This is a genomic window from Sanguibacteroides justesenii, assembly GCF_003204205.1.
In the GTDB taxonomy this organism is placed as follows: Bacteria; Bacteroidota; Bacteroidia; order Bacteroidales; family Marinifilaceae; genus Gabonibacter; species Gabonibacter massiliensis.
This window is the reverse complement of record NZ_QJPL01000001.1, coordinates 1-57,671: the sequence shown is the minus strand read 5'-3', so window position 1 is coordinate 57,671 and position 57,671 is coordinate 1. Positions and strand designations below refer to the sequence as shown.

38 protein-coding genes and 1 pseudogene (1 of these 39 running past the window's edge) are annotated in these 57,671 nt (G+C 42.2%); 18 read left to right on the top strand and 21 right to left on the bottom strand.

Annotated features, from left to right (window positions below):
- Window positions 1-869: the 5' portion of an HPP family protein gene (locus DMB45_RS00190; RefSeq protein ID WP_237143263.1), read on the bottom strand. It extends 202 nt beyond the left edge of the window; only the first 869 of its 1,071 coding nucleotides appear in the window; it begins with the start codon at window positions 867-869; its stop codon lies off the left edge, out of view.
- Between the two features lie 135 nt (window positions 870-1,004).
- On the opposite strand from DMB45_RS00190, the gene DMB45_RS00185 reads away from it, so the two are divergent.
- From DMB45_RS00185 to DMB45_RS00145, 9 genes are all read left to right on the top strand, one after another.
- A complete protein-coding gene (locus DMB45_RS00185) occupies window positions 1,005-1,844 on the top strand; it encodes a helix-turn-helix domain-containing protein (RefSeq protein WP_041504996.1) in 840 nt (279 codons plus the stop codon).
- A gap of 88 nt (window positions 1,845-1,932) precedes the next feature.
- Window positions 1,933-2,535 (top strand): DUF417 family protein, encoded by a 603-nt coding sequence (locus tag DMB45_RS00180; RefSeq protein ID WP_041504997.1) that lies wholly within the window; start codon window positions 1,933-1,935, stop codon window positions 2,533-2,535.
- A complete protein-coding gene (locus tag DMB45_RS00175; RefSeq protein WP_110688313.1) occupies window positions 2,532-3,902 on the top strand; it encodes an FAD-dependent oxidoreductase in 1,371 nt (456 codons plus the stop codon). Before DMB45_RS00180 ends, DMB45_RS00175 begins: the two co-directional genes overlap by 4 nt.
- A 153-nt stretch (window positions 3,903-4,055) precedes the next feature.
- Entirely contained in the window at window positions 4,056-4,601 is a 546-nt protein-coding gene (locus tag DMB45_RS00170; RefSeq protein ID WP_082027491.1) for an RNA polymerase sigma-70 factor, read from the top strand.
- Between the two features lie 143 nt (window positions 4,602-4,744).
- The gene (locus DMB45_RS00165) at window positions 4,745-5,899 is read left to right on the top strand and encodes a FecR family protein (RefSeq protein WP_041504998.1); all 1,155 of its coding nucleotides are present in this window, start codon (window positions 4,745-4,747) and stop codon (window positions 5,897-5,899) included.
- A gap of 101 nt (window positions 5,900-6,000) precedes the next feature.
- Window positions 6,001-9,672 carry a SusC/RagA family TonB-linked outer membrane protein gene (locus DMB45_RS00160; RefSeq protein WP_052649373.1) on the top strand — a complete coding sequence of 1,224 codons (3,672 nt, stop codon included), beginning with the start codon at window positions 6,001-6,003 and terminating at the stop codon, window positions 9,670-9,672.
- 52 nt (window positions 9,673-9,724) lie between these two features.
- The gene (locus tag DMB45_RS00155; RefSeq protein ID WP_041503992.1) at window positions 9,725-11,164 is read left to right on the top strand and encodes a RagB/SusD family nutrient uptake outer membrane protein; all 1,440 of its coding nucleotides are present in this window, start codon (window positions 9,725-9,727) and stop codon (window positions 11,162-11,164) included.
- 8 nt (window positions 11,165-11,172) lie between these two features.
- On the top strand, window positions 11,173-12,060 hold the full coding sequence (locus DMB45_RS00150; RefSeq protein WP_041504999.1) for a substrate import-associated zinc metallohydrolase lipoprotein: 888 nt from the start codon (window positions 11,173-11,175) through the stop codon (window positions 12,058-12,060).
- Window positions 12,026-13,321 carry a DUF4302 domain-containing protein gene (locus DMB45_RS00145; RefSeq protein ID WP_082027492.1) on the top strand — a complete coding sequence of 432 codons (1,296 nt, stop codon included), beginning with the start codon at window positions 12,026-12,028 and terminating at the stop codon, window positions 13,319-13,321. The genes DMB45_RS00150 and DMB45_RS00145 overlap by 35 nt, the downstream gene beginning before the upstream one ends.
- An 80-nt stretch (window positions 13,322-13,401) precedes the next feature.
- On the opposite strand, the gene DMB45_RS00140 is transcribed toward DMB45_RS00145, so the two are convergent.
- The gene (locus DMB45_RS00140; protein ID WP_041503995.1) at window positions 13,402-13,689 is read right to left on the bottom strand and encodes a putative quinol monooxygenase; all 288 of its coding nucleotides are present in this window, start codon (window positions 13,687-13,689) and stop codon (window positions 13,402-13,404) included.
- Between the two features lie 48 nt (window positions 13,690-13,737).
- The gene (locus DMB45_RS00135; protein WP_041503996.1) at window positions 13,738-16,371 is read right to left on the bottom strand and encodes a transglutaminase-like domain-containing protein; all 2,634 of its coding nucleotides are present in this window, start codon (window positions 16,369-16,371) and stop codon (window positions 13,738-13,740) included.
- 400 nt (window positions 16,372-16,771) lie between these two features.
- Here DMB45_RS00135 and DMB45_RS00130 point away from each other — a divergent pair, with 400 nt between their 5' ends.
- The 4 genes from DMB45_RS00130 to DMB45_RS00120 all read left to right on the top strand — a co-directional run bounded on the left by DMB45_RS00130 (window position 16,772) and on the right by DMB45_RS00120 (window position 21,322).
- Window positions 16,772-20,044: a golvesin C-terminal-like domain-containing protein gene (locus DMB45_RS00130; RefSeq protein ID WP_041503997.1), complete on the top strand. Its 3,273-nt coding sequence runs from the start codon at window positions 16,772-16,774 to the stop codon at window positions 20,042-20,044.
- Between the two features lie 112 nt (window positions 20,045-20,156).
- Window positions 20,157-20,564 carry a carboxypeptidase-like regulatory domain-containing protein gene (locus DMB45_RS00125; protein WP_041503998.1) on the top strand — a complete coding sequence of 136 codons (408 nt, stop codon included), beginning with the start codon at window positions 20,157-20,159 and terminating at the stop codon, window positions 20,562-20,564.
- A gap of 180 nt (window positions 20,565-20,744) precedes the next feature.
- Complete coding sequence (locus tag DMB45_RS14805) at window positions 20,745-20,918, top strand: hypothetical protein (protein ID WP_235375089.1); 174 nt, start codon at window positions 20,745-20,747, stop codon at window positions 20,916-20,918.
- On the top strand, window positions 20,915-21,322 hold the full coding sequence (locus DMB45_RS00120) for a Crp/Fnr family transcriptional regulator (protein ID WP_235375090.1): 408 nt from the start codon (window positions 20,915-20,917) through the stop codon (window positions 21,320-21,322). The genes DMB45_RS14805 and DMB45_RS00120 overlap by 4 nt, the downstream gene beginning before the upstream one ends.
- Window positions 21,323-21,326: 4 nt before the next feature.
- Here the strand turns inward: DMB45_RS00120 and DMB45_RS00115 are convergent.
- Window positions 21,327-22,286: pseudogene (locus tag DMB45_RS00115) on the bottom strand (MATE family efflux transporter).
- Window positions 22,287-22,395: 109 nt separating this feature from the next.
- Complete coding sequence (locus DMB45_RS00110; RefSeq protein WP_041503999.1) at window positions 22,396-25,044, bottom strand: zinc-dependent metalloprotease; 2,649 nt, start codon at window positions 25,042-25,044, stop codon at window positions 22,396-22,398.
- A gap of 751 nt (window positions 25,045-25,795) precedes the next feature.
- Between DMB45_RS00110 and DMB45_RS00105 the strand changes: the two genes are divergently transcribed.
- Complete coding sequence (locus DMB45_RS00105; protein WP_041504000.1) at window positions 25,796-27,064, top strand: LruC domain-containing protein; 1,269 nt, start codon at window positions 25,796-25,798, stop codon at window positions 27,062-27,064.
- A gap of 325 nt (window positions 27,065-27,389) precedes the next feature.
- On the top strand, window positions 27,390-30,059 hold the full coding sequence (locus DMB45_RS00100) for a PAS domain-containing sensor histidine kinase (protein ID WP_052634746.1): 2,670 nt from the start codon (window positions 27,390-27,392) through the stop codon (window positions 30,057-30,059).
- Window positions 30,060-30,149: 90 nt separating this feature from the next.
- On the opposite strand, the gene DMB45_RS00095 is transcribed toward DMB45_RS00100, so the two are convergent.
- Complete coding sequence (locus tag DMB45_RS00095) at window positions 30,150-30,662, bottom strand: TlpA family protein disulfide reductase (RefSeq protein WP_041504001.1); 513 nt, start codon at window positions 30,660-30,662, stop codon at window positions 30,150-30,152.
- Between the two features lie 156 nt (window positions 30,663-30,818).
- Between DMB45_RS00095 and DMB45_RS00090 the strand changes: the two genes are divergently transcribed.
- Window positions 30,819-31,697, top strand: coding sequence for a pirin family protein (locus DMB45_RS00090; protein ID WP_110688312.1), 879 nt, complete (start codon window positions 30,819-30,821; stop codon window positions 31,695-31,697).
- Window positions 31,698-31,745: 48 nt separating this feature from the next.
- On the opposite strand, the gene DMB45_RS00085 is transcribed toward DMB45_RS00090, so the two are convergent.
- From DMB45_RS00085 to DMB45_RS00065, 5 genes are all read right to left on the bottom strand, one after another.
- The gene (locus tag DMB45_RS00085) at window positions 31,746-33,434 is read right to left on the bottom strand and encodes a PKD-like family lipoprotein (RefSeq protein ID WP_041504003.1); all 1,689 of its coding nucleotides are present in this window, start codon (window positions 33,432-33,434) and stop codon (window positions 31,746-31,748) included.
- Window positions 33,435-33,457: 23 nt separating this feature from the next.
- On the bottom strand, window positions 33,458-34,153 hold the full coding sequence (locus DMB45_RS00080; RefSeq protein WP_160289149.1) for a DUF4843 domain-containing protein: 696 nt from the start codon (window positions 34,151-34,153) through the stop codon (window positions 33,458-33,460).
- A gap of 11 nt (window positions 34,154-34,164) precedes the next feature.
- A complete protein-coding gene (locus DMB45_RS00075; RefSeq protein ID WP_110688311.1) occupies window positions 34,165-35,646 on the bottom strand; it encodes a RagB/SusD family nutrient uptake outer membrane protein in 1,482 nt (493 codons plus the stop codon).
- A gap of 16 nt (window positions 35,647-35,662) precedes the next feature.
- Complete coding sequence (locus tag DMB45_RS00070; RefSeq protein WP_052634748.1) at window positions 35,663-39,085, bottom strand: SusC/RagA family TonB-linked outer membrane protein; 3,423 nt, start codon at window positions 39,083-39,085, stop codon at window positions 35,663-35,665.
- Between the two features lie 92 nt (window positions 39,086-39,177).
- Window positions 39,178-40,341, bottom strand: a complete 1,164-nt coding sequence (locus DMB45_RS00065) for a FecR family protein (protein WP_052634749.1) — start codon at window positions 40,339-40,341, stop codon at window positions 39,178-39,180.
- Window positions 40,342-40,648: 307 nt separating this feature from the next.
- On the opposite strand from DMB45_RS00065, the gene DMB45_RS00060 reads away from it, so the two are divergent.
- A complete protein-coding gene (locus DMB45_RS00060; RefSeq protein WP_041504006.1) occupies window positions 40,649-41,926 on the top strand; it encodes a KamA family radical SAM protein in 1,278 nt (425 codons plus the stop codon).
- Window positions 41,927-41,957: 31 nt separating this feature from the next.
- Here DMB45_RS00060 and DMB45_RS00055 read toward each other — a convergent pair whose 3' ends face one another.
- From DMB45_RS00055 to DMB45_RS00020, 8 genes are all read right to left on the bottom strand, one after another.
- A complete protein-coding gene (locus DMB45_RS00055) occupies window positions 41,958-42,524 on the bottom strand; it encodes an RNA polymerase sigma-70 factor (protein WP_235375091.1) in 567 nt (188 codons plus the stop codon).
- Between the two features lie 240 nt (window positions 42,525-42,764).
- Window positions 42,765-43,367: a nitroreductase family protein gene (locus DMB45_RS00050; protein ID WP_041504007.1), complete on the bottom strand. Its 603-nt coding sequence runs from the start codon at window positions 43,365-43,367 to the stop codon at window positions 42,765-42,767.
- A 163-nt stretch (window positions 43,368-43,530) separates the two neighbouring features.
- Complete coding sequence (locus tag DMB45_RS00045; protein ID WP_160289150.1) at window positions 43,531-45,195, bottom strand: PKD-like family lipoprotein; 1,665 nt, start codon at window positions 45,193-45,195, stop codon at window positions 43,531-43,533.
- A 16-nt stretch (window positions 45,196-45,211) separates the two neighbouring features.
- Window positions 45,212-45,898, bottom strand: coding sequence for a hypothetical protein (locus tag DMB45_RS00040; protein WP_110688310.1), 687 nt, complete (start codon window positions 45,896-45,898; stop codon window positions 45,212-45,214).
- Window positions 45,899-45,909: 11 nt separating this feature from the next.
- Entirely contained in the window at window positions 45,910-47,388 is a 1,479-nt protein-coding gene (locus DMB45_RS00035) for a RagB/SusD family nutrient uptake outer membrane protein (RefSeq protein ID WP_041504010.1), read from the bottom strand.
- A gap of 16 nt (window positions 47,389-47,404) precedes the next feature.
- Window positions 47,405-50,653, bottom strand: coding sequence for a SusC/RagA family TonB-linked outer membrane protein (locus DMB45_RS00030; protein WP_394341846.1), 3,249 nt, complete (start codon window positions 50,651-50,653; stop codon window positions 47,405-47,407).
- A gap of 263 nt (window positions 50,654-50,916) precedes the next feature.
- Window positions 50,917-52,065 (bottom strand): FecR family protein, encoded by a 1,149-nt coding sequence (locus tag DMB45_RS00025; RefSeq protein ID WP_160289151.1) that lies wholly within the window; start codon window positions 52,063-52,065, stop codon window positions 50,917-50,919.
- A gap of 120 nt (window positions 52,066-52,185) precedes the next feature.
- Complete coding sequence (locus DMB45_RS00020; protein ID WP_160289152.1) at window positions 52,186-52,782, bottom strand: RNA polymerase sigma-70 factor; 597 nt, start codon at window positions 52,780-52,782, stop codon at window positions 52,186-52,188.
- 276 nt (window positions 52,783-53,058) lie between these two features.
- On the opposite strand from DMB45_RS00020, the gene DMB45_RS00015 reads away from it, so the two are divergent.
- A complete protein-coding gene (locus DMB45_RS00015) occupies window positions 53,059-54,324 on the top strand; it encodes a sugar MFS transporter (protein WP_041504013.1) in 1,266 nt (421 codons plus the stop codon).
- A 308-nt stretch (window positions 54,325-54,632) separates the two neighbouring features.
- Here the strand turns inward: DMB45_RS00015 and DMB45_RS00010 are convergent, their stop codons facing one another.
- Together DMB45_RS00010 and DMB45_RS00005 are read right to left on the bottom strand one after the other, a co-directional pair.
- Window positions 54,633-56,930, bottom strand: a complete 2,298-nt coding sequence (locus tag DMB45_RS00010) for a Gldg family protein (protein ID WP_041505002.1) — start codon at window positions 56,928-56,930, stop codon at window positions 54,633-54,635.
- 18 nt (window positions 56,931-56,948) lie between these two features.
- Window positions 56,949-57,671, bottom strand: a 723-nt coding sequence (locus tag DMB45_RS00005) for an ABC transporter ATP-binding protein (protein ID WP_110688308.1), incomplete at its 5' end; no start/stop codon positions are given.

The following is a 57,671-nucleotide window of genomic DNA, read 5'->3' as shown; positions in this document are numbered from 1 at the left end:
ATCATCGGAATCAATGCAACCGCTCCGACGGGGGCAAAAAATTTACCGGACCACTCGAACAGGAAAAACAAACAAAGAAAAAGGATACAAGCCACAATACACTCCGGCCACCCCCAATAAAGGTGTCCGACAAGCTGAAATACAGTTCCCAGAGTGGCAGCAATGACCAGTAATAAAAAAATTTGAACCGGACGATTCCTGAAACCGGCCTTTGAATTGGCAAACTCCACGTAGGTCACAACCAAAGGCGGTAATATACAATATATACGCGAAGTATATACCGGTATAACGGCAATCATCAGCAAAGTACATAACAGCAACCCCCACCTAAACACCTCTTTTTTACGATCTCTCATGGGAGGCACATAAACAATTTTCCGCCGAAGTCCACACTTTTCCATCATAATCTGTCCCAATACAAGGGTTAACGACATCATAAAAACCGCCACGGGATAGATCCAACTTTCCGTTTTCAACAACACGGGTAACATACAAGCAGAAATCAGCGGGATTAAACTGGAACGTGTTACCATTAAACCGATGGCGGCAAACGTGAAGGCAAAAGCAAGGTTAACCAGAAAAGGCAAGACGGAGTAACGCACGAGACATACACCCCAAACAGCACCTAAAGTCATCAATAAAACCATGCCTACCCGACTTACCCGCCATACCCTTTTATCAACAATCCACATACCAATGGCAAGTGCCGCCAGTTCCGGGAAAATGATCTCTTTTTCACCCCAAAACTCAGAGATTCCAACCATCGCCAAAATTAATAGTAAGGCTGCCAAATAACGCTTTCGAGCAGAAACATCGGAGAACATTCCTCTTCTTCTTTTCTCTGAAGATGTCGGTTTATTTTGACGCATGTCTCATTTTTATTAAAAACAAGTCGTAAAAGTAATACTTTCCATCCAAAAATGATCCGAGGCATAAGAATTATAACCCTAATTCTCAATCCGTATTCAAAAATTCATATATTTACAAAAAATTGATCAAGCATCATGGAATATCATTTCAGTACCCGTTTAAACGGAAATATGAGTTTAACTCATGCTTTCCATGCCGATTCTTCCCTTCAAAAAAACAACAGTCTCTATAAATTTATCTGGATCCAAAACGGAACGTTAACACTGGAAATCGACCATATTACCGTCACCCTGCAATCGAACGAGATCATCTCTTTGACTCCATTACATCATATAGAAATAAAGGAGGTCGACGGAGAGTATTTAACTTTACTGTTCAACAGTAATTTTTATTGCATACACGGACACGACAATGAAGTTTCGTGTAACGGCTTTTTGTTCAACGGGACTTCCAACATCATGAAATTACAGTTAACCAAAGAACAATCCTCCGTTTTACGGGATATTACCGAAAAGTTTGCCGGAGAATACGGGATACACGATAATCTTCAGGAGGAGATGTTGCGCATTCTCCTGAAACGCTTCATCATCACCTGCACGCGGATAGCAAAGAATAAATACGAGATAAGTTCGGAAAAAGAGAAAAATTTTAATCTGATTCGGCAATTTTATGTATTGGTGGACCAACATTTTAAAGAAAAGAAACGAGTACAGGATTACGCGGAACTTTTATTCCGCTCACCCAAAACCCTCTCCAATCTTTTTGCAGTATATCATATGCCTACCCCCCTGCGTATTATTCACGAAAGAATAGAAGCCGAAGCAAAACGCCTGTTACTATACACCTCTAAAAGTGCAAAGGAGATCGCCGATATTCTGGGATTTGAAGATCTTTCCGCTTTTAGTCGTTTCTTTAAACACATGACAGGAGAGAGTATATCTACCTACCGACAAAGAGAGATCGGGAAAAATTGACAATATATCCGGCAAAATAGCCATTTATTTCCGTGATAAAACATCCGACTTTTGTATCGTAAGTTTAACTATCAAAATCGGAAATAACATGACAACAAAATTAAACAACCTATTTTACACCTTTCTTCAAATTGCTTCCTCGATTCAACAACTTGGAATCAACCTAACACGTATAGCTATTCTGATTATTTTTGTTTGGATAGGAGGATTAAAATTCTGGAATTACGAAGCGGAAGGGATCGTACCCTTTGTGGCCAATAGTCCTTTCATGAGTTTCTTCTATAACAAACAGGCTCCGGAATATAAAAACTACAAGATGAAAGAAGGAGAGCGAAACGAATTAAAACAAAATTGGCATAAGGAAAATAACACTTATGGATTTTCTCACGGGTTAGGAATCCTGATCATGAGTATCGGCATATTGGTATTTTTAGGCATGTTTTTTCCGAAAATAGGAATTATCGGAGCTCTATTGGCCATTGTCATGACCCTTGGGACCCTCTCTTTCCTCGTCACCACTCCCGAAGTATGGGTTCCCGACTTAGGAAGTGGGGAATATGGATTTCCCTTACTTAGTGGGGCCGGACGTTTAGTAATTAAGGACACGGCCATTCTTGCCGGAGCCGTTGTATTGCTTTCAGAATCTGCACAAAGAGTATTAAAAAATCAACGAAGAAATAATTCATTATGAAACAGTACGATGCCATCATTATCGGTTTCGGCAAAGGAGGTAAAACACTTGCCACAGGATTAGCCAAACGCAACTGGACGGTAGCCATGATCGAGCGTTCAGCACAGATGTACGGGGGAACCTGTATCAATATCGGATGTATTCCGACCAAAACATTAGTACATCAGGCTAAAATCGATGAATACAAAGATTTCGCTTCTTTTGAAGAAAAACGAGCATTTTATCGTCAGGCCGTCCAAAAGAAAAATGAGGTAACCGCTTTACTTCGGAAAAAAAATTACCATAACCTCGCGGATGAAAAGAATATTACCGTTTATACCGGTACGGGTTCGTTCGTATCCCCCGAAGTGGTTTCCGTGCAAATGCCGGAAGGTAATGTTCAACTGAAAGCAAAATATATCTTCATTAACACGGGAGCCGAAACAATAGTACCTTCTATCGATGGCATTGAAGAGAGTAAACGAGTGTATACAAGTACTTCCATCATGGAACTCGCGGATCTTCCCCGTCATCTGGTTATCGTGGGAGGTGGTTATATCGGGTTGGAATTCGCCTCCATGTACGCCTCTTTCGGTTCCGAAGTAACTGTTCTCGAAGGATTCAACGAATTGATTCCCAAAGAAGACAGGGATATTGCGGCAAATGTAAAAGAGGTCTTGGAAAAGAAAGGCATACGATTCTACATGGGAGTAAAAGTAACCTCGATCCAAGACAAAGGAGAGACAGCTATCGTCAGCTATCAAACCACAGAAAACACCTCCCGGACCGAGATAAAAGCAGATGCAGTTCTCTTAGCCACAGGTCGTAAACCCAATACGGCCGGATTAAATCTGGAAAGTACCGGAATAAAAACCAATGAACGAGGAGCTATTGTAACGGATGAACATTTAAGAACCAATATTCCGCATATATATGCCATGGGAGATGCGACCGGAGGTCTACAGTTCACTTATATCTCATTGGATGACTCGCGGATCGTTAGTGATGATCTATTTGGAGATCAAAAACGAAACACGTCAGACCGGAATCCGGTGAGCTACTCCGTATTCATTGATCCTCCCCTTTCCCGGGTAGGCATAAGTGAAGAGGAAGCCCGAAAGAACAAAATCGAAATAGTGGTAAAAAAATTAGCTGTTGCCAGCATTCCTCGTACCCTGACTGTAGGGGAAACAGAGGGAGTACTAAAAGCTATCATAGACGCCAAAACAAATCAGATTCTCGGATGTACCCTTTTCTGTACAGATTCCCACGAGATGATCAACACGATTGCTTTGGCTATTAAAACCGGACAAGACTACAGGGTGCTCCGGGATTTCATATACACGCATCCCAGCATGACAGAATCTTTTAACGTACTGTTATCCTGATGAATAAAAGCGAGAAAAATTTCTCGCTTTTATTCATTTCTCACCACGCTCGAATTGATTCGATGATTACACTTCGTTTTTCAAATGAAAAGTATTTATAATATAAAAATTATATGCATATTTGTCACGATATCTTAACGAATAGGACAATACGTGAATCAAGATTATAATATAATACTAAATAATGGCTCTCGAATAAACTTTCAAAAGGTATTCGATCAATATTTCAAGTCATTGGTTCTTTTTGCAGAACGCCATCTGAATAATTCGGAAGAGAGTGAATCCGTCACTCAAGATGCCTTTATGGCTTTATGGGAAAATCGATCCATTTTTCCAGATGAAATATCTATCAAGGCTTATTTGTATTCTACCGTAAGAAACAAAGCCCTGAATATTCTAAAGCATCAAAGAATCGTAAACGAATACAATTCGGAATCATTACAAGAAATAGATACCGAGCACTACTATATGAGATCGGTTATTGGAGAAGAGACCCGAAGAATGATCTTTACAGCTATAGACTCTCTACCCGAACAATGTCGTAATATTTGTTTGCTTCATTTAGATGGATTGGACAATTCGGAAATCGCTTATCAATTAAACATCTCCCTAAATACCGTAAAATTCCATAAAAAAAATGCCTACAAACTCCTTCGGGAAAAATTACAAGACTACTTTTACCTTCTCTTCTTTGTTTAAAATAATTCCCTGCATCCCCTGAAACGACACAATTATCATCAGAGACACCACCATCGATCTATAACTTATCTCATTAAAAAAAATTGAATTTTGACTACCCGTTTTTCCTTTTCAGTTGTTTTAATAAAACAATAAAAGAAAAAATGACTCGGGAATACATTAAAATAGCAGAATTGATCTACAAACAAAAGATCGGTATCATTTCCGATCAAGAACAAAAAGAGTTGGACAAATGGGAAAAAGAAAAGACCTTTCATCAAACCATTTCCGACAGATTATTAAAAGAATCCGGGTGGGAACAAAGATATAAACAATACAAACAGATTTCTTCGACAAACATATGGCACAATTTGAAACGACAGATAAAACCCCGAAAACGATTCATCAGATTAAAGCAAATCGGTTATGCAGCTGGCATTATTTTATTATTGGGGGCGGGATTCTACTTTCAACAATTTATATCAACGCGGGAAAACAGAAATAACACGTACTCAATTTCTGAATTTATACCGGGTTCCCGGCAAGCTATTCTTCGGCGGGCGAACGGTGAAAATGTTTTGTTAACGAATGCCGATAGTATCATTGCCTGCGACGGCAGGTTCGGAGATATCAAAAAAATAAAAAACAAACTGATTTACGCGGCAGCTAAAAACGATTCGAAAGAGGTTTGGGATACCCTTGAAACCCCGAACAGTTGTGAATTTCAGGTAACCTTATCCGACGGCACCAACGTGTGGCTAAATGCCCGATCCCGTCTTATCTATCCTGTAGCCTTTGTCGGAGAGACAAGATCGGTTCGGCTGGAGGGCGAGGGGTACTTCGAAGTCCGGCGGGACGAGAAACATCCTTTTATCGCGGAAATAAACGGCATGACGATTAAAGTACTGGGAACCTCGTTCAATCTGAAATCCTTTTCCGAAGAAGCACGCACGACCGTCACCTTAATAAGCGGGAAAGTGGAAGTAAATGTAGGAAACCGGAATCTTGTATTAACTCCTGACATGCAAGCCGATTTAGTCGGAGAAGAGTTGACCGTGAAACAGGTAGATGCAGAAGCCTATCGGGCATGGACCAAAGGCAATTTTGTATTCAGAAGAGAGCGGCTGGAATCCATCATGAACGATCTGGCCCGGTGGTATAACGTGGAGATCAGGTATGAAGAGGGGACAAAAGAGATCCTGTTCTCCGGTATCATGAATCGTTACGAAACCATAAGCGAAACCTTATGGATGATAGAAAAAACGGGAAAAGTAAAATTCGACATTACCGGATCCATTGTCACGGTAAAAAAGCAATAAAAACGGGGAGATGCTCCAACACCTCCCCGATCAAAATTCAATCGTTGTCCGTTTGCTCCAACAACAGGACAACCATGTGTAACTTTTAATACTGCAAATCTATGAAAAAAAAACGAGAACCCGGCCCGCGCTCCAAAGGAGAAGAGTCCGCTAATTTTGTAAAAATGAAACTAACGATCCTACTCTTTCTAATCAGTATACTTCAAAGCTTCGGAGGAGTATATTCCCAGTCCGTGAAATACGATATCTCGTTAGAGAAAGGGACATTGGAAGAAGTTTTTAAAATCATCGAACAAAAAGGAGAATATACCTTTCTCTACTCTATCGAAGACATCGACAAAATAGCCCCGATTAAAATCGATGTAAAACAGGCTGAGTTAAAAGAGATTCTAACCATTTGTTTGGCTAAAACCGATTTGACATACGAAATAAATCACCAGCTCGTCATCATCAAAAGCAGGGAAGAGAAGAAAGAAAAAATAACCATGATCACGGTAAAGGGCATCGTAAAAGACGAAGCCGGAGAACCTTTGCCGGGCGTATCGGTTATTTTGAAAGGAAGCCACACGGGGAGTACGACCAATATAAAAGGAGAATTTCAGCTGAACGTCCCTGAACAGGATACGATCGTATTGACTTTTTCTTTCGTGGGAATGAAAAGCCAGGAGGTTATGTATAAGGGAAAACCGATGAGCGTCGTTCTAAAGGAAGATATACAAAGCGTGGAGGAAGTAGTGATAACCGGATATCAAAAAATCGACCGCAAACTCTTCACGGGAGCCGCTTCGAAAGTAGACATGAAGGATATCTATCTACCCGGAGAACCGGATATCACCAAAGCCCTGGAAGGCCAGGTAGCGGGAGTCTCCATTCAAAACGTATCGAGTACTTTCGGTAGTGCTCCCAAATTACGGATTCGCGGGGCCTCTTCCATTTACGGGAACCAAAAACCCTTATGGGTAATCGATGGCGTAGTACTGGAAGATGCCGTGAATGTATCCATGGATGAGCTGAATTCCGGAAATATAGCGACCATCATCAGCTCCGGCGTGGCAGGATTGAACACGGACGACATCGCTTCCCTGCAAATATTGAAAGACGTATCGGCAACGGCCCTATACGGAGCAAGAGCCATGAACGGAGTCATTGTAATCACCACCAAGAAGGGACGACAAGGAAAGATGTCCGTGAACTATTCGACCAATATCAGCATCAAACCCATACCCTCATACGACGACTACAACATACTGAACTCCGGAGAACAGATGTCCGTGAACCGGGAACTCTATGAAAAAGGTTGGATCAACATAGCCCAGACCCCATCCGCTATCGATCACGGTCCTTACGGAAAAATGTTCGACCTCATCGCCAAAAACGAAATCGCGTGGGTAGATAACAACAACGGAATCAATACTTTCTTACGGAAATACGAGACCGCGAATACGAACTGGTTCAAGGAACTTTTTCGTACGGGAATACAACAGCAACACACGCTCAGCATTGCGGGAGGAGGAACCAAAAATACCTTCTACGCTTCCATCAGTTATCTGCACGACGACGGATGGACGATAGCCGATAAAGTAGATCGCTACACGGCTTTATTAAAAGGAACATTCGATATCACGAAGCAATTGACGGTAACGGCCTCCACCAATATGTCTTTCCGGAAGCAACGCCTGTCAGGCGCCTCGCAAAGTACGGATGACGTGAACGGCGTGGATCGTTACACGGGACGAATCGAACGAAACTTCGACAACAACCCGTTCCTGTATGCCCTGCAAACCAGCCGGGCTATTCGTTGCCGGGATGAAAACGGCAACCTGGAATTCTTCCGGAAAAATTATACGGACTACAATATCGTGGATGAATTGTCCAAAAACAGGATTGAAGCGACGGTCCGGGATATGTCTTTTACGGCAGATATCAATTACAACATCACGAGTAGTTTTTCCCTTTCCGGAAAAGTATCCGCCCGGTATTACCTATCCAAACTGGATCGAAAAGTACACGAAAATTCCAATGAAGCCAAAGCTTACCGGGCTGGAACCGGACCGGACGATTCCGGCCTGATCCAAGAAAACAACGGATTGCTATTCCAGAAACCGGGCGATAATTCGGGGATCAAATACAGTATCCTGCCGGAAGGGGGCATTTACGAAACCTATTGTGACGAGATGCTCAATTATTACCTGAATGCAAATGCCAACTGGAATCCCCGGATAGGATCAAACCATATGTTTACCTTCCTGTTGGGAACAGAAATCCGTTACATCAACCGGGATAAGGATTGGAATTATGGTTTCGGCCATTTTTTCGACGCGGGAAATGTATCCAAGCCTTCGGCCAATTACATGGAGTATTTGGAATCGGTAGGCGGCTCCTATTTCGGAAAAGCCAAAGGTTTCGACCGTTTTGCCGCCTTTTTCCTGAATTACGGCTATTCATTCCAGGGAAAATACACCTTTAACGGAACAATTCGCTATGACGGCTCCAACCGCCTGGGACATGCCCGCTCCGCCCGTTGGTTGCCCACCTGGAACATCAGTGGCAAATGGGCCGTAAAGGAGGAAGATTTTATGAATCGTATCGAATGGTTAAGCCAGCTGAACCTGCGTCTGACCTACGGGCTGAACGCTTCCCTCGGTAACGCGACCAACTCCACCCTATTAGCCCGTACCCGGGTGAACAACCACCCCTTCCATCCCTCCTTTTCCGAATTGGAGATCGACATTGTCAGCTTGGGAAACCGGGATCTCACCTGGGAAAAGCAACATGAATTCAACGCCGGAATAGATGCGGGATTATGGGAAAATCGGTTAAACCTGATCATCGACTATTACAACAGAAAGGCCTTCGACTTGATAGGAGCCTACCCATCGTCGGGAGTGGGCGGCGAACGTCTTAAACTGGGAAATATTGCAGATATGCATTCGCACGGTATAGAATTAACCTTAACCTGCACTCCGGCACAAACACAAAAATTCCGATGGAACTTTAACATCAACTATGCCTATCACCACAGCAAGATTGTAAAACTGATCAGCCAGGACTGGGTGGGAAGAGCGGTAAGCACATACGGCGTTCCGGTACTGGACGGCCCGGTAAGAGGCATTTATTCCTCCCGCTTTGCCGGATTGGACGACCACGGGGTTCCCATGTTTTTCAATAAAAACGATGAACAGGTATACTACCTGAAATTACAAAGCTACGATTGGAGCGATTTCGTCTATAGCGGGAATTTGGAACCCACCTCGAATGCCGGCATGCAACATACTTTTACCTTCGGCAATCTCTCGCTCTCGGCCTTGTTCACCGGACAATTCGGTCACAAAAAACGGGTAATGCAAAATTACAGCTACGGATATTACGATTCGGAAGCTTTACCTTCCAAATTAAAAAACCGCTGGCGGGTAAAGGGAGATGAAAAAATCACTTCTATCCCGGCTATTTTGGATAAGGATTACTATAACCGTTCCAATGAAACGGATATCTCTACGGCCTACAATCTATACGGTATGTCGGATTTATGGTTAGCCGATGCTTCCTTTATCCGGTTAAAGAACTTGTCCCTATCCTATTCCCTGCCTAAAAAATGGATGCAAAAGCTATCGATAGATCATGTAAACCTGGGCTTTTCAGCCACGAACGTGGGCTTATTGTGGTTGGCGGATAAAGAGAAATTAGGCGGTGAAGACCCTGAATTTTCCTGGTCGGGAGGCACCATCATGCCCATCAGCCGCCAATATGTATTCACCTTAAATATAGGATTCTAAGTTTACGACAAACGTAGTAAGAAAAGAATAAACGGAACTAAAATTCAAAACGATGAAAAAATATTATTTACCGCTATATGCCATGCTCTTCTCTGCCGTTCTTTGCTTCACGGGATGCAACGACTTTTTAGACGTATCTCCGGACGAGCGCATGGAAATCGATAACCTCGACAAGGTCTATCAAACGGTCACCGGAGCTTACCAGAACAAGTACGGTTTCAGGTTTACACACATGTCTTCCGACGATGTCACTGCCGTAAAGGGGGTAAACCGCACGCAGGAAACAATCGAAGACCTGTATACATGGAATCGCGATTTCCGGAACCAGACGCATCAGGATGCTCCGGCATCTTACTGGACGATCACGTACAGCTCCATTGCCAACATCAACCATGCCCTCGAGGCTATGGATAAATTGAAAATCCTTCCGGAAGAATCGGCCAAAGCGGAAGTTATACGGGGAGAGGCCCTGATTGTCCGTTCCTACTGCCATTTCATGCTGGTCAACCTATTCGCAAAACATTTTGACAAATCCACGGCCTCGACAGATCCGGGCATTCCTTACGTTGTCAAACCCGAAGACCGATTGGTGGTTCATTACAAAAGAGCTTCCGTGGAAGAGGTATACCGACTGGCAGAAGAAGATTTGCAGGAAGGAATCCGCTTGTTGGAAAAACACCCCAAACTATTCAATCCGAGTAAATACCATTTTACGTTTCCGACGGTATACCTGTATGCCTCCCGTTTTTACACCTTCCGAAATCAGGATAAAAAAGATGTAGAGCTGGCTATCCGATATGCCCATAAAGCAATCCAACAATTCGGAGGCTTACTGGTGATGCGCTCCTGGACCGAATACGGGAAAGACCAGGAAGGTCCTGTCGATGTTACCCAAGGCGAAGTGGGATTGGTGCAGGTTTCGGCTACCATGGTCAATTATGCCTTTATTTATCAACTGACAGACGGAATTAAGGACACGGAATTAAAAAATCCGTTCAAACAAAACGACCTCCGTTTAAAAGGCAAATACCTTACCTCAGGAAACATATTTACGCCCATGTACTTTTTTGTCCCGGAAAAAGAGAACACCCTCTATTCGGCATACGATCTGTTTCCCATGTCGGAAGCCTTACTCAATGCCGCCGAAGGATACGCCCGGGAAGAAGATTTCGATCAGGCTTTGGAGATGTTACATGCTTTGGGCAAAAAAGTCTATTACAACTACAACAACTCCAAAGTAAGCAGAGCCGCCATACAAAAAGCCTATCCGGCCGACACGGAACAGGAATCCATGATCCGGTATATCCTTTTCGAAAGACGGGTACAATTTCTGATGAAAGGTATGAGATGGTTCGACATTAAACGCTATAACCTGGATGTGGAGCATCTGCTGCAGGACGGTACCACTATTCGTTTATCCGAAATCGCACCGAACAAAGATTATCAAATTCCCGGTTACGCGATCGAAGCCGGACTTGAACCCAATAAATAAATGAACATATGAAAACAAAGATATTTTTTGCCTTACTCTTTGTCGTCTCGGTCCTAACCGGATGTTCCGACAACGATTCGTTACTCCCCTCCGAAGAAGAACTTTTTCCGACAAAAACAAACACGGAGCTGGATAAGCAATTAAACGAACTTTTCCGACCCTATAACACGATTGTCGAATACCGGTATATTAAAAACCTGATTCCGGACGACTGGTATTATATTTATCCGGTCGAAGAAGAGTTAGTAGTACCGATGGCCGAATTTTTAAAAGCGTATTGGATCGGCCCCCTGGAAGCCGGATCTTCCCGCGAGTTCGTGGTAAAAAACTTCCCGCGCATGATCCTCCTTATCGGGTCATCGGCCTACAACATGGACGGCACGCGGGTCACCGGACAGGCCGAGGGAGGAACTCTTATCCGCTTCACGGAGGTAAATGACTATAACATCGAAAAAGAGAAATGGATATCGGGACAATTGGAAACCGCTTTCCACGAATACGCCCATATTCTCCACCAAACGTTCGGTTTTCCGGACGACTATCGCGACATCACCCCTGACAGTTACACGAAAGGAGGATGGAAATCGTTGAAACTCAAAGACGCCATTAAACTGGGTATGGTCTCCAATTACGCCTGCTCTGCCCCGGAAGAGGATTTTGCGGAACTTTTTTATTTCTGGATCGTCAGCCCGTATGCAGATTTGGAATACGTGTTCAACGAACAACCGACCGGCGGACTTAAACCCTCCCAGGTACAAGACGTGGTAGAAATGAACGCGGGAAGAAGAATTATCCAGAAAAAATTATTGACAATGGAAAAGTACCTGCAACGGATCGGTGTCGATCTGCAAAACATTCGAAATGACTTACAACACCGTTTGGGACATGAAGAATAAGACCATTGTCAAATCCAAAAATAGAAACGATATGAAAACGACTACCTTTTTACTATTAATATGCACAACGTTCATTGTCTCTTGCCAGGACAATAAAGTAGACGACCTCTTTGAACTCTCCCCGGAGGCAAGAGTCGCCCAAAGCGTCAGCGAAATTCAAAACGAATTAATCGCCGCCAAAGAGGGATGGATCGCACACTATATTTACAACGAATCGGCCGACGATATCTACCTTAAAATTATTTTTAAAGAGAATAACCGGGCTGAAATCACCTATTCCAAGAAAGGAAAGATCATAACGGAAGAGAGCAGTTATGCCCTTCGCTATTCCCAGCAAGTAGATTTGATTTTCGACACCTACTCCGTTTTTGCCACATTAGTAAATAGTCTGAACAAAGGTGATTTCCGCTTCGAACTCGAGCGGAAAGAAAACGGATTACTCTATTTCAAAAGCCGCGGCAGTACTTTTGAGCCGGAGAGTCATATCGAGTTCGAACCCGATACGGGTACTCTTACTTATGAAAAACTATTAGCCATGTACAACCGATTGCTTCCCGATCCGAATAAACCCTTTTATCGTGTGATGAATATTCAGGGAGCGAATACGAAGTTTTGCCTTTGGAGGGGATGCGGAATCAATTTAGAATGGGAAGAAAACAATGTTTTCTACACCCAGCATTTACCGATAAAAATAACCGACGACGGATTTGAGTTCAGGAAACCTTTTCAAATTAATAATACTAATATCACCCGCTTGGTTTATAATGAAACCGATGATAATTTTGAAATCTGGAGCGAACAGACAAAAGTCGGTTCCCTGGATTACACGGAGCAGAAACCATGTCGATTCGGAAATTCCACGGAAGAATTTTTAAAGGAAGTAGGCGGATTCGTCGTTATCGAATACAGCGGGGAAATGCAGAATATTATCGATCTGGTGTATGAAAATGATCCCGATTTCTACGATATTGAATTCTACGTGAACTACGGAAAAGACGAAGATATGAACGAATTGAATTTCTATAGCGAAGAGTGGGGATACCTGGTATGGGATATGGACTTCCGGTACGACAAAGATGTCATGACGATGAATGTCATTGAAGCGCAATCGGATGAAGCCGAAGAATACGCTGCCGATATCGCTCCCGATCTGTATCAGGTCTTCGCGGACCGGGCGTTCACGTTAGTTTTGCGAAACGGCAAATACTGGTTTATTCAAAACGACGATCCCTATATCTACATGCTCGTAGAGCCCTTATAAGCCCTCAAAGAGGTTGTCTTTCCGTCTCAGGCTCGATAAACCGGCAAGAACGAGATCGAAGACAACCTCTTTTCCTTATATCAGATTACCTCGTAAGTGAATTTATCGGTCGTTTTCTCCTCGCTGAGGGCAATCATTTGGGGGACCAAACGGATAAAATGTTCCGTATTGCGATGGGTTTCCAGCACATCGGCATTTGCCCACGTCTCGATAATCTCCAACCGATCCGGTTCCATCATATTTGAAAAAATATCGTACCCTATACATCCGTTCTCTTGCCGCGATTTAACAGCAAGTTCCCGCAAAACTTCTATCAATTTCTCCTTGTTCTCTAATTTTACCCGGAGAGCCACATTAATTCTAATCATCTGTTTTACTTTTTAACCTTTATTCATAATACACAAAATTCCACCCCATCATTTTAATTGCATCATTTTTAATAATTGAGAACCTAAGCCCACCCTATACCCTTGGGATATAAATACGACCTCTCCCTTTCGATTCACCACAATAACACATGGCAATTGTTTCGTTTTTAATTCCAAGGCCTTTTCCCATGCACGCCACACCTCCTCCTCGACATCATAACCAAAACTCAAAACGGTCGGGAAGGGTCGAAAAGCCGATCGATCAAATTTTTTCCACTGTTCTTTATTCCGAAAAATAAATGTCATCGGTATTCCTAACTCTTCAAAATCACTTTTCATGCTACTAACATCCCGTAACAGATGATTAGTAGGCTCCTTATCCGCTTCTATCAAAGCCAAGGCCGTATAACCCGCCAAAGGCCATTCTAAAAATTCCCGGTTACCATTCTCCTCCAAACCACAAGCCAAATCAGGATCAATATGTCCTAATATTCGGTTCACTTCTTTACATGGAGCGATATGCATGTCCAAAACAATTGTTTCATCAGGATCTATCCGAAATGAGGTCATATTCGACAATACGGTACCGTCACTCCTACGATTACCCGCGATCAAAAGATAGCTTCCCTCCTCTAAAGTTACCGGCTTTGCAAATATGCTTTTTAAAGAAGCTCCGGCTCCCATATCCACCGCGGCATTACTTCCCAAATCTATGGTACGGACCGTTTGATCTCTCAATTGAGCTATCGTGAAATTCAAAAAATAATTCGGGTCCTTTACCTCATCTCCCTCGTAACGTATCATCAGCCTCCCTTTCGGCCCGACGAAATCTGATACGGCAACCGAAAGTGATCTCCAACTTCCATTATCATAATATTCCGGTTTCCCCGAAACAGGCTCGATCCGAGCCGGAATCCCCAAAGAGCGGCAAGCCGCAACGAAAAAAACATCTCTCGAACGGGAATCCGTAAAACCTGTCCGCAAAACTCCTTCCGGAGGAGTAATGATTTTTGCCGGATAAATAGAATCTACCAAACAGATGCGATCTATCTCCTCCGTCAAATCGGACACGGAAGAGATCCGCTTTTTCGACAAATAATCGGTCAATAACGAACGATAAGCCGTCAGAAATTCATTCCTGATTCGGGGGTTCAAAACATACTCTTTAAACATCGGGGTTTCCCTGTACTTCCATGCCGAATTCAAATGATCCGTCCATACCCGAGCCGGGGTATCCTGCAAATCTTTCTCCGGAACCACGCTCAACAACGCCATAGCCATCCCTCTCCTCTCCGGGGATATCTCCCGGATAAAACGGACCGTCTCCTCGTAGTTTCCCCGGCTTATTTTTACGAACCGAACGAATTGTTCCGGATCAACGCCCAACTCTTTCGCTATCTCTTCAGCCTCCTTTTCCTGCATAAAGGAAGCGACATAAGCATTTCGGATAGAATCTTCCCGCGTAAATCTCTTGTCATTCAAGGCTCGCTCTTCACTGTTGGCAATAGCGGCGACAGGTTCGGCGACCGGTGGCACCAGAATATACTCTTCCGCATATCGACTATCCGAATCCTTATTCAAGACAATCCGAAGGGTATCCCCCTCCCTTACATCATACTTGCCAAAGCCGTATTTTTCTCCCTTGGAAACCCAAACGATCAGATCACCCAATCCCAAAGTCAAACGGGAGTTTCCATCTTTATCCGAATATAAAGTCGCTATCGGATAATACTCTCCGTAATTAAACAACCGATATTCCACTTTTGCTCCGGCAACAGGTTGTTGAAGAGAATCAATAACTTGCACGACCGTCGGTCTGGTCTTCGTATAATGAGCCGTCACGTTAATGCCGGTACTGTTCCGAGTGGCATATACCACCTCTTCATCTCCTTTATAACGTCCGAAAACATCCGCCTCCACGTAAACAGCCCGCTGTACCGGAACGGTGAACCAGGCCATATTCAACCGGGGTTCGGGTTCACAAGCTCCCAAATATTTCCATTCTCCATCCACCCATACCTCTATCCAGGCGTGGTTATCGTCACAATGTGCCCAACGGGGTGTATAAATCTGCCGGGCAGGAATAGCCACAGCCCGCAAAGCCGCTAATGTAAACACCGACTCTTCCCCGCAACGTCCGTAAGCCGTGCTCACGGTTGCCAAAGGAGAAAAAGTACGCGCATCCGTCGGTCTGTAAACAACCTTCTCATGGCACCAGTGATTGACCTCTAAAGCCGCTTCTTCCATAGATCTACAACCTCCTACCCTATCCTTTAACTCCCTGTAAAAAACAACGCGGGAAGAATCCAATGCCTCCTTTCCCCCTCTAACCGGAAGAACAAAATGACGAAAAATCACCTCCGGAATCTCTTTTCCCCAGGGCATCTTCTCTTTAGCCCGAAGCGAAGCCCTGACATTTTTTAGAAAGAACGTACCGCTTTGCATGGAGATATCCACCAACGGAGAATAGGCATACAAAAACTCCATCGCTTCCCGTTCTTCCCAATTCATGGGGGTATCGAAAATTTCCAATACATTTTCCGAAGATTTTATCAACATCTCTCTTTTACGGTCGAAATCATGCCGGACCTCCACTCGATAATCCCGATCCGAAATAAAATGCGGATGCTTACAACAAGTAAAAAACAGGGACATAACCAGTCCGATAATAAGTAATTTCATCTCAATAGGAGTTTATAGAGCAAATATAACGGATATTTTCCGATTTTTTTTTACTATTTCACCAATTCAGAGGTATTTTTCAAAATAATATAACTATTTTCCTCTATTATTGAACGGACAGGATGAATGCTTGTTTCTGTAAGAGCAAGTTTACAGAGTTAAAAAAAGGCAAAATAACAGTTTCAGGTACTTGGTAAATAGCCTATATTCGAGATATAAATATAACAATCAAACAATAACACATTTAGCTTCCTTTATTTTCAAATTATCAAATTTCGATGCGACTGAATATTTATTTATTATAAATTTATTTTAGTTAATAATATATAATTTATAAAAATACACTCATCCTTTTATATTTTCACGGTGTCTTCTATACATACATAATAAAAAAGCGAATATGAACATTGTTGCCCATTATGAATCCATTTTATTGAGACGAAGTTGGGGATTCCGTGTATTTGCCGTAATTTCTTTGTTATCAATCACTTTACTACAATATATTTTACAAGGAGGAGCAGGAACAGCATGGCATCGTATAGCCCTTCCCTCTTCCATCCCCTGGCTAAATACTTATCTGTTCACTATTGCACAATCCATCATGGTTGTTCTGGTGGTTGCGGAGATCACAACGAGAGACAAGCGTTCGGATACCCTTTCCGTATTTCACGTGCGCCCCTTGTCTAATTTGAAATATATTATCGGCAGAGCACGAGGAATCGCAAAGGTATTCATCGAATTAAACCTGATCGCTCTTTTATTGGCCTTAGGTATTAATCTTTGGGGAAGTCCCTCGCCATTAGATCCTTGGTTATACCTATTCTATCTGATAACTTATTCCTTACCTTCTTTACTATTCATGATTGGACTCTCGTTACTGGTTGCCCGCTGGATAAAACATCAATCTCTAATTTTATTTGTATTATTGACATACGTGGGAATCAGCTATTCCTATTTGCCTGAAATCTACCGCGGTACTTTCGATTTTTTAGGTATAGGGATCCCGAACTTATTTTCTTCCGTCACGGGACATCCGAACTTACTTGTCTATCTGTTACAGCGCTCGGCATTTTTGTCGATGGGATTAGGATGCCTTGGCGTTACCGTCTGGCTATTTCATCGTTTGTCAGACCGCAACGAATTAGATAGAGCAAAAACAGGAGCATTTGTATTATTACTGTTTGGCGTACTCTGTTGTTTAGGATACTTCTATATTTTTCAAAAAGACTGCATCGCCAGCAAGAGATACACGAACACCTTTCTAAAATATGCCGGAAGCCAAGATTTGAGCATGAAACAGCAAGATATTATTTATAAACAACAAGGAAATAGAATAGAGGTTCAAGCCAAATTATGGATCAAAAATAAGACTAAACGGGAATTACCGAAAATGATTCTGTATTTAAACCCCGCTCTAAAGGTACAAGAAATCACTTCAAAAGGAGAAAAAATCTCTTTTCTCCGGGAGAATCAAGTAATTATCATAAACCAAGCGATAAAACCGGATAAAGAAACTATACTGCAGGTAAAATACGAGGGCTACATCGATGAACGGATATGTTATCTGGATATTCCTGACAAGGTACGTGAGGAAACCCGTTGGCTGGACCCGCTGTGGCGATACGGAAAAAGATATGCTTTCCTGAAATCAGATTACACTCTTCTGACTCCGGAATGTTTATGGTATCCCGTAGTCATCCCTCCGGTTAATCTTGGATCCAATTATGCAACGGGAAAAGATTTTTCCACATACATGCTCCAAGTCATTCACCCGAAGGATCGTACCGTCATCTCACAGGGCGAATGTTTGGAAAGGGAAGACACGACTTATTTCCGGCCCACAGAGAGATTAACAGGAATTAGTCTGTGCATAGGATCGTATAAAAAAGAGGTAGTAAAAATGAAGAGTTTTTCCATAGAGGCTTATTATATCGATAATGCTCACTGGAAAATGTTTCCTTTTAAAGAGTTGCAAAATATTTTTCCAGTAATCTGTGAAACGACTCTAAAAGATTATCCATTCCGGGAATTACGGGTAGTCGAAATACCGGCAACATTTACTTCTTATGCAAGAAACTGGAAGGGAGGAAGCGATTGGATACAACCAGCTCTTGTTTTCATTCCGGAAAGAGCGATCACATTACCAGATATAAACTTTTTCAGAAAGGATCAAAACCTTTCAATAATAGGTGCAGAAGAAGCCGATGAGATAGAAAACCAAATTGCAGAAACGGAATCATTGTTTAACGATCTGTTTTGGAGTGATCAAATATCAATATCCAATGCCTCTTTTTGGACATCCATTCCTTTCATGAACACGGAAGAACGCCGGGGAAATGCCGTCGAAATGAGTTATGCTCCAAATTTATATTGCATAAAGCCAATGTATTCGGACCACGTGAATTACATCTATTCTGAAAATTATCCGGGAATAGATCCAATACTTGCCCGGATTCCTCAATGGAAAATTAACGATGTAAGATGGCAAATGACGACAGGAAACTATAACGGAACGGATAAAATACAACAGGCACGCTCTTATTTAGCCAATCATAGTTTACGAGAAGCTTCCGTCAATAAAAAATTGGACATGGAAGTGACCTCTGCCATATTCGATCAGATGAGTTTATTTTTGAAAAATAAAATTGCAACAAAGGTCTCCTGCCCTGAGTTCGACCGATTCTTCCAAGAATTCAGACAGGCTCATATGTTTCAAGAAGTTTCTCTGGAACAATTCTCACAAGCTTTTTATGACCGATTCGACTGGGACCTTATGCCATGGTTATCTTACTGGTATAATGAAAACAAACGTCCCAGACTGATCATAAAAGATATCCAGACTGATGCTTTACAACACGAAGAGCTGAAAGGCTATACAAGCCATTTCCGAATCTATAATCCCACAGAAGAAGATGCAATCATATCCGTTAGTGCAAGGAGTCGTCCCGTTTACGCAAATAACTTTGAAATCGGAGCGGGAAAAGCAAAAGAGATCCGGTTCATTACTCAAACTCGTCCGGTTCAAATACTCATTAACACGGGATTGTCTGAAAATATTCCCATGACGATCAACTGGACTGCCAAACCGGGAAAGACAATAGTCTCTTCGGACACTTCTCAGGGCATCTTTGATATGGATCCTGACTATTTTCAACTTGCTGCCGGAGAAATTATCGTAGACAACGAAGATCCCGGCTTCACGATAGATGAAGTAACAAAGTACCAAAACATCACTACAAACTTCTCTCCGCAACAAAAAAAATACGGAAAATTTCTGGAGGTCAACTCGAATAAATGGACACCTATTGTTGAAGACAATTGTTACGGGAGTCACATTTTAAGTGCTTATGCAAGATTACGGGAGAGAGAAGGAGATAGTGTTTCATGGACAACCTCTGTCCCCAAAGCCGGTCGCTATGAGCTGTGGGTTTACATTCCATGGATAACAAGCGTTCTCCACGAAAAAGGAACTATTCTGCAACAATACTATACCATAGAGGAAAACGGAGCAGAACGGGAGATCGAGATTGATATTTTAAAAGATACGGGATGGGTATTATTAGGTGAATTCGAACTTCTGGAAGGAGAAAATAAGGTGACCCTTTTGGATAAAGGAGTAAAAGGACAACGTCTCATTGCCGATGCGGTGAAATGGAAGCGTATCAAAAATTAATCCGATGAAAATCGGAGCTCTCTATGAATTAAAAACAAGTGTACAATCGAAAGGAGGTTTATACAAGTACACGTTACTTTTATTTTTTGTGTATCATTAAAATTAAAATCAAATGAAAAAAATAATAACAAAAAGAGGATTCATGCTCTTTATTTTTATAATAGGCTTGAATATAAGTGTTTTTGCTCAATTAAAAACTGTAACGGGACAAGTAAAAGATGATTTCGGTCCCCTACCCGGAGTATCTGTTCAAATAAAAGGGACTGCACGGGGGGTAATTACGGATAAAAAAGGAAAATATAATATTCAAGTTCTCGAAAATGACATTTTGGTTTTTTCTTATACAGGATATACGCCTCAAGAAGTCAGGGTTGCAGGAAAATCAATCATAAATGTCATCATGCACGAAGAAATAGAACAATTATTAGCCTATCACCCGACTCTTTCTCTCGAAAAAAAGACGTTCTATATAAAAAAGGAAGAGAACGAATGGCTCCCCAAGGAGTACAATTGTGTTTAGCGTGATAAAAAAATACCATTAACTGCTGACAAATAAAAGGACTGAGAGCCCAACTATACAGGGCCCAGTCCTCATTCATTTTATAAAAGACCTTTTTTCACGAATAATAGAAATCGATTCTAATACGATCTATCGACTCAAACAATTCATTTTAAATTTAAAAATCATAATTTTGGCCGTATGGAAGATACGTCTAAAATCATACGATCGTTGGTCACACAGGCGGCCTATATATCCCCGGCCTCACAGGCAGCATTAGCCGATATTCTGGTCCGTTTCGAATTGGACAAGGAGGAGGTTTTTTACGGGAAGGAGAGGTATGTCTGTATTACAGCCTGGTTGAGAAAGGGATGATCCGTCTTTACTATATCAAGGGAGGACGGGATTTGACCGAACACTTCGTCTACGAAAACGGACTATTTGTTTCACTCGAGAGTTTTTTCAGACAAACACCAAGCCGACTAATCATAGAAGCGTTAGAACCTACGGTTATCTACTCCATGCCTTACGATAAATTACACTCCCTGATGAAAGAGAATCATGAGATTGAACACTTTTACGGCAAATTATTAGAGAACTCGCTTATCGAATCACAACAAAAAGCAGATGTCTGCCGTTTTGAAACCGCCAGGGAGCGTTACCATCGGCTGGCAAACGAACACCCGGAGACCATAAAAAGAGCCCCTCTCGTCCATATTGCTTCCCGTCTCGGTATGCCCCCGGAAAGCCTTAGCCGGGTACGGGCAGGTCTCCTATAAAGCATTAAGCTGCATGGGAACAAGAGTCTTTGGGCAGAGATTTTACCCGGGCAAAACTCTTCCCGACCCATTTTCGGCTATTCCAACGACGTACAAAAACAATAGCCCGGATACCCTCATCCAGGGTAAAGGCAATCCACATGCCGGCTAATCCCCATCCCAAGCTAATACCGAAAACATAGCTTAAAGCAGTAGCCACACCCCACATCACGATAACACCGGTCGCAAAAGGATAAGTCACATCCCCTACCGCATTCAAAACATTCACGGAAAGAATAATTACGGCACACCCCACCTCCAACACGACATCGATACACAGTATCACTATTCCCATCCCAACGATTTCCGGATTACGGGTCAACAGGCTGAATATCGTCTTACTAAATAATGCCGTAACAGAGGTAACCCGAACTTTCCGAAAATCAAGGCATAGTTACCTAATATATTCAGTACATTCATCAGCAGGGTCACACGCATCGGATAAAAAACCTTGTTATGGCTTCTCAACACGGCAGATAGAGTTAAAGCAATCGCTTGAAAAAAAAGCAAAACCTCCCACGATTCGCATATAAACCAAACCGTCGGCAACCAAGCCCGGATCAAGATTCATCATCTTCAACAAGGATTCTGCCCGAAAGAACAAAACGGCACTGATAGACAAACCGATCAACGTGTTAAAAAGCGAGGAAACGCCCACAACCTGTATGACATTCTTATGCCGCTTTGCCCCCAAATATTGTGAACAAAGTACCGAAGTCCCGACAGTACTCACGCCGAATACCAAAAAGACCAGATTCAACAATTGATTGACCACCCCCACGGCCGCAACCGTATCATCGGAATAACGACTCAACATAAAGGTATCCATCGCACCCAACAACATGATCAACAAGGTCTCGATAAAAATAGGCCCTGTCAATTTAAACAATCGCACCCGTAAGCTCTTCTGATCTTCCATCGTCATTCATTTTAACGATGCAAAAATAAGAGTCAGTCTCTCAGGTTGACTTGATATAAATCAAAAAAAACGTGTTGAGTCTCCCCAACACGTTTTTATAAAACATTCGATTATCTTATTTTTTCACAGCTTCCAAAGACAAAAGAATTGATTGGTAATGAGCTTTGTCGGCAGCATTAGCTGACGGGATCCGACTCTTAAGCAAAGAGATCATCTTTTCCATCAAAGCCGTATTGTAAGCCCCGGTCTCATCGATATTGTCGATGCGAACCTCACGTTGCCATCCGTATCCGTATACATCGCCGAATTGATTTTTCTGCATCTGAGCGGCAACACATCCGGCGCCGTACTCGCTTTCGATATGACGTAAACGTTTTTGGAAACGGGCAACAGCTCCCGACTCATCCAATCCGTAAGCAACAATCTCGTCTACGGAAGGAGCATAGGCATCGAGTTCGAGGTTTTCACCCTGCAATCCGAACAATCCGCCACTCTTCTTCCCTACTACTTTGTTAACAGAGGCTACAACTTCTGCGGCCAAATTTCTCTGCAACAATTTATCGCCTTCGGTTAATTTACGACCTTGGATCGTCGGTTCCCAAATTCCGGCATACAAATCGTCATAGAACTCTTTCAAAGAATAAGCTTTGTCAGCCACATGAGAAGATACCATCACGTTCTTATTCAATCCGAATAATTTCTTAGCGACAGCAGCTCTCAAAGTGATAGACATATTCAAAGCCAAGGGGAATTTGGAAGTCAACTCCTTGTCATTCAACCAATCGCTGTTGCGAACTTGTTTGATAGCCCAATTCATGGCTTTCTTTTGAACCTCTTTCGGTACGGCCTGATAACGTTTTCCGGGAGTTCCGTCTTTCACGTCAGACAAGTAGATACCGCCGACATTCACCAATGCATTGTTCAAATAACGGAAATATTGATTCACAATACTCATGTACAAATCCTGCCGATGAGCGGTTGAAGGATCATCCGTAATCCAGTTATTCAAGTTCTTCAAAATATATTTCAAGTTCTTGATACCGTAATCACCGGCTTTCATAGCATCGTCACCTAAATCTTCTTCCAACGCACTCGGATCGTAACGGCTGAAAATTTGTTGTCTTCCGTAACGATACATCGGATCGCCGGCTTTTTCGTCTACCCAGCTTTCCAATACTTTAGCTTCTTCTTTTACCGATTTATTTCCGGGGATCGGAGAATACAGCCATTTGATAGCATACAAATCGTAAATACCCATATCAGGAGGAGTCAATCTAACTCCCTTGTCATTCGGTTGAGCAACATAGTTGAAACGGGCATAATCCATGATAGAGGGAGTGGTTCCGTATTTCTGAGTGAAAGAAGCAGAACGCAAAGAGTCTACCGGGAAGGCGTTAGAAGCGGCCATATTATGCATCAAACCTAACGTATGTCCGATTTCATGAGCAAACACATAGGTAAGAGACTCATCCATAATCTCTTTCGGCATTTTTTTCGTCCGAACAGAAGGATCGATCTGAGCTGTCTGAACAAAACGCCAGTTATTGATCAATTTAACAACATCATTGTACACCAGTACGGTAGCGTTGATAATTTCACCTGTTCTCGGATCAACCCAAGAGGGCCCCATAGCATTGGCAACCTCTATCGGCACGTAACGGATACAAGAATACTTCAAGTTGTCCGGATCAAAGTTAGGATCGTCTTTCGGGAAATCGTATACCTGCATGGCATTTTTGAAACCGATTTTTTCAAAAGCCTGATTCCAAACCAACACGGATTTTTTCAAAGGTTCTTTCCACTCTTCCGGGAAAGCATCGTCCACGTACCACACGATAGGCTTAACGGGTTCTACCAGTTCTCCGCGTTCCCAAGCCTGCATATCTTTGGGTTCCAAACGCCAACGATTAGCTAACGTATAATTCTGAATACCGTCTTCTGCCATCGTGATGTTTTGTTTACCGGTCAGGAAGATTCCGACACGGCTATCAGCGATACGCGGTTTCATTTGTTCTTCCGGTAACAAAAGGATGGTCCGGTTAACTTTAGCAGTCACCTCTCCGCTTCCGAAAATAAACATCCAAAACTGCAATTTATAGGAATAAGTCATATAAGACTCGATGGAAACATTATCCTCAAAAGCTTTGATCTTACCTAAAATAGACAGATCCGGCTTCAATGTGGAAACCACGTTCAAAAAGCCGTAATAACTGGACATCGGGCTAAGAGCCGGTTCACTCGCGGTAAACATGGTCGTCATATCGATCATCACCGCCGTGCTATCCGCATTGTAAGCCTCGATTTTGTATTTCTTCATGAAAGGATCCATATAGTTCCTTTCCAAAGCCAATTTCAACTGAGGATCACCTTCGGTTATGGCATTCACTTCTTGAAGAACGATCGTACTGTCGATCTTATTGAATTTAACATGTAACGGATCGTTCGGCTTATAACCGACGGTAGCGATCTCAGAATTACTGGATTCTGCCGTGGTAGAAGCAATCAACATATCGCGTCCAATGTACTTCAACGGTAATTCTACATACAATTTACCATCGATTTTGTGTAAAGTCAAGAATTTACCCTCGGCAGTCTCGCGTCCCGGTTTTTTCATCAACTTTTCATAGGGAGTCTCCTTCTTTTTCGGAGCTACCTCTTCGGTTTTGTTCTTGTTTTTTTTCTTTTTGCGTGATGCAGCATAGCTGTCATTGGCAAAGGGCACAACAAACAATGCAGCCACAAATAATACAATCCATTTTTTCATACAAACAAATTTTAATAAATATGCGATAAAATTACATTAAGATTCCACATTACGATACTCTTCTCCCTACTTTAACGATAAATTAACAAGAAAAAAACGCCTCTTATTCATGCATATTCCAATAACCATATGATAATCTGAAACATACACAACACACTCATCTCTTTTCTACTATTTTAACATACTTTTCTCTCCAAAAATCAAAACTTTTCGATTCTCATATCTTTGTAGCTTTATTACTGAATATTCATAATATATGCATAATAAACATCACCGTACGCTTTATCATCCGTTACGCCCCCCTTTATTACCCGAAAAGTATCATCTACGGGTGAATGACCTTTCAACCCGTATTCTTTTTTTACCCTTTTGCATTTCAATACCCAAATACTTTTATCCCCCTCCGTATGGGGCGCTTCTTTTAGGAATAATCTCCCCTTTCGTCTGTTTCATACATTGGAATCCTGCCGTAAAAGAGTTAAGAAGTACCCGCCCAGCCATTACCTTTATTTAACTTCCCTCAACACGTTGACGGCCTTTTCTTTACATCCTTAATGAACCGGTGCCCGCAAGGACCGCCGTGGGTTTCGTTTTGATTATCGGCGGAGCCTACCTGACAGGAAAAGGAAGATCAAACTTCATAAATAAACATAAATATTTCTACATAGATATATTTACAATACATTTATTTGTTTAGTTATAAATAATATCATACCTTTACCGCAAACCAGAAACATAAAACATCACACCAATGAAACGAATCACCTTATTCTCTTTCTTGTTACTGGGCATGACTTTTTTCTACTCATGCGTAAAAGAAAGTTCCCCGAGCACTAATACGCCGGAGAAAGTTACGAAATTAAACATACCATCCAATTTCGATTGGAAAACTTCTGCCAACATAGTCTGTAACTTTACAGCCCAACACGATACGAAAGTGGAAGTATCGCTCGCGAAAGAAGAGGCATCTTTTGCCACTTTTATCGTCGGTCGCGAAACCGATAACGTATATCTAAACCTTCCGACCTCCACGAAAAAAGTGTATGTAAAATACGAAACGAAGGACGGGAATTTTAAAACAGTGGAATTAGTTCCGGCGGGGACAACCTTGTCCTGCACGATCCCCGGGGACAGCAAGGAGTATGTTGCACCCCAAACCGAAATCTTCAACATTCAAAGAGCAATAGCACGTACTCCCCAACAAAACGTGGGGACAATATATTATCCCGCCCAAAATAACGGTTGGGGCACATTAATGTTCGAGGATTTATGGCCTGGCTACGGAGACTATGATTTTAACGATCTGGTTGCCAATTACAAAATACAACTTTACATGCAAAACAAAAATAAAGTGAACAGCATGCTGATCGGTATCCGGGTGAAAGCCGTAGGTGGCTCTATTCCTAATGATTTTTATCTCACGTTAACGGGGGTAAAAGGAGGAGAGATCGATGAAATCACCCCTTACAGCAGTCATAACGCCGTCGCAACCGCTGAAATGGTACAACTCAATCCCGGAAATAGTGTTCATACTCCTGCCACCTTTATTTTTAAAGACATCAAAAAGAATGACAAAAAACCTAAGGGAGCAATATATCTAAATACGGAACGGGGTTACGAAATGCCGGAAAACGACTGGGTTACAGTTGCCTATTTCGTCCAATTCAGAAATTCGATTGCTATCGAAGACGTGACATTCGATAAATTCGATTTCTTTATTGCCAACACGGAAAGAGAAATACACTTGGGAGGATTCGCCCCCTCGCTGTTAGGACAATCCGTCTATGACAACTTAGTGGCCAACAGCAATAATATCAATCCGAATAAATACTATTATTCCAAAACCAATCTGATATGGGGTTTAAGCATTCCGGCAGACATCCCACATGCCTATGAAAACACAGATTTTTTAAAAGCTTACCCCAACTTTGCCAAATGGGCCCAATCGGGAGGCTCCGCAAACACAGACTGGTATGAAGACAAAGGCGACAATCGGATAAATGCCAATTTAGTTAAATAACCCCATAAAGGTAAGAGTAATATTAAGAAATAACTTCTTCGTTTTTTACGAAGAAGTTATTTTTTTACAAACAACGAAACGAATAAAAAACATCGAATGGCAATCCGCAGGAAAACATAACTCCATTTTATTTCATTTTACAACCATATTATTAGCAATATATCAATTTTATTACTAATTTTGCATATATTGGAAATAAATGCATGCTTCTTTCATTTTAAGATATGCCGAGGTGGAAATACACGTAGATAATCGATTTAACAAGAGAATTGAAAATAAATTGGATCATATCTAAAACGAAATACGACAGAAACTTCTACCGACGATGGAAAAATTATACGAAAACCCCGAAACGACAACCATAGAGCAGGAACTTGAGCTATATCGTTCAATGATCGGTTCCTTACCACAAACCATTATTCTGTTGGATAAAAACAAATACGTCATTCGCATCTACAACGTCCCTTCTCAAAAAACAATAGCCGATCATCTATACAAAATTACAGGCAAATCTCTTCATTATTACTGTAAAGATCCGACCTTTCCCTATCAAAAACTTTGTTGTCAAATCGACACTATTTTCGATTCCGTCCTTAAAACAGGTAAAACGATTCATTTCGAAGACAATCTTCATGACAGAGACATAGAAATAATAGTCTCCAGAATCCCGAATAAACGAATAACGATCCAGATTCGCGACATCTCAAATCTCATTAACATAGAAAAAGAGAGAGAAACACAAGCGCACAACCAAGAATTACACGGAGCATTAATCGCCGGAGGTTTATCTTCATGGAGCTATGACGTGGAAAAAAAAATCATATCATCCGTCCACAACAATACGGTTATCGGTAAACAGATGAGACTCGAAGAGTTACTTCTGCGCATTGAGCCAGGGTATCGTCATTTACTTATCGATGCTTTCGAACAGATCATCCATCACGGAAGTAAATTTCAAAAATTCATAGTGGAAATCCGTGATCTATTTAACCAAAAAATAGATCTGGACATACACGCCATACCTTACCGATACACTCCAAACGGTAAAGTATCTATCATCATCGGTTCTCAAAAAGACGCTACTAAAAAACTTTTTTACGAAACCAATCGCACCACCCTGATCAAACAAAATAAACTAATCCTGGACAACGCAAATTCCGGATTCGTTTATATGACTTCCAACTACCAAATTCTTTGGGAAAACGTATCGAAAGTATTCTCCGATACACAGATCGTCAATCATTTCCGGGTAGGATCCCACTGTTACAGATCATTCGGCAAAAAAAAAGCTCCATTTTGCATGGAATGCCCGACACTCCAAGCCATAGCTTCCCGCAAAGTACAATGCCATACTTTCACCACTCCCAAAGGGTTATCGGTTGAAATAACGGCCAACCCAATCATCAATGAAGAAGAACAAGTAGAAGGAGTCGTACTTCGTATAGACGATATCACGAAACGGGAAGCAACCTATAACAAATTGAAACAATCCGAAGCAAAAAATGCCGCAACAAATCAATTACTATTGGCCATCCTTGAATATATGCCTTGTGCATTCTTTATCAAAGATGCCAATGACGAGTATAAATACGTAATAGCTAATAAAGAGTTTTGTAACTCTATCGTACATACAAAAAAGATTATAGGGAAAACAGATTATGAAATTTTCCCACCGGAAAAGGCAAACTATTACCGTATGCAAGACACGAATGTCATCGGGTGTAACGATATACTGACGATAGATGAAGAGATAGGGACAAACAATCAAGATAACTTCATGTGGCATATCACCAAATTTCCATTAATCGATAAAAAGAATAATAGAAAATTAGTCATAGGGATAGCACTTAACATCACAGAACACGTAAGAGCACAACAGGAAATCGAGTACAGCAAAACTTTGCTTGAATTCTCTTTTGTCGTCGGAAAAATCATCCCTTGGATCTGGGACTTATCCACCGGCATGATTCACTCGAACAGCAAAGAAGCTCTCTTTTTTGACCAGGAATCCACCTTCGAGGAATACATCGACACCTTTGTACATCCAGATCACAGGGCTAGAATCAAACAAGAAGCCAATGACTTAATCCACGGAAGAACGAAAGAACTGAATAGCCAAATATTAACACTCCGATCCGGCAAATACGAGTGGAATCATATCATCGGACAAAAAATAAAAGACCCCCAAAGCGGGCAACTGAAAGTTTTAGGGATTAATCGAATCATTACCGAAGAGGTCAAACAAAAAGAGGAGTTAGCCCGAGCAAAAAAGAAAGCAGAACAATCGGATGCACTTAAATCTGCTTTTTTAGCCAATATGAGTCACGAAATACGTACTCCGTTAAACGCCATCGTAGGCTTCTCTCAACTCATACACACGGCCGAATCTTTGGAAGAACGACAAGAGTATCAACGAATCATCGACTCGAGTTGCGAGTATCTGCTCAACTTAATCAATGATATTCTCGACCTGTCAAAAATCGAAGCAGGCTATATCAGTCGTACCGATTGCGAATTCGATTTGACCGAACTCTTCTCGGAACAAGAGATCATGATCCGGCCTAAACTTAAACATAGCGTACAGCTGATCTGGACCAAACCGACATCAAAGTGCATCGTTTGCTTAGATCGACTGCGGGTTGCACAAATCATAACGAATTTTCTTACCAATGCAGCAAAATTCACGGAGAGAGGATGTATAGAAATGGGATTTACATCCCGTGACGGAGGCGTCAAATTATTCGTTAAAGATACCGGTTGCGGCATAGCAGAGAACAATATCGACAAAGTATTCGAACGATTCGAAAAATTCAACAAATTCGCCCAAGGCACAGGACTCGGAATGGCTATCTGTAAGGCTATTATCAACGCATACAATGGAAAAATCGGTGTTACGTCCAGAATAAACGAGGGAAGTCTATTTTGGGCATGGATTCCATGTCATATCCACTCGGAGAAAAACGACAACAGTCAAACAAATACGACACTACCCTAAATACTTTACCCAACGACAAACGCAACAAAATCACACGACCTGTTTCGATTTCGTTACAATAATACTTGAACACTTCCGTAACATTTAAAGTTATTTCAATAACTGTTCTATTTTTTCGATCAACGCTTTGAAAGAGGCTTCATCATAACCGATTTCCAGGTAAACAATTTTCCCATCTTTCCCGACTATATAATTACGGGGAATGGAAGAAGTGGCAAATTTCTCAAAAATCTTCCGGTCGGTATCCATACCCATAGGAAACGTATAACCGTTCTTTTCCCGAAATTTTTTTATCTGTTCATAGCTATCTTCCCTGGATATCGGAAGAAAAACAAAATCTTTTCCCTTGAAGCGGTCGATAATCTCTTTTTGAACCCGTTTCAATTCAGCCTGACAGGGAGGGCACCAGGTAGCCCAAAAATTGATCAAAACCACTTTGCCTTTCAGATCATCGATTTTTATTTCCGTTCCATCAAACATCTTTACCTCGAAAGAGGGAACCCTATCCCCGACTTTTACCAAAGTCTCTTTTTCTTGCGCGAACACCCAGCTGATTCCCCCCATTAACAAGAGCATTACACCTATAATCCATAATCGTTTCATAATTGATAATTTAGTTGTTCCTACACAAAGATAAGATAATTATAGCACAATTCAACATTTATTACCAATTCTCTTCCTCCCCCGTTCGCATCAGCAAAATAAATCGAAGATTTTAAACATTCGGTTTGCGATTCCCGTTTAATCAATAAAACACTTATGCAAACAAAAGCAATACAACAAATTTTACCTCCACCTCCATCTCACATGGTCGGGGATGGTTTCCGGGTACACAACTTTTTTCCTCACGGTTACGATATGGCCCCCAATAGAATGAGTCCGTTCTATTTATTGGATTATAACGCCAAAATCGAATTTCCTCCCAAGGATACTCCCAGAGGAGTAGGCGTACACCCGCATCGGGGATTCGAAACCGTAACGATAGTTTATCACGGCAAGGTAGCACATCATGATAGTAAAGGTAACCACGGGGTTATCGGAGAAGGAGATATTCAATGGATGACGGCAGCATCCGGCATATTGCATAAAGAATACCACGAAGCAGGGTTCAGCCGAAAAGGAGGAGCCTTTCAAGTAGTTCAGCTCTGGATCAATCTTCCGGCCAAAGACAAAATGAGTACTCCCGGCTACCAATCCATTACCAACAAAGAAATACCCAAATATCCGTTACCACAAAATAAAGGAGTGGTAGAGGTCATTGCAGGAACTTACGAAGGGATAAAAGGCATCGCCCGTACTTTCACCCCCATCGAAATGTACAATATCCGTTTAAAGGCGGAAACAACAATAAATGTAGTATTACCGGAATACTATAACACCGGTATACTCGTTATCGAAGGAACAGTTCGAGTAAATGAAAAAGAGACGGCGCCGACGGATCATTTCATCTTATTCCGGAATAAAGGAGAAGCAATCACGTTAAAAGCCATAGAAAACTCTATTTTATTGGTACTAAGCGGAGAACCCATCAAGGAACCCATCGTATCCTACGGCCCTTTCCTAATGAATACCAAAGATGAAATCATGAAAGCATACAAAGACCTAAACGCGGGTAAATTCGGACAATTAGAAGATTAGCAAAAAGAATTCCCCCAAATTTGAGGGAATTCCCCGCTCATCGATAAATTATTTAATATTAGACCCTATATCGACAATTTTCCCGAAACCTTTGAATTCGTGAATACTATTTTCATCCCGCAAGATATCTCCGGAAGAGGTTAGTTTCATCTCGACCAATCCACCTTGATCGGCACTGTAGTTGAAAGCCGCTCCCAAAAGATAAGGAAGTCCCTCTTTTATGTACGCTTTCCAATCCTCGTTATACACATAATGGGTAAAATAGTTCAAACGAAACTTCAATCGCACGATTTTCACCGTAGGATCGGGGTGTTCATAAATAACTGTCGTCGTAGGAATCAGCCTGTTTAAATCCACCTTGTATATCTTATTTCCGGCCGCCATAAAAAACAGACGGTCCCATAGATAAGACGTGGTAAAACACAAATTTTCATAATCGACCCCGGCAGGTAAAGCGACTTTAAACTTACCGGAACACCAGGGAATATTACTCTCGTTTCCATAGGGAGCAGGCTTGTCGGCATCGACATTGATCTCGTAAACATATACCCCATGATCCGTCCGGCTATAGGCAAAAGACAATATCTTCCCGTAGGTATCCTCTTTCTGCGCCGTAACTCCCATATCCAACATCACTTTGTCACTCCCTATATTGTTGGGATCAAAAACATTCGGAGCTTTCTCTTTCTCCGGGATCAATGCCAATTCGAATTTTTTCCCGGATTCATAAAGACCGGAGGATCCTGTCGTCCTGAATAATTGATTATTCTCCGCATCATAATACGACATTCCCTCCCTAAAGCCCAAAAAACGATGATTCAAATCGTCATAGACAACAAAATACTCATAGGCAGAACAGGCCATTTTAGCCCGAAAATCCGTCTTATCTCCTCGAGTCAGAACCGTCGGATAGTAGACGGAAAAACCGTCAGCCTGGGCATGATACAGCTCTCCCCGATCGATGATCATCTCTCCGGATACCTGAGTTCTGGAAAATACGAATTCGGGAATGAAGTCCGTATCTCCGTCCAATTTCTTTCCGTACAGCATATCTTCAAGCATATACTCCACGCCGAAAGTAGAGGCGTTCAACATAACGGCATCCCGGTCCGTCATTAAAATAACGACAGGTCTACCTGGAGAAAAAACTCCGCCCCAAGCATCTCCATAGCGTATATTACTCACCAACACTTTTGGGTTCCCTTCCAAAGACAGCTCTTTTCCCACATCCGTCCGATAAGCATCGGGAATAACCATAGCACTCTCCCCCATACCATCGACGGCTCCCAACACACTACGCCCATTTACCTCCTGCAATACAAACCAACATCTGTTGTAAGGAGGTATGGGAGTTACCGTTACCATCCGATACCATACCGTACCTTCCGGACTCTGATCCGTTATTGTCAAACGTACGGTAAACGGACTCACCTCTTCCGGCTGCAACCAGATACGACAGCTCTTTTCCTCCCCGCATAAACGCCAACCCTCCAAAGACTCTTTTATTTCCCATTTAAAACTCAGATTCGTTTCATTCTGTAACTGTGTTTGAGTCAATTTAGGATTCAAATCTACCGGAACCGAATCGTTTTTTAATAACCGGACTCCCACGGCTGCCGGTAAATCGACTACGACCTCATTGATGTTATGATAATCGTACGAGCCCTTATCATCATAACACCCATAAACCAATAACAAAATCCCGACCAGGAATATCATTTTTCTTTGTATTTTCATAACGTATCATTTTAAATTCATCACTATTGCCTATCGAAAACGATTTCACCACCGTCCTCATCCAACAAGGGAGGATTTGTCTTTAAATATTCGGTATATGCCGTTCTCACTTTTTCCCTTTCGGCTAATATGACAGAGCCGATCAACGGGATTTCCCTATAAGCTTTTCGGAGAACATCCATCATGAAAAGGTACTTCCCGTCCGAATATTTTCCCCAAAAAAACGATAGCCAACCATCCGGTCTTATCTTATAGTGAATCTCCACTTTACAGGCACGCCGATCCTCCCGCCCCGGTGCAAATCGGTGTAAAGGATTATTTACGTCAAAAACTATATTCACTCCCCAAGGTTCTTGTGTCGTTACCTTTTCCGGGCGTTCGGCCCGTATCGTCACGGATTGAGTAATGGTATCCAACGCCGTATAAGTATACTTATCTTCCGCTTCAACATGGGCCTTATCCGTATAACTGCTATTCACCTCTGTCGTCAGGCAAAAATCCCGGGATTTTTTCACATCTCCCTGTATCTCTACCACCACGGCCAATTCAACCCACTCCAGTCCTTTGACGTAATCGGAATCCCGAAAAGTATAAGCAATCTTGGAGGAATGAAAATTGATACATTCCGCCCCGTCGTACAAGGCTATCTCATGCTCGGTACAACTAACGTAAAGAGCACCGATAAGTAAAGCCAGCACTAAAAATTTATATCTTTTCATATCGTTCATGCTTAATTATTATTGCCAAAAATTAGTTCGTTATCCGGAACGGGCCACCGGTATTTCCCCCGGACATCGGTTAAGGGACATCGATCGAATGTTTTATAGTTCCGGTGTTTATAAAAATAAAACAACTTACCTTCCGCGTAGAAGTCCTTCCGATACTCCTTCATGATCTCGTTTATCCTGACCGTCTGGGTATTGTCATATCCCGGACGGGTATCCGGACGGTCGTAATTATCATTTGCCATAATTTCGTCCATGTAAGAGATACCTCTTGTCCAACGTACCGTATTCAACGCTTCGGCACTTTTAACTTTGTCATTTTCACACTCGGCAACGATATAATACATCTCCGAAAGCCGGATCAAGGGAACGATATTTTTACCGGAATAGTCATCCCGATAACCGGATTGGTTGTATTTCCGGCATAATTTATACACCCGGCCATTTGTTAATACCGATTTGAAGGTGCTATTCTGAGCCCTGAAATCGGTTGCTCCACCCCCTAAAAACTCGTACAAGGCATTAAAATTCCCTTCCATGATAAAAGTGTGATCCCATATCGACCCGACAAATTCGTTATCACTAAAATAACTATCTATCAATTTGTTAAATTCATACACGTGTAAACCAAAAACATGCTCCTCGTAAAGTACGAGAGTATGATTGGACTCACTTAACTTAAAATAGGGAGCACTAATAACCTCCCTCGCGTATCGTACGGCTTTTCCCTTGCTCTCTTCGTCTCCTTTATAACTGTAAACTCTTGCCAGAACAGCCTTTACGGCATACAAATTCATGCGCAACTGCCGTTGATTCACGAAAGCGTCATAATCTATATCCATAAGATCCGGATAACCGAAACGTTGGGGATCGTGTTGTTCCAATAAATCATTGGCTTCCTGCAAATCCGTCAAAATATGAATAATAACTTCATCTGCCGTCAAACGAGGAGGAGCCTTCTCGTTAAGCTCTTTCCGGTAAGGAATTGTTTTTTCAGAAGAATTCGCACTGTATACCGGTCCGAACAAACGTAATAAATCAAAATGCAGAAACGCCCGCAGCCCCAGAGCCTCTCCCTTCATCATCTCGTAATAATGGTTTGTTTTAATTACCGAACGATTTTTCTCTAAATACTTCAGGAAATTATTAATATTGGCAATGATGTTATACATTTCCAAGTAAATCTTATTCTTAAGATCCAGATAAAGCCCGTCATATTCATACATCTGTGTTTTATCCAAACTTTTAGATCCCGGATAATTATCATAATTCCCCGAAAGCAGTTCCAGGTATCCGTACGTCAATTCTTTGGCATACAGATTCTCGGAACCCATCTTCAAATAAAAACCGGTTAGCACGTCTTTAAATCCGGATTCGGATTCGAACATCTTATCTCCCGGAATAGCCGTTTTCGGTTGTACGTCCAACCAATCGGCACAAGCAGTAATCCCGAAAGCCAAAACGAGTATTATATCTATTCTTTTCATATCCAGAAAGTTTTAATTAAAAGGCAACATTCAACGACAACGAGAACTGACGGGCAAAAGGATATTTCAATCCCCGTTCTTGTTTTATAGAAGAGAGATAAAACAAATCCTCCATATTAAAAGCCAGGTTTACTGAATTCATCCCCCAACGTTCGATATATTTCGCGTTGGTTTTATCCATCCGGTAACTGAAAGAAAGAGAGGTCATCTGAAGGGTATTTTCATCCATCACGAAACGAGAACTGGCTTTCGTTTTCGATCCCTCCGCAGCCGGCGAAATCTTTTTATACTTCACCCGATCCCCCTTCTTCTTCCACCTCAAATCCAATACCCGTTTATCCGCATTGTACATCAAATCCGCATTCTCGACCTTATCCACCAATGTTTGATTATACATCTGTCCTCCGAACTTGTAGGCAAAACTCATATTCATCCCGAAACCCTTATAGGTAAACGAAGAATTGAGACTTCCCCGCCAGCGAGGTTCCGTATTTCCGCAGGCGACCATATCTATTGGATCCCAAGTCCCGGTCACGTTCCCGTTTCTTCTTAGAAAGATTTCTTCTCCGGTAGCCGGATCGATCCCCAAAGATTTCACCACCCAAATACGATTCATCGACTCTCCTTCCTCATAACGGGGGAGTGGCGAATCTTTCAATTTTTCGGCATTAACGGCATTCATATTTCTTAGTGCTTCCGAAATCTTTTTCAGTTTATCTCTATTATGGGAACCATTCACGGAAACAATCCAGTAAGCAGCCTTTTCCGCATCCCGATAGGGAATAAAAGAGAGATTCAGCTCCACTCCCTTGTTTTCAATCGTACCCATATTTTCAGGATAAGAAATAAAACCCGACGAAGGAGCAATCGTTATATCCGTTAATGAGTTTTTGGTCCGTTTACGAAAATACTCCGCCCGAGCAGTGATCCGTCCGTCGAACAGCCCCAGCTCCCAAGCTACATTCCATGTTTCCGTCTGTTGCCACTTCAACTTTTCGTTCGGCATAGCCACCAACTCGGCCCCGGTTCCGTCGGAAGCCAAATAGGGCTTCAACAAGACCCCGTAAGTATACAATTCCCGGGATTGGTAAGGCGCAAATCCCTGAGTTCCCGTAACCCCGTAAGATCCCCGTAAAACAAAATCGGAAATAAAGCCGATCCGGGACATAAAAAGCTCTTTTTTCACATCCCAACGTAATCCTGCAGACCAAAAAGGCGCAAACCTATTGTCTTTGCCGAACAGAGAAGAGCCGTCTGCCCGAATATTAAAATCAACCGAATATTTGTAGTTATAGGAATATCCCAAAGTCGCAACCCAGCCGATCAAACGGGAAGTGTTCTCCATCCCGGTCATTTTCTCGTCGTACTTTTTACCGAAAAGGATATCATCCATATTATCATTGGGAAACCCGGTCACGTAGGCTCCATAATTGCTATTTTGCGTCTCCTGCACAGACATACGGACATTACCGGTAAAGTAATGGACTCCTCCGAACAACTTATTATAACTTCCGGTAAGATCCAATGCATAACTAAACTCCTCCTGCTGCGTCCGGCGAAAATCACCGCGCAAAGAAGGATCCGCAATTCCGATAAACGCCGTATGCTGCGCGGGACGAAAAACATCCGTCTTCCCATTGCTTTTGGACAAGGAGAAACTCCCTTCCAAACGCATGCTCTCCAACGGATTATACTCTATTTTAAACAGATTACGCACCCCGAAACCCATCGTCCTGTTTCTCGTGTGAAAGGTCGTGTTATACATGGGATTGGCATAATCCAAAACCGCCGTCGTTCCCCGTATCATCCCGTCGAATCGGTCCAAGCGTTTCATCACCTCTCCGTTCTCCCCGTACGGACGTAAATAAGGATTCAATCTCGTGTATTCGCTGAAATTTCCCCAAGGAGACTCATCTCCGACAGTACTATTAACGGTAATACTATTCTTTAGCAATAATTTCTGAAAACGATATTGCAAATCCAATGATCCGGTCGTCGTATTTCGTTTAGACCCCTTCATTACCCCCGGTGTAAAATTGACTCCGGCATATAGCCTATAACGCAAAGCCCTGTCTCCACCCTCCAACGTCAGCGAATGCCTTTGCTGCACGGCCGTCCGTAAGGGTTTATCCAACCAATAGGTGTTTACCCCTCGTTTTACCTCCCTCATCTTCTCCTGGTATAACACCAACGCAAAATTATCGACACTCCCGTTATCCCGGTAAAAACCGGCTCTTCGTTCAGCCTCCAACTTTTCTGCGGCATTCATCAAATTGTAATCGGACAAATCCGGTGTTTCTACCCGAACATTCCCGCCGTATGTCACCCAAAGACGGCCTTCTTTAGGAATCTTGGTTTCAATCACGATTACCCCGTTAGCAGCCTTAGAGCCGTAAATAGCCGTTGCCGCCGCATCTTTCAACAACGTGATAGACTCCACCCGGTCCGGATCCAAATCCACCATCGTCTGCAAATCGATTTCGAAACCGTCCATAATCAATAAGGGTTGATTGGGATAAGTGGCGTATTCTCCCTGCAAAGTGACCACATTGGCGGAAGCCCCCGCATTACCGCCCGGCAAAGTAGCTTGTCCCCGCATCCGCAAATCGGGCAAACGATTCGGATTGGATCCGTTTTCGATATCCTCCATGACCCGAAAACTCGGCTCTATGGCCGCCAAGGCTTTCGCTATATTGGTCGTACTGATTTTTTTCAACTCCTCACCTTTCACGGTAACAGCCGATCCGGTAAATCCCTCCTTACGACGATTAAACATACCGGTCACGACCACTTCCGATAATTCCTCACGGTTCACCTTCATCTTAACTACCCACTCTCCCGTTTTAGGTATGTCTTCAAACGGAATGACCCGTGTCTCCATCCCTACAAAAGAAAACACAAGTTCCGCCCGGGTCGTATCCGGAACCAACAGGGAAAAAAAACCGCTCGAATCGGTAGCCTGCCCCAAATGAGTCCCTTTTATAACGACCGTTACTCCCGGTAAAGACAAACCTTTTTGATCCGCCACCCTTCCTTTTACTACTTTTGATTTAATATTCTTCTTTTCTTGTTTCTGCAATTTAGGAGAGATAATCACGATCTTATCTTCAATCTTATACCACAACTCGGTTCCTTTCAAACAATCGGCCAACACCTCTTCCACGTTCCGATCTTTAGAAACCACGTCTATCTTCCCCACCCTCTCTATTTCATTATTGCTATACACGAACTCGTATCCCGTTTGACGAGTGATCTCTTCAAACACGGCCTTCAATGTCGTATTCTTCATCTTCATACTTAAACGTACTTGTGCTGCAGCTCTTTCAGCAACTGAGATAAATCCCAAAACCAAAAGGCAAAGAAAGACTCGCCTGCACCATACTTTTTTTCGTATGACACGCTTATAGTTAATCGTGTCAACATCTCGATTTTTTTTCATAAATTCGTAACGCTTTATAGTTAACAATAGTCATGTTATCACATGGCTGTTATCGATTAACAGGAAAGTGTTTGCCCACTTTCCTGTTTGTTTCACTCTTTTCGAACAATCAAAGTTCTTCCGTTCCATTCAAAACGTAATCGAGCGGTTAATTCCAATATCTCTAAAACTTTATCAATACTCTCGTATTTCGGCAGATTACCCGTAAATCTGATCTCTCGTAAGGAAGCATCCTCAATAGATATCCGAACATCATACCAACGTTCTAATTTTTTCAATACCGACGGTAAAAACTCGTTTTCAAAAACGAAACGTCGTTCTACCCATGCTATACAAGAACGTACGTCTACCTGTTCCACCTTCAATTTTTCATCCCAGCAGGTCGCCCGATCGCCCGGTCGTAATTCCACTTCCTCATCCCCCGCAGTAATCCGTACCTTTCCCTCTACAAGCGTCGTTTGTTGTAACTCGTCCGGATAAGCTTTCAAATTAAAAACAGTCCCTAAAACCCGTACTTTCAATCGATTCGTTTGCACGATAAAAGGTTTTAGAGTGTCTTTTCGAACTTCAAAAAAAGCTTCACCCTCTAACTCGACCAAACGTTGGTCTCCCGCAAAACGATCCGGATAGCGGATTTTCGAATCTGCATTCAAAATCACTTTTGTTCCGTCTGCCATACACAACATGTACTCTCCGCCACGGGGAACTTTCAGTGTATGCCATTTCGCCTCTTCGGTTACGAGAGTGTCGATGTAGAGCAGCCTTTTTCCGTCATTGACAAAATTTTCCCCTTTCAACTCCCTACAAACAGAATCATATTCTGCCGTAAGAGGTACCACCTCTCCGTTTTCCAATACCAATAAGGCTTTTGAAGATCCCGGAAGAATAGAAATAGGTAGCCCGGCATTTTCGATTACGGGATTCCCTCTTTCCGATAAATAAAAAAAGATACCACCTACACACATCAAAACAACAATCATAGCAACACATCTCCAAAAGCGAAACTTCGGCCTCCGGTAAGAGAAACCGATTCGTCTCTCCACTTTTTCCCAATCTTCTTTCGAATCATAGCGTCGAAACTCCCTCATCCCCTTTTCTACATACGTTACGTCCGTCAATCGATCGAATAAAAATCGATTCTCCTCACTCTCTCGGAGCCATTTCGTCAACTCTTCTTCCTGATCCACTCCCAATTCTCCTTTCAAATAAGTCAGTATCAGATCCACAATCTTATTCCGTTTTGAATTCAAAACCATATTTCATCCATTTTCATTATAAAACAGGTAAAAAAGAAAAAGGAGGACAAAAACAGTGATCTATTTTATGCAAACCGAATCCGATAAAATGAGAAACAAACGAATCAGTGATTCAAAACACTATGAATTAACAAATTGCATCCCAATAACATTAAACATATTTTTAAATTTTCCGGGAAAATACAGGAAACCGCAAGCTATTAAATAGAATCGATACCGCAAATAATTAAATATTAACACATTATATTCTATATTGATAGAAAAAAATCATATATTTGTAGATAATGTACTAAAACCGATAAAAATAATGGAATATAATTCTTTTACTCTCCATAATTACAAAGCGATTCCTCAACTCTCAAAATTAACGCCGGCACAAATAGAAGCCATTGAAGTTGTCGGGCGAGTGTTGCCATTTAAGACCAATAATTACGTCATCGATGAACTGATCAACTGGGGCAATATTCCTGACGATCCCATATTCACTCTTACTTTTCCCCGTAGCGAGATGCTACCCGCCACCGCTTACAATAAGGTCAAATTTCTATTGGAAAACAAGGCAGATGAAGAGATATTAAAGAGAGAGATCGAAAAAATCCGTATAAGATTGAATCCGAATCCGGCCGGACAAGAGTACAATATCCCCATGCTGGGAGAGGTAAAACTCAAAGGAGTACAACACAAATACCGAGAAACCGTCCTGTTTTTTCCGGCACAAGGACAAACCTGCCACGCCTATTGCACCTTCTGTTTCCGCTGGCCGCAATTTTCGGGAATGAGTTCTTTAAAATTTCACATGAAAGAGGCTGACCTGCTTTATCAATACCTGGACAGTCACAAAAAGGTCAGCGATATACTGTTTACCGGAGGCGATCCCATGACTATGTCAGCCTCTATATTAACATCCTATATTCTTCCCCTGTTATCCGAACGATTCTCCCATATCCGTACCATTCGTATCGGTACAAAGTCCTTAGCTTATTGGCCGTATCGTTACCTGTCTGACAAGGATGCTCCCGAACTGTTAGCGTTATTCCGGCAAGTGGTCGCCTCGGGACGCAATTTAGCCATCCAGGCCCACTTCAACCATCCGGCGGAACTATCTACCTCCGCGGTAAAAGAGGCCGTACAACGGATACGCAATACCGGGGCGCAGATAAGGACGCAATCTCCCCTGCTTAAACATATAAACGACAAATCCGAAATTTGGAGTGAAATGTGGAGAAAACAAGTAGATATGAACATGATCCCCTATTATATGTTTGTAGCCCGGGACACCGGATCAAAAACATTTTTTGAACTTCCGTTGGAACGCTGTTGGCGTATATTCCGCGATGCATACAGTCACGTTAGCGGTGTGTGTCGTACGGTGCGAGGACCAAGCATGAGTACGGAACCGGGAAAAATCCAAATAGTGGGCATGAGCGAAGTAAAAGGAGAAAAAATATTCGTATTACGCTTTTTGCAAGGAAAAAAATCCCGGTGGGTGGATGTTCCTTTTTTCGCCCGATATGATCCCTATGCCACCTGGTTTGATCAACTTCACCCGGCATTCGGCGAAGAAAAATTCTTTTTTGAAAAATAATCCCTTCAAAAAAATACGGCACATGTTGAAATCAAAAAAACAAAAAGGCAAGAACAGGATACAAATGCTTTAAACGTTCCCGTAAAAATTTTTTAGCTCGTCGACGTTGCGTTTTAACGGTTGTTTCGGCTATATGCAACTGCTTGCAGATTGTCTTTATATCCAAAAATTCAATATAACTCATTTTGAAGATCCGCTTACATTCGGCAGGCAGTTCTTCTATTATAACAAATATCTCTTTAAAAACATCCGCTTCTACCTGCATACAAAATACTTTTTCCTCCTCATACGCGGGTTCTCCTAATTTCCGATTAGCCTTTTCCCGATTATTTCGTTTTTCCAAATAATTTAAAGCTCTGTTTTGTACACAACTATATAAAAATGATTTTAACGCTATCAGATTGCCAAACTTATTACTCGACTCCCACAAACTGATAAATACGTCCTGCACGACATCTTTTGCCACTTCCTGATCATGTACAAATTTATTGGCAAAATAACAAAGCGAAGCGTAATATTCATGAAACACGTTCTCGAATACCTTCGGACATTCGACATCCAATATTTCAGGATCCATGTACTCATCTGTATAACGCACGTTATTCGACATTCACATCAATTTACACATCCAAAAATACATGTTTTTATACGATATGCAATAAAATTTGGAATAATAAATATTTTCCATACCTATCGGGGGAAATTGATATCCTCGAATAGACATAGAGCAATCATACTCCAATCGTAGCATTCGATTCATATCAATAAAATATAGGTTCTTAAACGGATCTATCGAGAATATAATAAAATTCGAGAGGGAAATTCCCTCTCGAACAAATTATTTAAAAACCCTCACGCGTTCCTCTATCGGATTGAATTCTTTTTGTCCGGGTTCCTGAAGAGGTACGCCAAACGGCATTTGTGCCACTAATTCCCAATTTTCAGGAAGTTTCCACTCCGCCATGACTGCTTTATCTACCAGTGGATTATAATGTTGGAGGGAAGCTCCGAAACCGGCATCTTCCAACATTGCCCATACAGCTAACTGATGCATGGCAGATGTATGTTGAGACCAAATCGGAAATTTTTCATGATAAAGTGGAAATGCTTTTTGCAATCCCTCCACGATCGTCCGGTCTTCAAAAAACAATACCGTACCGTATCCGGCCTTAAACGAGGTATCGACCTTTGTCTCCGTCGCCTTAAATGCCTCGGCTGAAACAATCTTTCTCAGGGTTTCTTTCACGATGTCCCAAAATTTCCGATGCTGTTCTCCCAACAAAAGTACCAAACGGGTAGATTGTGAATTAAAAGCAGAAGGAACATGCTTTACGGCAAATTTTACTATATTTTCAATCTCTTCGTCCGAGATGAGCGATTTATTACTGACGGCGTAATAGCTTCTTCTAAGCTTTAACGCCTCTTTCAAACTTCTTTCCATAATCTCTTAATTTCATTTTTTACAATATACGAAATTTTTCTAAAAAAGATTACTTAATTATACCGCAAATCGAAAAGAGCCGTCTAAACACCGACGGCTCCTTTCAAGAAACTGACTCGCTTCTAATGGAACGAAGAAATATCCATAATTTATTTCCTATAAATTATTTGAAAGTATAACAAATATCCACGACCTTTCCAAATCCTTTATATTCAAACGTGTTATTTAAATTCCGGTCCACGTCTCCCGCGGTATTCAATTGCATCTCTACAATTCCTCCCGAGTTGGTTCCGTAATCCAACACGGCGGCCAACACACGAGCATACGGGATCTCCGACTCACTCTCCCAATCGTACAAATTATAATAATACTTGAATTTCATATTTGTTATTGTCACCCCTGCATGTTCATGCTCGTATACTATCGTCATTGTAGGCGTGGATCGATTTAAATCTACCTTGTAGATTTTATTTCCGGAAGCCATAAAGAATATACGATCAAAACCTCGAGAAGTAATAAAACATAACTCTTCTCCCGTTGAACCTTCCGGAAAAGGAATTTCAAATTTACCGGAACAACGGGCATGACTCTTATCTCCGGAAATCCAACCAGCCAAAGAGAATTCAAATACATGAATTTTCCGCTCGGCAACATCTGTACTAAAAGCCAGCAATTTTTCTCCACCTGACATTTCACTCATAGCAACCATTTTGAAAGCCGGGTCTATCTTATCCGGATCAAAAAGATTTTTTGTATCCTCATTTTCCTTGTTTTCTCCGATAAACTCTAATGAAATCGGAGCATCCACAAATTTACGATCTGATGTTCTGATATATTTATTTATATTCCTTTCCAAATTATCACTCCACTCTTTTGCAAAATTTAGAAACCGATGATTTTCTTCGTCGTACACGAAAAATCTACTTTTTGCATTTCCCCCGACTTCAACACGATAAGAAGTTCCATCTTCTACTTTCGTCGAGTTATAAACAGAATATCCGTCCATATTAGCATAGTATACTTTCCCGGCATTTATTAACATCTCTCCCCCGCTACTTCCATCCCGCGAAATCAAATACCGGGGAGAGAAGATTATTCCCTCCTGCATCAACATTTCATCCAACGACCAGACCGTTTCAAAAGTTGAAGCATCCATCACTTCCATATTCTCGTCTGTTAAAGCCATGACAGTCCGTTGCACGATCGGGTTAAACCCCATAAACGGAGGAAGAAAATTCATCGGACTTCCGTAAATTCTATTGCCCGTTAAACATTGCGGAACTCCCTTTACGGTCCATTCTTTTCCGGTATCCTCTTTGTAGGCATCCCGAATGACGACCGCGGATAAACCCTCCCCGTCAACGACGCCTAACACAGCTTTACCACCATCGTCCTGCAAAACGAACCAGGTACTACTATAAGGTTGAATTATCTTTAAAACCATCTCTTTATACCAGGTTGTTCCTTCGGTATTATCTTTTAAGTTCAAACGCAAACGAATATCTTCGGTATCTTCCGGTTTAATATAAATTCGACACGTTTTTTCATGTCCACAAATTTCCCAATTATTCATCATATCTTTTTCCAATTTCTTCTCCCAAAGAAATACCAGATCCGACTCGTTTTCCACCAGAGTCTGTTTCAAATCCGGTGTAATTTCAACGAGTACGGAATCCACTTTAGGCAAACGCACGCCTTGCGAAGTAGGAAGAGTAATAGCGACCTCGTTTATATCGTGATAATCATATGACCCTTTGTCGTCGTAACACGCGGAAAACAGTAAAAGGCCAATTACCCATAAAATCATATTTTTCATTCTCTTTTTCATAACGTCTTCTTTTAAATTAATTCGGGAATGTGATTTCTTCTCCTTCGTCATCGAGGATCGGAGCATGAGCCTGTTTATACTCTTCATAAGCCTGCTTTAACTCAGCCAATCTTCCCCGATCCATATCTTTGTATATCGTTTTGAAATAATCCATCATAAAGAAGTATTTGCCGGTACTATATTCTCCCCACCAGGTTGCGTTCCATATTGCGCCAGTCGGTGTAATATCATAATATACTTCAATACGGCAGGAATCGATATCCACCCGTCCGGAAGCAAACTGATGAGCCGGATCGGTCTGATCGAATTTCAGGATAGCCCCCTCCGGCTCGTTTGTCGGAGTCGGTTTTTCCGGGCGTTTCACGCTAAGAACGATCCATTGCGTATTGGTATCCAAAGCGGTATAAGTATATTTCTGGGGCAACACGATCTCCGCCCGAGTTTCGTAAGCTTTCCCTGCCTGAGCTTTAATCACGAAGTCCAAGGGCTTTTGTAACAAATACCCTTGTAACTGCACTTCTATTTTCAACTCGTGGTATTCATGACCTTTCACGTAATCCGTATCCCGAAAGGTATAATTTCGTGCATTCCACAGAAAATTGATCCGGGGCGATTCGTCATAAAGTGCTATTTCGTTTTTTTCGCATCCGATATAACCTAAACTCAATATCAGCATCCCTATTAAAAACTTATATTTTTTCATCACCTGTCGTATTAATTATTATTACCAAATATGATTTCATCGTCCGGTAACGGCCACCGGTATTTGTCCCTCACGTCTTTTAAAGGAGCCCCCTCGTAAGTCACGTAATTATGCAGCTTATAAAAATAGAAAAGCTTTCCTTCGGCATAAAACTCCTTCCTGTACTCCTTCATGATCTCGTTTACTCTATAAGTCTGTGAATTGTCGTACTCCGGACGGGTATCCAACCGATCGTAATGCGCACCTGCAATAATCTCGTCATCATAAGAAATCCCCCGAGCCCATCTCACCGTATTCAATGCTTCCGCACTCGTGGCGGCATCCGCACACTCCGCCACGATATAATACATTTCAGGCAAACGAATCAAAGCCAGCATATCCTTCCCATTATAATCGGTCAAGCCGTCCTGTTCGTACTTCCGGCAATATTTATATCCTCCGCCTTCGTTTTTATCTTTAAAACATTGAGATTGAGAACGCCAATCCGAATTCCCCCCTTCTCCCCATTCGTATATTTTCTGAAACCTGCTTTGTAGGATATTAAAATGTTGCTCGGCAGAAGTATAGTCGATCGCCGTATTAAAATGTTCGGTAACAATCTTATCGAATTCGTAAATATTCAAGCCGAAAATTTGTTCGTTGTATAAGAAAGACCTTGCATTTTTATACAATTCGAAATAGGGTGCCTCGATCACCTCATTAGCATATTCTACCGCCTTCACTTTGCTTTCGTCATCCCCTTTATAACAATACACCCTTGCCAACATCGCTTTTACAGCATATACATTCATACGGGTCTGACGCTGGTCTAAAAACAGCTCATAGCCCGGTTCGTCTTCTCTCTCGTAACTCTTCCAGAAGAAACGGGTATCATGTTTCTCCAGTAAAGAATCCGCCGTTTGCAAATCTTTCAACAACAAGTCCACCACTTGATTCGCGGGCAAGGCGGGAGTGGCCTGCCGATCGAAAGTCGTTCGATAAGAGATCGCTTTCGCCGCCGGGTTGACCTTGTAAACAGGACCGAATAACCGTAACAGGTCAAAATGTAAAAACGCCCGTAATCCCAAAGCCTCTGCTTTCATGACTTCATAATAATGTTCGGTCTTAATAACGGAACGATTTTTCTCCAAATAGCCCAAAAAATTATTGATATTGACAATGATATTGTACATCTTCAAATAGATACCGTCCTTTTTGGATAAAAAAAGATTGTCGTATTCGTATATCCTCGGTTTCCATGACAAACCTCCGAATTCGGGATAACCGTCATAATTACAGGCCAAAGCCTCAATATAACCATAACTCAACTCTTTGCCATACAATCCGATATCAGTCATTTTCAAATAGAATCCGGTCAAAGCATCCTTAAAACCCGACTCCGTTTCGAATAGCTTATCGGCGGGAATAGCCGTCTTCGGTTGAACATCCAACCAATCGGAACAAGAAGAGATGCTCCACGCGATCAGTATTATAACAACTATATTTTTCATATGCTTAGATTTTTAATTAAAATGCCACATTTAACGAGAAGGAGAATTGACGGGCAAAAGGATAACTCAATCCTCTCTCCTGTTTTACCGTGGAGAGATAGAATAAATCCTCCATATTAAAAGTCATTCCCACGGAACTCAATCCCCAGCGATCGATATACTTCGCGTTGGTTTTATCCATGCGGTAACTCAGGGAGAGCGATCCCATTTGGAAAGTATTCTCATCCATAATAAACCGGGAACTCGCTTTGGTCGCCGCCCCATTTACTCCTCTGGAAAGTCCTTTATAACGGGCAGCCAGACCGACCTCATCCCATCTTAGATTCAAAACCCGTTTATCGGCATTATACATCAGGTCGGCATTTTCAACTTTATCCACCAACGTCTGATTATATATTTGGCCTCCGAATTTATAACGAAAACTCACGTTGACCCCGAATCCTTTATAGGTAAAGGAGGAGTTGATATTTCCCTGCCATTTGGGTTCCGTATTTCCACAAGGAACCAAATCCACGGCCTCCCATTTACCGGTCATCTCTCCGTTTCGTTTCATAAAAATTTCGGCTCCGGTCGACGGATCTATCCCCAAAGAACGAACCACCCAAATCCGGTTGATGGATTCCCCCTCTTCGTAATGCGGAAGCGGTTTATAGCCGTTCTTTTTGGCAATCTCTATATCACTCATCTGGTCGGAATTCACCCGGTTCATATTACGCATGGCCTCGGATATTTTCTTTAGCTTATCCGTATTGTGGGAACCATTTAGCGAAATAACCCAATAAGCCGCTTTGGCCGGATTCTGGTAAGGAATAAAAGAGATATTCAATTCGACTCCCTTATTTTCCAAAGTCCCCATATTTTCCGGATAAGAAGCAAAACCGAGTGAAGGAGCGAGCGTGATCTGGGTCAAAGAGTTTTTAGTCAACTTCTGAAAATATTCGGCACGGGCCGTGATTCGTCCTTTTAAAATGCCTAACTCCAAAGCCAGATTCCACGTATCAGTCTGTTGCCACTTTAATTTTTCGTTCGGCATAGCCACCAACTCTACCCCCGTCCCGTCGGAAGATACATAAGGCTTCAGTAATTCCCCGTACGAATACAATTCTCTGGATTGATAAGGTGCAAAGCCCTGTGTCCCGGTCACCCCGTAAGACCCCCTGATAACAAAATCGGAAACAAAACCGATCCGGGACATAAACTGTTCTTTTTTCACATCCCAACGTAAACCGGCCGACCAGAAAGGAGCAAACCGATTGTCCTTACCGAACTGGGAAGAGCCGTCCAACCGAATATTGAAATCAACGGAATACTTGTAGTTATAAGAATAACCGAAACTCCCGACCCAACCGATCAAACGACTCGTATTCTCCGTTCCTGTCATCTTTTCGTTATATTTCTTACCGAAAAGGATATCGTCCATATTTTCGTTCGGGAAACCGGTAACGTAAGCCCCGTAACTCTCGTTACGACTTTCCTGAACAGACATTCTGGCATTTGCGGTCACGTAATGTACCTGTCCGAACAGTTTGTTGTAACTGGCCGTCAAATCCAATGAATAGGAGAGATTTTCTCTCTGCGTACGACGGAAATCCCCTTTTTTAGTCGGATCTTTCTCTTTATCGAAAGCCGTATGCTGTGCCGGCCGGAATACATCGGTTTTCCCATTATCCTTGGAAAGAGAAAAGGCTCCCGTCAAGCGGACATCATCCGTGGGATTATACTCCACACTAAATTGTTCCCGTACCCCGAAATTAGTCGTCCGGTTTTTCGTGTGGAGCGTGGCATCATACATAGGATTCGGATAGCTCGTGCTTTCGTAACCTCGAAATTGATTATCAAAGGAGTCCAAACGCTTTACTATTTCGCCATTAGATCCATACGGGCGCAAGTAAGGATTCAACTTCGTGTATTCGCTAAAATCCCCCCAAGGCGATTCGTCCCCGAGCGAATTATCAACGGTAATACTATTCTTTAACAGCACCTTTTTGAAACGATATTGCAAATCTAAAGATCCGGTCATGGTATTTCGTTTAGAACCTTTCATCACTCCCGGTGTAAAATTGGCACCGAAATAGAGTTTATAACGTAAAGCCCTATCCCCTCCCTCCAGCGTCAGCGCATGGCGATGCTGAACTGCTGTTCTCAAAGGCTTATCCAACCAATAGGTATTCACACCCCGCCTCACCTCTCTCAACTTCGCTTGATAACGTTCCAACTCCTCTAACGAAGCAGTATTATCGTATACACCTGCTTTCAATTCCACAGCCAACTTTTCGGCCGCATTCATCAAATTATAATCGGAAAGATCGGGAGTTTCGATACGCACATTACCACCGTAAGTCACCCACAAACGTCCCTCTTTCGGAGTTTTGGATTCTATAACAATCACCCCGTTTGCAGCACGCGATCCGTAAATCGCTGTTGCAGCCGCATCTTTCAGCAGGGTAATGGACTCTACCCGGTCCGGATCCATATCCACCATAGTCTGCAAACCGATTTCAAAACCATCTAAAATCAACAGGGGCTTATTCGGATAGGTATCGTATTCTCCTTGCAGGGTGACCATATCCGCCGACGTTCCGGCATTGCTGCCGCCGGGTAAGGTGGCTTGTCCCCGCATACGCAGATCCGGCAGACGATTCGGATTGGAATCGTTCACAATATCGTCCATAATCCGGAAACTGGGATCAATAGCAGACAGAGCTTTAGCTATATTGGTCGTGCTGAATTTTTTTATGTCTTCCCCTTTGACCGTTACGGCCGATCCGGTAAATCCCTCCTTCCTGCGATTAAACATACCGGTCACCACCACCTCGGTCAACTCTTTTTCATCTTCCTCCATTACCACATGCAACGGTTTTATCTCTTTTCCCGTATCTTTTACCACAACCGTTTTTTTCTTCATCCCCACAAAAGAAAACTCTAACACGACACTATCCATTTTCGGAACCTCAAGCGAAAAAAGGCCGTTCTTATCGGCCGCCGTCCCTATCCGGGTTCCCCGCAATAAGACGGTAACCCCCGGTACAGCAAGGCCGTCCTTATCCACCACCTTTCCCATTATTTTCAAGGACTCCTTTACCTGGCGAGCCAATTGATCCGCTTTCGTCAAAATAACAATCACTTCATCCTGGATATAATATCCCAAGGAAGTTCCTTCCAGACACCTGTCCATGATCAATTTCACATCATCGGAGGTAATATTCACGGAAATTTTTCCTGCCTTGTTTACCACACGTTCATTAAAAATGAAGGTGTATCCCATTTTCTGCTTAATCTCCTTAAATACCTCTTTTAAATCGACGTTTTCAACCTTGATGGTTGTCTTTTGCGCCAAAATAGATCCGGAAACAGACAGAAAAGTCGCCAACAAAAGTACCGTTGTTAACTTCATAATCAACAAAAATTTTTTTCGGGTCTGTCGATACAGCCCCTTTTGTCCACTTTTTTTCATAAATTTGTAACATTAAAGTTTCACAATGTGCCTAACGGCACTTTCACGGGGGATGCTGGTAACATCCCTCGTTTTTATCTCACAAATACAGTATGTTCCTTAATGGTTATTTTCACGGAACCGGTACGTTCAATCAAATCCAGCACATCTTTAAAATCATCATGCCGACGAAGTTCCACGGAGAAACGTTCATCTTTCACTTGCTGGTTTTCAAAAAATACCTGCACATCATACCACCGACTCAATTCGTGCATAATATCTTCCAAGCGTTCGTTATCGAACAGAAAATAACCCTTACGCCAGGCAATATAAGATTCAACATTCACCTCCTTTACCTGAATTATTTCACCGCCGACCGGACTCACCGCCTGCTGACCGGGCCTCAAAACAACCCGCTTCTCTCCCTTTTCGATTAAAACTTTTCCTTTTACCAAGGTTGTCGCCCAAGGTAACCCTTTATATGCCCTCATGTTAAACTCCGTTCCCAACACTTCAATCACGTACCCGTCCTCGACCTCTACCTTAAAAGGTCTTTTTTCATCATGAGCCACTTCAAAGTAAAGTTCTCCTTTAGCATATACCTTACGACTTTTTTCCGCAAAAACCTCGGGGAAACGTAAATAAGACTCCGCATTCATCCAAACTACCGTGCCGTCAGGTAGCACGAGTTTGAACTCTCCTGCCCTCGGGGTCGTCATTACATTGTACTTGGAGTCATTACCGAGAACGGTATCGGAAAAGTAAGAAAACGCACCTCTATCATTTTTAATAACTCCACCATTTGTTAGAGCAAGCGATGTTATTGTATCTTTTCCCAAATGGAGAACCTCTCCGTTAGCCAATTCCAGACGGGCACATACCATACCCGGTACAATCTCTTTCTTTATTACCGCAAAAGAAGATTTATCATTCTCATGCATATATAACCATCCGACGAAAAGAAGCGGTAGCATCAAAGAAGCTGCAACACCCCACCTCCTCCAATAGCTTTTTCGCCCCACTTGCATCTTTTTCTCCAACTGTTTCCAACTCTTTTCTTTATCATATCGATCGAAACGAAACGATTTTTTTAAAATCTGCTCTTTATCACAAATCCGATCGAACAACTCCCGATTACCCGGCTCCTCCAACCACCTGTTCAACTCCTTTTGTTTCTCTTCGACAAGAGTCCCTCGCAAAAAACAGTAGATCAGATTCGATATTTCTGTATCCTTATGTCCCATTTTATAAAAATTTCCCTTAGAACGAATATACATTGAAACAGGGTGACACCTCTACCTGTTTTTTTGGAAAAAAATAATAAAACAAAACGATCCTTAACGAAATATCAAAAAGGGAAATAATTAGAAAGGGGGATAAAGCAATAAAAATATAAGCCATTGCACACCGGACAGACGTTCCCTCAATACCCGATATGCACGCAGTTTTAAGGTCTTAACGGTATTGGGTGATATTTGCAATTTTTCGGCAATTTCCGGATTCGAGTACCCCTCCATCGTCATCAGTACGACACGCCGCGATTGTCCGGATAATCCTTTTATCGCTTCATAGATCAAAGCATGTACTTCCTCTTCCAATTTAAACTTTTCTTCATTGCTCTCCGAAAAAAGAGCAGTTAAATCAGATTCGTGCCGCAATTGCATCTGTTTATGCCGCAGATAATCGAAACAAGCATTTTTTACACTCGCGTACAGATAATTTCTTAAGCTTGCCAGTAAAATAAAATCCGATTTTTTCTCCCATACCTTTATAAAAGCATCTTGGACGAAATCTTCCGTAACCTCATCATTCTCTATATAACGAGAGGCAAAAGAACGCAAGGGGAAATAATACCGATTAAATATCTCCCTAAATACGAATTGATTACCTGTACGAAGCTGTTTTATAAGAACCTCATCCGTTAACACTTGTACTTTTTTAAATATTACACTCTCTTGCAAAAACGACTTTGAATATTCAAAAATAAAAAAATATATATAGAAACAAAAGATTATATATTATAAAACAATCGATACTCTAAAATAACAAATCTATTATTCCGTACTACATACACGGATTATGCCCGGCAAATAATAATCCAGTTCTACCTCTATTCCATTATTTATTTAATTTTTCAGTTTGGATTTTATTTTTTAATTTTAGTCATTACCTTTGAAATCGTTCGATACACGTGTGCATTGTAATAAACAGTTATGTTCCAATTATATTAAAACAAAATGAAACCAAACAAAAATGCTTATGGGACGGGGATTTTCATTATAGGCATCCTCTTTTTTATTTTCGGATTCGTTACCTGGTTGAACGCAACCCTGATTCCCTATTTAAATATAGCCTGCGAATTAACAGAGGAGTGGCAAGGTTATCTTGTAACCTTTGCTTTCTATATTGCCTACTTCGTCATGGCATTACCCTCCTCTTGGGTTTTAAAGAAAACCGGATATAAAAACGGTATGATGTTAGGGCTTCTGATTATGGCTTTCGGAGCTTTAGCCTTTATTCCCGCCGCTTTAACCCGGACCTACGGGTTATTCCTGTTAGGATTATTTATCATGGGAACCGGCTTATCCATACTTCAAACAGCTTCTAATCCTTACGTCATAGAGTTAGGTCCGCCGGAAAGCGCTGCCCAGAGAGTCAGCATCATGGGTATTTGCAATAAGGTAGCAGGAGCCATCAGTCCATTGATTTTAGGTTCCATCATGTTAAAAAATATCGATCAACTGGAAGATAGCCTACAACACATGACAGTCATCGAACGAGCTGCTGCCTTAGATATTTTAGCCTCTAAGGCGATCATCCCATACATTATTATCATGATCTCTTTTGTCATTTTAGGGTTATTTGTCAAATTCTCCCCCCTTCCTTATATCGACGACCCCGAAGGTGATTGTGATTCCCTGTTACCGGAAGACAAATGTACGATTTTTTCATTTCCTCATTTATGGATCGGCGTATTAGCCCTCTTCCTATATGTAGGGGTAGAGGTAATTGCAGTGGATTCCATCATTCGTTACGGGACGGCTCAAGGCATGTCCATGGATGTTGCCCGGGTATTTCCGACCTATTCCATGTTGGCCATGATTGTAGGTTATATTATCGGCATCATCTGTATTCCTAAATACATCAGTCAAGAAAAAGCCCTCTCCTATTGCGCTGTATTAGGACTGATTTTAGGTTGCGGGGTTATTTTCTTGCCTCTGGAGATTTCAATCTGGTGTCTCTCTTTATTAAGTCTGGCAAATTCCCTCATGTGGCCGGCCATTTTCCCGTTAGCCATATACGGGTTAGGACGACATACCAAAACAGGATCGGCCTTATTGATTATGGCCATCGCGGGAGGAGCTCTACTCCCCATGCTCTATGGCTCTTTAACAAGCATTTGTGGCTACCAGCAAGCTTACTGGCTCGTCATTCCCTGCTACGCGGTAATTCTCTATTTTGCTCTTATAGGATACAGAATAGGACGGGTTGCAATCGCTTAATTATATGATTATATGATTATATGATTCTATGATCAAATGATTAAATTAAAATCACAGAATCACTTAATCTTCGAATCTATAATTTACAATTAAACAACACTTTTGCCCCGTCCCCGGGTGTTAATTAAAAATTTACGATTTCGGATTTTAGATTTACGATTTAAAGATATCAAGATCAGAATTTAATCATAAATTAATTTTCAATCTACATTTTAAAATCAAATCACCTTTTCAACCATAAAAAACCGGAGTTTCAATCCTGTAAATCGATGAAACTCCGGTAATCTTTAAAATTTATATTCTATCTATTATCTGCCTCTTCTTCTAATCCATATGAATATAGCTATGAAAAGTAAAATAGCAGGCAATACTCCCATAAATCCAATCTTCGTAATATACATTCCGGTCTCACCTACATAAACCTTGTCATCAGTCAAACGGGGACGACGAACATCAATAGGCACTTCTTCATCGGATAACCAGAAGAAAGCTCCTTGTATGATCGAATAGTTGGATGCAGGAATATCCTTCCGGCTCCGGCTGAATTCACCGTTACTTACACAGTCAGCGTCTCCGAAGATCATGATTTTTTGCTCTTTCTCTCCCACTTTCCGCGACAACGCCAATCCGGTCACGAACGTTTTCTGGATCTCTCCGGTAGAAGGGTCGAAACGGGCCGTGTCATCCACGAAGTTTGTCGTCTGCAACTCGTTCCAACAATTGATGGTGTCGCTCACGAACAACGGAGTAACCTCGAAACCTTTATCTGTCGTGTAATCCAATCCGGTAGCACTCGGCATCGTAATCACCAATTCTCTACGTCTCATAGTATTATAGATATAAGAGAAATCGGCTGCCTCTTTAGTCGGTCGGGCTACGATCAGATCTGCTTGGAAATTCTCCGTCGGACGAACAAGAACACCCGGCATAAACTGAACACCAAACTGTTCGATCACAGGATTCATGATTTCCTGACGTTTCGGTTCTCCCACGATAAACAAGTTTCCGCCTCGGGCAATATAATTATCCAAATTCGCTTGTTCTTCAGCCGTTAACGGTTGACGCATCTCGGCAATCACAAGAATATTCACATCCTCCGGAATCGTTTTGTCCAACGTTACATTCTCAAAATCGAATCCCTGGTTAATCAATGAATAGCGGAAAGGTTTATCCTGCGTGAAACTACTGTAATCCCGGTCTCCCTGACGTTCCGTGTTACGTTCTCCATGTCCGGTTAAGAACCCAACTTTCGGTAATTTCATCACTAAACGTTTGAAAGCTGCAGAGATCTCCGTCTCTCCCGGGAAAACCATCATGTCATCGAACACCCGCAAGAAGGTCTTTTGACCGTTCTCTCTCTCCAACAAACGAACGAAACGATTCATTTCCGGCTTCAGGTCGATCTGTTCGCGAATCTGTTCCGGTTTCAATATTTTATTCGAATCCAATTTGATGATCTCGATCGTCTTTTTTACCATTTCCTCGAAGGTCATATCGGGATATCTCTTTTCGAGACTCTTCATATCCTTTATCGAATCATAGTAATAAACATATTTCATCGTGATATCCGGTTTGAAACGAACATATTGTTTAAAACGTTCCAAATCCCAATTCCGACTGGAAGGAGAACCATACCAATAAAAACGATCCATAATATTCACGTAGGTCGTGATCGTCAATTTACCGTCCATGCGGGCAACGATATCCTGACTATTTTGCGTCAACGTATTATGTTTCGTACGCGTCGCATCGTAAAAAGACATCAACGACGGACGAGAAGAGAGGTAACCGATAAACAGCGCCACCGCCCAAACTCCAACGTATTTGCCCCAGTTTACCATCCAAGAACTCTTCTGCCTGCGAGCTTGTAAACGAATCACAGCCATAGACAGGAACAAAAGGATTACGATCAAAAAGTAAATGACATCTTCCGAGCAGATCAAACCGTCAACGAATTCTCCGGCTCGACCGTCTATGGCCAACCAGAAGGTCAAATCCCGGACAAAATCGATCTCCTGCCACAATCCCTTCACGTAAGATAAGGCCGCAAGAACCGCTAAAGTTCCTACAGCGGCAACGATCTGGTAAGAGGTCAGGCTCGACATGAACAAACCGATCGCCGCGTAAGCGCAAATCAGTAAGTATAATCCCAATAAGCCGGAAAGGATATAGGGAATATCGATATTTTTGGCGGCACAAATTGCATATATAGCATAAAGCATCAAAACTCCGATCAAAACGAGAGCGTAAACCATCATCGAGGCGTATTTACCGAGAATGATCTGCCAGTTCGTCACCGGCGACGAGTATAGTAATTTAATGGAACCGCTACCGAACTCCCGGCTCATCAAGCTCATCGTCAACAAAGGGATGTAAAGGTAAAGGTAAGATTGAACGGTTACAAACAAACCTCTCCAACCGTCAAAAAGCCCCCCGGTAACATTGTAGTTTCCGTAGCCTAAAGAATTGGAGCGTACCATCCCTCCCATTAAATCGGAGAAGGCCATGCTGCATTGAAAGGTAAAAATGATCAGGATCAACCACGCGATCGGGGAATAGAACAGAGTTTGCAACTCCGTCTTCGCTATCTTGAATATTGTCTTCATTGTAAACGTGTTTTAAAATTATTTCTTTGATAATTCGGCAAAAACGGCATCCAAGGAACTCTTCTCCTGGTAAACCTCCGTCAATCTCCATCCTCGGGTGACACTCGTCTCAACGAGTCGCTCAGTAACCTCCTGGAAATCCGTGTATTGAAGACGATACTTCATCCCGCCCAGCTCTTCCACTCCACTCACGCCAGGAATAGAACGCAACTCCTCTACCGGCGGGGCGGCAACCAGCGTCACTACCAACGTGTTCGGGATGATGTAATTATCGAACTCGTCCACCGTTCCGGCGAAAACAAGGTTACCCTGCTCGATCATTCGGATGTAGTCGCAAGTCGCCTGAACTTCTGACAAGATATGCGTCGACAACACTACGGTGCGATCCTCCGCGATCTCCTTGATCAGGTGACGGATCTCAACGATCTGGTTCGGGTCCAGACCGTTCGTCGGCTCGTCCAAAACCACGAACTCCGGGTTGTGGATGATCGCCTGCGCTATACCCACCCGCTGTTGATAACCGCCAGAGAGGTTACGGATCAAACGTTTGTTGAAATGACTGATACCGCACTTGCCCATAACCGCCTTCACGGCCGTCGATATCTCGCTGTCCGGGACGTGACGCAAGCCAGCGCAATACTCCAGGTACTCCGTCACCGTCAAATCCGGGTGCAAGGGCGGCGTCTGCGGCAAAAAGCCGATATGCCGTTTCGCCTCTACAGGGTTCTCCCGGATACTCAC

Excerpts from the sequence above, each read along its gene's own strand:
- DMB45_RS00140 (WP_041503995.1), bottom strand. The coding sequence starts at position 13,689 with ATGATTAGAATTAATGTGGCTCTCCGGGTAAAATTAGAGAACAAGGAG.
- DMB45_RS00075 (WP_110688311.1), bottom strand. The coding sequence starts at position 35,646 with ATGAAAAGAATAGATATAATACTCGTTTTGGCTTTCGGGATTACTGCT.
- DMB45_RS00060 (WP_041504006.1), top strand. The coding sequence starts at position 40,649 with ATGGAATATAATTCTTTTACTCTCCATAATTACAAAGCGATTCCTCAA.
- DMB45_RS00090 (WP_110688312.1), top strand. The coding sequence starts at position 30,819 with ATGCAAACAAAAGCAATACAACAAATTTTACCTCCACCTCCATCTCAC.
- DMB45_RS00045 (WP_160289150.1), bottom strand. The coding sequence starts at position 45,195 with ATGAAAAAGAGAATGAAAAATATGATTTTATGGGTAATTGGCCTTTTA.
- DMB45_RS00165 (WP_041504998.1), top strand. The coding sequence starts at position 4,745 with ATGACTCGGGAATACATTAAAATAGCAGAATTGATCTACAAACAAAAG.
- DMB45_RS00085 (WP_041504003.1), bottom strand. The coding sequence starts at position 33,434 with ATGAAAATACAAAGAAAAATGATATTCCTGGTCGGGATTTTGTTATTG.
- DMB45_RS00095 (WP_041504001.1), bottom strand. The coding sequence starts at position 30,662 with ATGAAACGATTATGGATTATAGGTGTAATGCTCTTGTTAATGGGGGGA.
- DMB45_RS00175 (WP_110688313.1), top strand. The coding sequence starts at position 2,532 with ATGAAACAGTACGATGCCATCATTATCGGTTTCGGCAAAGGAGGTAAA.
- DMB45_RS00155 (WP_041503992.1), top strand. The coding sequence starts at position 9,725 with ATGAAAAAATATTATTTACCGCTATATGCCATGCTCTTCTCTGCCGTT.
- DMB45_RS00145 (WP_082027492.1), top strand. The coding sequence starts at position 12,026 with ATGACTTACAACACCGTTTGGGACATGAAGAATAAGACCATTGTCAAA.
- DMB45_RS00135 (WP_041503996.1), bottom strand. The coding sequence starts at position 16,371 with ATGAAATTACTTATTATCGGACTGGTTATGTCCCTGTTTTTTACTTGT.
- DMB45_RS00120 (WP_235375090.1), top strand. The coding sequence starts at position 20,915 with ATGATCCGTCTTTACTATATCAAGGGAGGACGGGATTTGACCGAACAC.
- DMB45_RS00160 (WP_052649373.1), top strand. The coding sequence starts at position 6,001 with ATGAAAAAAAAACGAGAACCCGGCCCGCGCTCCAAAGGAGAAGAGTCC.
- DMB45_RS00100 (WP_052634746.1), top strand. The coding sequence starts at position 27,390 with ATGGAAAAATTATACGAAAACCCCGAAACGACAACCATAGAGCAGGAA.
- DMB45_RS00125 (WP_041503998.1), top strand. The coding sequence starts at position 20,157 with ATGAAAAAAATAATAACAAAAAGAGGATTCATGCTCTTTATTTTTATA.
- DMB45_RS00130 (WP_041503997.1), top strand. The coding sequence starts at position 16,772 with ATGAACATTGTTGCCCATTATGAATCCATTTTATTGAGACGAAGTTGG.
- DMB45_RS00050 (WP_041504007.1), bottom strand. The coding sequence starts at position 43,367 with ATGGAAAGAAGTTTGAAAGAGGCGTTAAAGCTTAGAAGAAGCTATTAC.
- DMB45_RS00025 (WP_160289151.1), bottom strand. The coding sequence starts at position 52,065 with ATGGGACATAAGGATACAGAAATATCGAATCTGATCTACTGTTTTTTG.
- DMB45_RS00150 (WP_041504999.1), top strand. The coding sequence starts at position 11,173 with ATGAAAACAAAGATATTTTTTGCCTTACTCTTTGTCGTCTCGGTCCTA.
- DMB45_RS00030 (WP_394341846.1), bottom strand. The coding sequence starts at position 50,653 with ATGGGATACACCTTCATTTTTAATGAACGTGTGGTAAACAAGGCAGGA.
- DMB45_RS00070 (WP_052634748.1), bottom strand. The coding sequence starts at position 39,085 with ATGAAAAAAAATCGAGATGTTGACACGATTAACTATAAGCGTGTCATA.
- DMB45_RS00105 (WP_041504000.1), top strand. The coding sequence starts at position 25,796 with ATGAAACGAATCACCTTATTCTCTTTCTTGTTACTGGGCATGACTTTT.
- DMB45_RS00035 (WP_041504010.1), bottom strand. The coding sequence starts at position 47,388 with ATGAAAAATATAGTTGTTATAATACTGATCGCGTGGAGCATCTCTTCT.
- DMB45_RS14805 (WP_235375089.1), top strand. The coding sequence starts at position 20,745 with ATGGAAGATACGTCTAAAATCATACGATCGTTGGTCACACAGGCGGCC.
- DMB45_RS00110 (WP_041503999.1), bottom strand. The coding sequence starts at position 25,044 with ATGAAAAAATGGATTGTATTATTTGTGGCTGCATTGTTTGTTGTGCCC.
- DMB45_RS00010 (WP_041505002.1), bottom strand. The coding sequence starts at position 56,930 with ATGAAGACAATATTCAAGATAGCGAAGACGGAGTTGCAAACTCTGTTC.
- DMB45_RS00015 (WP_041504013.1), top strand. The coding sequence starts at position 53,059 with ATGAAACCAAACAAAAATGCTTATGGGACGGGGATTTTCATTATAGGC.
- DMB45_RS00080 (WP_160289149.1), bottom strand. The coding sequence starts at position 34,153 with ATGAAAAGATATAAATTTTTAGTGCTGGCTTTACTTATCGGTGCTCTT.
- DMB45_RS00040 (WP_110688310.1), bottom strand. The coding sequence starts at position 45,898 with ATGAAAAAATATAAGTTTTTAATAGGGATGCTGATATTGAGTTTAGGT.
- DMB45_RS00185 (WP_041504996.1), top strand. The coding sequence starts at position 1,005 with ATGGAATATCATTTCAGTACCCGTTTAAACGGAAATATGAGTTTAACT.
- DMB45_RS00065 (WP_052634749.1), bottom strand. The coding sequence starts at position 40,341 with ATGGTTTTGAATTCAAAACGGAATAAGATTGTGGATCTGATACTGACT.
- DMB45_RS00180 (WP_041504997.1), top strand. The coding sequence starts at position 1,933 with ATGACAACAAAATTAAACAACCTATTTTACACCTTTCTTCAAATTGCT.